At 64.5% G+C, this 55,728-nt stretch carries 58 protein-coding genes and 1 pseudogene (2 of these 59 cut by a window edge); 29 read left to right on the top strand and 30 right to left on the bottom strand.

Annotated elements, in window-relative coordinates; translation table 11 throughout:
• Window positions 1–425, top strand: the 3' portion of a protein-coding gene (locus MVA47_RS04885) for an ATP-binding protein (RefSeq protein ID WP_247206909.1). It extends 10 nt beyond the left edge of the window; 425 of the gene's 435 nt are visible here — the last part of the coding sequence; its start codon lies off the left edge, out of view; its stop codon occupies window positions 423–425.
• 1 nt (window position 426) lies between these two features.
• On the opposite strand, the gene MVA47_RS04880 is transcribed toward MVA47_RS04885, so the two are convergent.
• A complete protein-coding gene (locus MVA47_RS04880) occupies window positions 427–1,179 on the bottom strand; it encodes a 1-acyl-sn-glycerol-3-phosphate acyltransferase (protein WP_247206908.1) in 753 nt (250 codons plus the stop codon).
• Window positions 1,180–1,291: 112 nt separating this feature from the next.
• Between MVA47_RS04880 and MVA47_RS04875 the strand changes: the two genes are divergently transcribed.
• Both MVA47_RS04875 and MVA47_RS04870 read left to right on the top strand, forming a co-directional pair.
• On the top strand, window positions 1,292–2,857 hold the full coding sequence (locus tag MVA47_RS04875; protein WP_247206907.1) for an MBL fold metallo-hydrolase: 1,566 nt from the start codon (window positions 1,292–1,294) through the stop codon (window positions 2,855–2,857).
• Between the two features lie 229 nt (window positions 2,858–3,086).
• On the top strand, window positions 3,087–4,613 hold the full coding sequence (locus MVA47_RS04870) for an FAD-dependent oxidoreductase (RefSeq protein WP_308280487.1): 1,527 nt from the start codon (window positions 3,087–3,089) through the stop codon (window positions 4,611–4,613).
• A 77-nt stretch (window positions 4,614–4,690) separates the two neighbouring features.
• Here MVA47_RS04870 and MVA47_RS04865 read toward each other — a convergent pair whose 3' ends face one another.
• The 3 genes from MVA47_RS04865 to MVA47_RS04855 all read right to left on the bottom strand — a co-directional run bounded on the left by MVA47_RS04865 (window position 4,691) and on the right by MVA47_RS04855 (window position 6,691).
• A complete protein-coding gene (locus tag MVA47_RS04865; protein ID WP_247206906.1) occupies window positions 4,691–5,080 on the bottom strand; it encodes an ATP-binding protein in 390 nt (129 codons plus the stop codon).
• 257 nt (window positions 5,081–5,337) lie between these two features.
• Window positions 5,338–5,748: an STAS domain-containing protein gene (locus tag MVA47_RS04860; RefSeq protein WP_247206905.1), complete on the bottom strand. Its 411-nt coding sequence runs from the start codon at window positions 5,746–5,748 to the stop codon at window positions 5,338–5,340.
• 115 nt (window positions 5,749–5,863) lie between these two features.
• Window positions 5,864–6,691, bottom strand: coding sequence for a SigB/SigF/SigG family RNA polymerase sigma factor (locus tag MVA47_RS04855; protein WP_374474093.1), 828 nt, complete (start codon window positions 6,689–6,691; stop codon window positions 5,864–5,866).
• A 175-nt stretch (window positions 6,692–6,866) separates the two neighbouring features.
• Between MVA47_RS04855 and MVA47_RS04850 the strand changes: the two genes are divergently transcribed.
• Window positions 6,867–8,045: a zinc-dependent alcohol dehydrogenase gene (locus tag MVA47_RS04850; RefSeq protein ID WP_247206904.1), complete on the top strand. Its 1,179-nt coding sequence runs from the start codon at window positions 6,867–6,869 to the stop codon at window positions 8,043–8,045.
• 46 nt (window positions 8,046–8,091) lie between these two features.
• Here MVA47_RS04850 and MVA47_RS04845 read toward each other — a convergent pair whose 3' ends face one another.
• Entirely contained in the window at window positions 8,092–8,511 is a 420-nt protein-coding gene (locus MVA47_RS04845; RefSeq protein WP_247206903.1) for a ChaB family protein, read from the bottom strand.
• Window positions 8,512–8,632: 121 nt separating this feature from the next.
• Here MVA47_RS04845 and MVA47_RS04840 point away from each other — a divergent pair, with 121 nt between their 5' ends.
• Window positions 8,633–9,481 carry an SDR family oxidoreductase gene (locus tag MVA47_RS04840; protein ID WP_247206902.1) on the top strand — a complete coding sequence of 283 codons (849 nt, stop codon included), beginning with the start codon at window positions 8,633–8,635 and terminating at the stop codon, window positions 9,479–9,481.
• A 27-nt stretch (window positions 9,482–9,508) separates the two neighbouring features.
• Here the strand turns inward: MVA47_RS04840 and MVA47_RS04835 are convergent, their stop codons facing one another.
• Both MVA47_RS04835 and MVA47_RS04830 read right to left on the bottom strand, forming a co-directional pair.
• Window positions 9,509–10,015 (bottom strand): hypothetical protein, encoded by a 507-nt coding sequence (locus MVA47_RS04835; protein WP_023954945.1) that lies wholly within the window; start codon window positions 10,013–10,015, stop codon window positions 9,509–9,511.
• Window positions 10,012–10,923, bottom strand: a complete 912-nt coding sequence (locus MVA47_RS04830; RefSeq protein WP_247206901.1) for a hypothetical protein — start codon at window positions 10,921–10,923, stop codon at window positions 10,012–10,014. The genes MVA47_RS04835 and MVA47_RS04830 overlap by 4 nt, the downstream gene beginning before the upstream one ends.
• A 390-nt stretch (window positions 10,924–11,313) precedes the next feature.
• Between MVA47_RS04830 and phoU the strand changes: the two genes are divergently transcribed.
• Window positions 11,314–11,967: a phosphate signaling complex protein PhoU gene (gene phoU / locus MVA47_RS04825; protein ID WP_247206900.1), complete on the top strand. Its 654-nt coding sequence runs from the start codon at window positions 11,314–11,316 to the stop codon at window positions 11,965–11,967.
• A 9-nt stretch (window positions 11,968–11,976) separates the two neighbouring features.
• Here the strand turns inward: phoU and serS are convergent, their stop codons facing one another.
• The gene (serS, locus tag MVA47_RS04820) at window positions 11,977–13,233 is read right to left on the bottom strand and encodes a serine--tRNA ligase (RefSeq protein WP_247206899.1); all 1,257 of its coding nucleotides are present in this window, start codon (window positions 13,231–13,233) and stop codon (window positions 11,977–11,979) included.
• 10 nt (window positions 13,234–13,243) lie between these two features.
• Window positions 13,244–13,660 (bottom strand): ankyrin repeat domain-containing protein, encoded by a 417-nt coding sequence (locus tag MVA47_RS04815; protein WP_247206898.1) that lies wholly within the window; start codon window positions 13,658–13,660, stop codon window positions 13,244–13,246.
• Between the two features lie 129 nt (window positions 13,661–13,789).
• On the opposite strand from MVA47_RS04815, the gene MVA47_RS04810 reads away from it, so the two are divergent.
• Together MVA47_RS04810 and MVA47_RS04805 are read left to right on the top strand one after the other, a co-directional pair.
• Complete coding sequence (locus MVA47_RS04810; RefSeq protein WP_247206897.1) at window positions 13,790–14,893, top strand: septum formation family protein; 1,104 nt, start codon at window positions 13,790–13,792, stop codon at window positions 14,891–14,893.
• Between the two features lie 3 nt (window positions 14,894–14,896).
• Window positions 14,897–15,247 carry a metallopeptidase family protein gene (locus tag MVA47_RS04805; RefSeq protein ID WP_023954955.1) on the top strand — a complete coding sequence of 117 codons (351 nt, stop codon included), beginning with the start codon at window positions 14,897–14,899 and terminating at the stop codon, window positions 15,245–15,247.
• Window positions 15,248–15,286: 39 nt separating this feature from the next.
• On the opposite strand, the gene MVA47_RS04800 is transcribed toward MVA47_RS04805, so the two are convergent.
• Both MVA47_RS04800 and pheA read right to left on the bottom strand, forming a co-directional pair.
• Window positions 15,287–15,952, bottom strand: a complete 666-nt coding sequence (locus tag MVA47_RS04800; RefSeq protein WP_247206896.1) for a histidine phosphatase family protein — start codon at window positions 15,950–15,952, stop codon at window positions 15,287–15,289.
• Window positions 15,949–16,869 carry a prephenate dehydratase gene (gene pheA / locus MVA47_RS04795; RefSeq protein ID WP_247206895.1) on the bottom strand — a complete coding sequence of 307 codons (921 nt, stop codon included), beginning with the start codon at window positions 16,867–16,869 and terminating at the stop codon, window positions 15,949–15,951. The genes MVA47_RS04800 and pheA overlap by 4 nt, the downstream gene beginning before the upstream one ends.
• A gap of 131 nt (window positions 16,870–17,000) precedes the next feature.
• On the opposite strand from pheA, the gene MVA47_RS04790 reads away from it, so the two are divergent.
• The 9 genes from MVA47_RS04790 to MVA47_RS04750 all read left to right on the top strand — a co-directional run bounded on the left by MVA47_RS04790 (window position 17,001) and on the right by MVA47_RS04750 (window position 25,466).
• Window positions 17,001–17,765 (top strand): DUF2470 domain-containing protein, encoded by a 765-nt coding sequence (locus tag MVA47_RS04790; protein WP_247206894.1) that lies wholly within the window; start codon window positions 17,001–17,003, stop codon window positions 17,763–17,765.
• Between the two features lie 36 nt (window positions 17,766–17,801).
• Window positions 17,802–18,614, top strand: coding sequence for a CPBP family intramembrane glutamic endopeptidase (locus MVA47_RS04785; RefSeq protein WP_247206893.1), 813 nt, complete (start codon window positions 17,802–17,804; stop codon window positions 18,612–18,614).
• A gap of 634 nt (window positions 18,615–19,248) precedes the next feature.
• Window positions 19,249–20,142 carry an LCP family protein gene (locus MVA47_RS04780; protein ID WP_374474346.1) on the top strand — a complete coding sequence of 298 codons (894 nt, stop codon included), beginning with the start codon at window positions 19,249–19,251 and terminating at the stop codon, window positions 20,140–20,142.
• 44 nt (window positions 20,143–20,186) lie between these two features.
• Window positions 20,187–20,837, top strand: coding sequence for an MSMEG_1061 family FMN-dependent PPOX-type flavoprotein (locus tag MVA47_RS04775; protein ID WP_247206891.1), 651 nt, complete (start codon window positions 20,187–20,189; stop codon window positions 20,835–20,837).
• An 83-nt stretch (window positions 20,838–20,920) separates the two neighbouring features.
• Window positions 20,921–21,565, top strand: a complete 645-nt coding sequence (locus tag MVA47_RS04770; RefSeq protein WP_247206890.1) for a dihydrofolate reductase family protein — start codon at window positions 20,921–20,923, stop codon at window positions 21,563–21,565.
• A 107-nt stretch (window positions 21,566–21,672) separates the two neighbouring features.
• Window positions 21,673–22,707 (top strand): D-isomer specific 2-hydroxyacid dehydrogenase family protein, encoded by a 1,035-nt coding sequence (locus MVA47_RS04765; RefSeq protein WP_247206889.1) that lies wholly within the window; start codon window positions 21,673–21,675, stop codon window positions 22,705–22,707.
• On the top strand, window positions 22,700–23,740 hold the full coding sequence (vanA, locus tag MVA47_RS04760) for a D-alanine--(R)-lactate ligase (RefSeq protein WP_247206888.1): 1,041 nt from the start codon (window positions 22,700–22,702) through the stop codon (window positions 23,738–23,740). The genes MVA47_RS04765 and vanA overlap by 8 nt, the downstream gene beginning before the upstream one ends.
• Window positions 23,737–24,345 carry a D-Ala-D-Ala dipeptidase VanX gene (gene vanX, locus MVA47_RS04755; protein WP_247206887.1) on the top strand — a complete coding sequence of 203 codons (609 nt, stop codon included), beginning with the start codon at window positions 23,737–23,739 and terminating at the stop codon, window positions 24,343–24,345. Before vanA ends, vanX begins: the two co-directional genes overlap by 4 nt.
• Window positions 24,342–25,466, top strand: coding sequence for a UDP-N-acetylglucosamine--N-acetylmuramyl-(pentapeptide) pyrophosphoryl-undecaprenol N-acetylglucosamine transferase (locus tag MVA47_RS04750; protein ID WP_308280485.1), 1,125 nt, complete (start codon window positions 24,342–24,344; stop codon window positions 25,464–25,466). The genes vanX and MVA47_RS04750 overlap by 4 nt, the downstream gene beginning before the upstream one ends.
• Window positions 25,467–25,475: 9 nt before the next feature.
• Here the strand turns inward: MVA47_RS04750 and MVA47_RS04745 are convergent, their stop codons facing one another.
• Window positions 25,476–26,588 (bottom strand): HAMP domain-containing sensor histidine kinase, encoded by a 1,113-nt coding sequence (locus MVA47_RS04745; RefSeq protein ID WP_247206886.1) that lies wholly within the window; start codon window positions 26,586–26,588, stop codon window positions 25,476–25,478.
• Entirely contained in the window at window positions 26,581–27,276 is a 696-nt protein-coding gene (locus MVA47_RS04740; protein ID WP_247206885.1) for a response regulator transcription factor, read from the bottom strand. The genes MVA47_RS04745 and MVA47_RS04740 overlap by 8 nt, the downstream gene beginning before the upstream one ends.
• Before the next feature lie 86 nt (window positions 27,277–27,362).
• Between MVA47_RS04740 and MVA47_RS04735 the strand changes: the two genes are divergently transcribed.
• The 4 genes from MVA47_RS04735 (at window position 27,363) to MVA47_RS04720 (ending at window position 31,702) form a co-directional block, all read left to right on the top strand.
• Window positions 27,363–27,866: a M15 family metallopeptidase gene (locus MVA47_RS04735; RefSeq protein ID WP_247206884.1), complete on the top strand. Its 504-nt coding sequence runs from the start codon at window positions 27,363–27,365 to the stop codon at window positions 27,864–27,866.
• Between the two features lie 321 nt (window positions 27,867–28,187).
• Complete coding sequence (locus tag MVA47_RS04730; protein WP_062794704.1) at window positions 28,188–29,132, top strand: manganese catalase family protein; 945 nt, start codon at window positions 28,188–28,190, stop codon at window positions 29,130–29,132.
• Window positions 29,133–29,906: 774 nt separating this feature from the next.
• Entirely contained in the window at window positions 29,907–30,923 is a 1,017-nt protein-coding gene (locus MVA47_RS04725) for an NAD(P)/FAD-dependent oxidoreductase (RefSeq protein WP_247206883.1), read from the top strand.
• A gap of 32 nt (window positions 30,924–30,955) precedes the next feature.
• Window positions 30,956–31,702, top strand: coding sequence for a GNAT family N-acetyltransferase (locus tag MVA47_RS04720; protein WP_247206882.1), 747 nt, complete (start codon window positions 30,956–30,958; stop codon window positions 31,700–31,702).
• A 43-nt stretch (window positions 31,703–31,745) separates the two neighbouring features.
• Here the strand turns inward: MVA47_RS04720 and MVA47_RS04715 are convergent, their stop codons facing one another.
• Window positions 31,746–32,444: a YoaK family protein gene (locus MVA47_RS04715; protein WP_247206881.1), complete on the bottom strand. Its 699-nt coding sequence runs from the start codon at window positions 32,442–32,444 to the stop codon at window positions 31,746–31,748.
• 53 nt (window positions 32,445–32,497) lie between these two features.
• A complete protein-coding gene (locus tag MVA47_RS04710; protein WP_247206880.1) occupies window positions 32,498–33,388 on the bottom strand; it encodes a dihydrodipicolinate synthase family protein in 891 nt (296 codons plus the stop codon).
• Between the two features lie 38 nt (window positions 33,389–33,426).
• Here MVA47_RS04710 and MVA47_RS04705 point away from each other — a divergent pair, with 38 nt between their 5' ends.
• Window positions 33,427–34,143: a GntR family transcriptional regulator gene (locus MVA47_RS04705; RefSeq protein WP_247206879.1), complete on the top strand. Its 717-nt coding sequence runs from the start codon at window positions 33,427–33,429 to the stop codon at window positions 34,141–34,143.
• A gap of 28 nt (window positions 34,144–34,171) precedes the next feature.
• Here MVA47_RS04705 and MVA47_RS04700 read toward each other — a convergent pair whose 3' ends face one another.
• A complete protein-coding gene (locus MVA47_RS04700; RefSeq protein WP_247206878.1) occupies window positions 34,172–35,959 on the bottom strand; it encodes a gamma-glutamyltransferase family protein in 1,788 nt (595 codons plus the stop codon).
• A gap of 310 nt (window positions 35,960–36,269) precedes the next feature.
• On the opposite strand from MVA47_RS04700, the gene MVA47_RS04695 reads away from it, so the two are divergent.
• Window positions 36,270–36,683: a hypothetical protein gene (locus MVA47_RS04695; RefSeq protein ID WP_247206877.1), complete on the top strand. Its 414-nt coding sequence runs from the start codon at window positions 36,270–36,272 to the stop codon at window positions 36,681–36,683.
• A gap of 131 nt (window positions 36,684–36,814) precedes the next feature.
• Window positions 36,815–38,248, top strand: a complete 1,434-nt coding sequence (locus MVA47_RS04690; RefSeq protein ID WP_247206876.1) for an APC family permease — start codon at window positions 36,815–36,817, stop codon at window positions 38,246–38,248.
• Between the two features lie 82 nt (window positions 38,249–38,330).
• On the opposite strand, the gene MVA47_RS04685 is transcribed toward MVA47_RS04690, so the two are convergent.
• Window positions 38,331–39,110 carry an alpha/beta fold hydrolase gene (locus MVA47_RS04685; RefSeq protein WP_247206875.1) on the bottom strand — a complete coding sequence of 260 codons (780 nt, stop codon included), beginning with the start codon at window positions 39,108–39,110 and terminating at the stop codon, window positions 38,331–38,333.
• Window positions 39,111–39,245: 135 nt separating this feature from the next.
• On the opposite strand from MVA47_RS04685, the gene MVA47_RS04680 reads away from it, so the two are divergent.
• Both MVA47_RS04680 and MVA47_RS04670 read left to right on the top strand, forming a co-directional pair.
• Window positions 39,246–40,364, top strand: coding sequence for an FAD-dependent monooxygenase (locus MVA47_RS04680; RefSeq protein ID WP_247206874.1), 1,119 nt, complete (start codon window positions 39,246–39,248; stop codon window positions 40,362–40,364).
• A 189-nt stretch (window positions 40,365–40,553) separates the two neighbouring features.
• A complete protein-coding gene (locus tag MVA47_RS04670; RefSeq protein WP_247206873.1) occupies window positions 40,554–41,186 on the top strand; it encodes an isochorismatase family protein in 633 nt (210 codons plus the stop codon).
• Between the two features lie 15 nt (window positions 41,187–41,201).
• On the opposite strand, the gene lpdA is transcribed toward MVA47_RS04670, so the two are convergent.
• The 4 genes and pseudogenes from lpdA to pdhA form a co-directional block, all read right to left on the bottom strand.
• On the bottom strand, window positions 41,202–42,578 hold the full coding sequence (gene lpdA / locus MVA47_RS04665; protein WP_247206872.1) for a dihydrolipoyl dehydrogenase: 1,377 nt from the start codon (window positions 42,576–42,578) through the stop codon (window positions 41,202–41,204).
• Between the two features lie 18 nt (window positions 42,579–42,596).
• Entirely contained in the window at window positions 42,597–43,916 is a 1,320-nt protein-coding gene (locus MVA47_RS04660) for a dihydrolipoamide acetyltransferase family protein (RefSeq protein ID WP_247206871.1), read from the bottom strand.
• A 10-nt stretch (window positions 43,917–43,926) separates the two neighbouring features.
• Window positions 43,927–44,922 (bottom strand): alpha-ketoacid dehydrogenase subunit beta, encoded by a 996-nt coding sequence (locus MVA47_RS04655; RefSeq protein WP_247206870.1) that lies wholly within the window; start codon window positions 44,920–44,922, stop codon window positions 43,927–43,929.
• Window positions 44,919–46,003 (bottom strand): annotated as a pseudogene (gene pdhA / locus MVA47_RS04650) (pyruvate dehydrogenase (acetyl-transferring) E1 component subunit alpha). Before pdhA ends, MVA47_RS04655 begins: the two are co-directional and overlap by 4 nt.
• Window positions 46,004–46,159: 156 nt before the next feature.
• On the opposite strand from pdhA, the gene MVA47_RS04645 reads away from it, so the two are divergent.
• The 3 genes from MVA47_RS04645 (at window position 46,160) to MVA47_RS04635 (ending at window position 48,600) form a co-directional block, all read left to right on the top strand.
• On the top strand, window positions 46,160–46,633 hold the full coding sequence (locus MVA47_RS04645) for an Lrp/AsnC family transcriptional regulator (protein ID WP_247206869.1): 474 nt from the start codon (window positions 46,160–46,162) through the stop codon (window positions 46,631–46,633).
• Window positions 46,634–46,809: 176 nt separating this feature from the next.
• Window positions 46,810–47,904: a Glu/Leu/Phe/Val dehydrogenase gene (locus MVA47_RS04640; protein ID WP_247206868.1), complete on the top strand. Its 1,095-nt coding sequence runs from the start codon at window positions 46,810–46,812 to the stop codon at window positions 47,902–47,904.
• A 156-nt stretch (window positions 47,905–48,060) separates the two neighbouring features.
• Window positions 48,061–48,600 carry a ferritin gene (locus tag MVA47_RS04635; protein WP_030167471.1) on the top strand — a complete coding sequence of 180 codons (540 nt, stop codon included), beginning with the start codon at window positions 48,061–48,063 and terminating at the stop codon, window positions 48,598–48,600.
• A gap of 101 nt (window positions 48,601–48,701) precedes the next feature.
• Here MVA47_RS04635 and MVA47_RS04630 read toward each other — a convergent pair whose 3' ends face one another.
• From MVA47_RS04630 to MVA47_RS04590, 9 genes are all read right to left on the bottom strand, one after another.
• A complete protein-coding gene (locus MVA47_RS04630) occupies window positions 48,702–49,616 on the bottom strand; it encodes a DUF5926 family protein (protein ID WP_247206867.1) in 915 nt (304 codons plus the stop codon).
• A gap of 11 nt (window positions 49,617–49,627) precedes the next feature.
• Window positions 49,628–50,413, bottom strand: coding sequence for a glycerophosphodiester phosphodiesterase (locus tag MVA47_RS04625; protein WP_247206866.1), 786 nt, complete (start codon window positions 50,411–50,413; stop codon window positions 49,628–49,630).
• On the bottom strand, window positions 50,410–51,219 hold the full coding sequence (locus tag MVA47_RS04620; RefSeq protein ID WP_247206865.1) for a DUF4328 domain-containing protein: 810 nt from the start codon (window positions 51,217–51,219) through the stop codon (window positions 50,410–50,412). Before MVA47_RS04620 ends, MVA47_RS04625 begins: the two co-directional genes overlap by 4 nt.
• A 287-nt stretch (window positions 51,220–51,506) precedes the next feature.
• Window positions 51,507–51,869 carry a rhodanese-like domain-containing protein gene (locus tag MVA47_RS04615; RefSeq protein WP_247210585.1) on the bottom strand — a complete coding sequence of 121 codons (363 nt, stop codon included), beginning with the start codon at window positions 51,867–51,869 and terminating at the stop codon, window positions 51,507–51,509.
• A gap of 357 nt (window positions 51,870–52,226) precedes the next feature.
• Window positions 52,227–53,804, bottom strand: a complete 1,578-nt coding sequence (locus tag MVA47_RS04610; protein WP_247206864.1) for a polyamine aminopropyltransferase — start codon at window positions 53,802–53,804, stop codon at window positions 52,227–52,229.
• 8 nt (window positions 53,805–53,812) lie between these two features.
• Window positions 53,813–54,253, bottom strand: coding sequence for a DUF350 domain-containing protein (locus tag MVA47_RS04605; protein WP_023955017.1), 441 nt, complete (start codon window positions 54,251–54,253; stop codon window positions 53,813–53,815).
• Window positions 54,254–54,268: 15 nt separating this feature from the next.
• Complete coding sequence (locus tag MVA47_RS04600; RefSeq protein WP_247206863.1) at window positions 54,269–54,784, bottom strand: DUF4247 domain-containing protein; 516 nt, start codon at window positions 54,782–54,784, stop codon at window positions 54,269–54,271.
• The gene (locus MVA47_RS04595) at window positions 54,784–55,272 is read right to left on the bottom strand and encodes a DUF2617 family protein (RefSeq protein ID WP_247206862.1); all 489 of its coding nucleotides are present in this window, start codon (window positions 55,270–55,272) and stop codon (window positions 54,784–54,786) included. The genes MVA47_RS04600 and MVA47_RS04595 overlap by 1 nt, the downstream gene beginning before the upstream one ends.
• 2 nt (window positions 55,273–55,274) lie before the next feature.
• Window positions 55,275–55,728, bottom strand: partial view of a DUF4178 domain-containing protein gene (locus tag MVA47_RS04590; RefSeq protein WP_247206861.1) — the 3' portion only. 176 nt of this gene lie beyond the right edge of the window; only the last 454 of its 630 coding nucleotides appear in the window; the start codon falls outside the window, past its right edge; its stop codon occupies window positions 55,275–55,277.

Raw genomic sequence — 55,728 nt, 5'->3', positions numbered from 1 at the left:
CGCCGACCGAGGGCGTACGGCTCATGTATACCGATGTGGCCGCCGAACCGGCGGCCGCGACCTCGCTACGCCAGTTGCTGGCTGAATGGCTTGCCGAGCATGTGCCCGATGTCGGTGACCTCTCCGACTCGATCACGCTGGCGGTCTACGAGGCGCTTGCCAACGCGGTGGAGCACGCATACACCGGGCGTGAGCCGGGCACGATGAGTCTGCGTGCCACCTATCACCCGCATGATCAGCAGTTGAACGTCACCGTTCAGGACCACGGGAACTGGCGAGAACCAGACCCGACAACTCACCGGTTACGCGGTCGCGGCATTCCCCTGATGCAAGCTCTGGCCGATCATCCGCGCATCAATCCCAGCCCCCAGGGCACCACGGTGAACCTGGAATGGAATCTCGGCGCCGAGCGCGACAACAAGTAGGTCAGATGCCGCCGTCGCGCTTGGCCGCCCGGGCGGCCAAGTCCTCGGCATCCATCCGATTGGCCTCTTCCAGCGTGGGCGCCGATCCTCCCAGTCGAGCTGGCACCCAGAACTCCCCTTGTGGATGAGGACCGTAATTCTGCTGCAAGGTCAGCAGTTCCTCACTCATCGTCTTGTGTAGACGCTCGGTCAGCGAGGCCGGATCGCCATCCGGCGCGATCGGCTCTCCGACACCGATCGAGATGGGGATGTTCGTTCTGCCCAGCCGCTTGGGATGGCCTTTGGTCCAGACCCGCTGGGCGCCCCAGATGACGGTCGGCAGGATCGGCACCCCCGCCTCGAGGGCCATCCGTGCAGCACCGGACTTGAAGTCCTTGATCTCGAAACTCCGGCTGATCGTCGCTTCGGGGTAGACACCGACGAGCTCTCCGCGCTGGAGATATTCCACCGCGGCGCGGTAGCTGTCCGCGCCGGCCGAACGGTCCACTGGGATGTGTTTGAGGCTGCGCATGATCGGGCCGCTGATCCGGTGGTCGAAGACCTCCTTTTTGGCCATGAACCGTACTTTGCGCTTACCCTGCAGAAACGCAGGCAAGCCGGCGTAGGTGAAGTCGAGGTATCCGGTGTGGTTGATCGCCACCACCGCGCCGCCCGTCTTCGGTACGTTCTCGACCCCGGTCACGGTGAACTTCAGGCCCTCGGCGGCCCAGAGTGATCTGGCGATGGCGATGACTGTGTCGTAGACCGGTTCCATGCGGCGAGCATAGCGTTGGCCGAAGAGGGGCCACCCGGAACTGGTCGATACTCTGGTTCTCATTGCGACGAACCAGAAGTTGAAGCAATAACCACGATTTTGGAGGCAGCACGTGCAGGTCACGAGCATTGGGCACGCCGGGTTCCACATTCAGACTGATGCCGGGTCGATTTTGTGCGACCCATGGGTGAACCCCGCATACTTCGCCTCATGGGTGCCGTTCCCCGACAACAGTGAGCTGGACTGGAAGGCGCTGGGGAACTGCGACTACCTGTACGTCAGCCACCTCCATCGGGACCACTTCGACGAGCAGAACCTGCGCGACAACGTCAGCAAGGACGCGACCGTGCTGCTTCCGGACTATCCGGTGCCGGACCTGCGCCGCGAACTGGAGAAGCTCGGGTTCACGAAATTCGTGGAGACCGAGGACTCGGTGAAGACCACCGTCACGAACGACAAGGGCAGTCTCGACGTGATGATCGTCGCATTGCGGGCACCGGCTGACGGTCCCATCGGCGACAGTGGGCTCGTGGTCAGCGATGGTGAGACCACCGTATTCAACATGAACGATGCAAGGCCTGTGGATCTCGACGTGATCGCAGCCCAGTTCGGTCACATCGACCTGCACCTGCTTCAGTACTCGGGCGCGATCTGGTACCCGATGGTGTACGACATCCCAAAACGTTCCAAGGCAAACTTCGCTGCTCAGAAGCGCCAGCGCGGTATGGACAGGGCAAGGTCGTACATCGAGCAGGTCGGCGCCACCTGGGTTGTCCCGTCGGCCGGGCCGCCCATGTTCCTCGACGAGGATCTGCGCTACCTCAACGACATCGAGAACGACCCCACGAGCATCTTCCCGGACCAGGAGACGTTCCTGGACCAGATGAAGGAGAAGGGCACCGACGACGGGGAGAAGCACCGCGGCCTGATGATGGTGTCGGGCTCGACCGTCGACATCACGGGCTCACAGCTCAACGAGTTGTCGCATCCGTATCCGCCGGAGCAGGTCTTCGGCCCCAACAAGGCCGCATACCTCGATCGGATGGCCGAGAAGTTCGCTCCGGTGATCGCAGCGCAGAAGGACACGTGGGCCCCCGCCGAAGGCGACCCCTTGCTGCCCGCTCTCAAAGAGCTCTTCGAGCCGATCATGGCCCAGAGCGATCTGATCTGCGACGGCATCGGGTATCCGGTCGGATTGGTGATGGGCGAGGAGACCGTTGTCCTCGACTTCCCCAACCGGACAGTCCGAGAACCGAAGGAAAAAGAAGGCAAATACCGGTACGGATTCCGGATTGCGCCTGAGTTGGTCAGAACGGTCCTACGTGACAATGAACCCGACTGGGTCAACACGATCTTTCTCTCGACGCGTTTCACCACCTGGCGCATCGGTGGATACAACGAATTCCTGTACACGTTTTTCAAATGTCTGACCGACGAGCGAATCGCTTACGCCGACGGGTGGTTCGCCGAGGCACACGACGACTCGTCCTCCATCGAGAAGGACGGCTGGAAAATGCAGCGCCGCTGCCCGCACCTCAAAGCCGATCTGACCAAGTTCGGTGTCATCGAGGGCGACAAGTTGACCTGCAACCTGCACGGCTGGTCGTGGGATCTGCCCAGTGGCCGATGCCTCACCAGTAAGGGACATGAATTGCGGAGCGCTCGAACAGATTCCTGAAGCCCGCCCATTGTGGAGACCGGTTGACCTCCAAGCCGTACGGGAGTTATATTTTCTCGGCGTTTGAGGTGACCATTCCCTTCGGCGTGGGAGACTCGAAAAGCGAGTCTCCCCTCAAACTTCTTGCTTTCGTCGCACGCCATTTCCGTTCCGCCGGGTCAATTCATGCCGGCGGGACAGTGTTCGCGAGAGCAGTTTGAACTGCAGACACCGCGGGTATCAGAGCGCTGTGTCCTCACTGTGGATGAAGAGCGTTCATGTCGATGCGCCTAATCGGAACATTGCCGATTCGCGCTTCGACTACGTCGTTGTCGGCGGTGGCATCACCGGCGTGACCACTGCCCTGCTCCTGGGTCGGTCCGGTGCCGACGTCGCCCTGGTCGAAGCCCGACACGTCGGTGCCGTGGCCACGGGCAACACCACCGCGAAAGTCAGTGTGCTCCAGGGCACTCGACTGTCCTCCATCTCAGGTAAGCACTCGGCCGCAGCGTTGCGGGGTTATGTCGACGCCAACGTCGAAGCCCAGCAATGGCTGCTGGCCTTCTGCCGGCAACACGACGTGCCGTTCGAGATCGAGACGGCGTACACGTACGCGCAGTCGGACAAGGGCCTCGACAGCATCCGCAAGGAATTCCAAGCCGGCCAGAAGGCGGGCCTCGACGTCCGGTGGGTCGATGATCCCGGGACCCCGTTTCCGTCGGTGGCGGCAGTGGCCCTCGACGATCAGGCCCAGTTCCACCCACTCGATGCCCTCGGAGCGCTCGTGGCCGAAGCCCAGCGGCATGGTGTGCAGGTCTACGAGAACACCCGGGTCGTTTCTGCGCACAGCAAAGACGGCGACCAGATACTTCGCACGGACCAGGTGGATCCCGTCTCCGGAGAGGACCTCACCGTTCGCGGCAAGAAGATCATTTTGGCCACCGGCACACCAATTCTCGATCGCGGTGGATTCTTTGCCCGCGTTCATCCCGAACGTTCGTACGCTGCCGCCTTCTCGGTCTCGGAGCCGATCATGGCGGGTATGTACCTTGCGGCCGACCAGCCGTCGAGGTCGGTCCGGTGGGCACCGGGGCCCAGCGGCGAGCCACTGCTCCTCACCGGCGGAAGTGGACATCCCGTGGGCCGGGCCAAGTCAGAGCAGGAACACGTTGACGAGCTGATCGACTGGACCACAACGTATTTCCCCACCGCCGAGCTGACCCACCAGTGGTCGGCACAGGACTACATCACGATCGACGAGTTGCCTTACGTGGGGCCGATCCTTCCCGGGCACGACAGTGCCTACGTGGCCACCGGATTTGCCAAGTGGGGCATGACAAATGGGGTCGCTGCAGCGTTGGCGCTCGCCGGCCGACTCCTCGGCGGTAGTCCGCTGTGGGCTGAGTACCTGGATTCGTCCCGCCCTGCGCAGGTCGTGGGGGTCCCGTCTGCCGCCGTGATCAATGCTGAAGTCGGGCTGCACATGGCCAGGGGGTGGGCGGGCGCGGCGATCAAACCCGGCAACGCCTCGGATAACGACGAGCCTGTTCCTGAGGGCGGCGGAGTGCTGCGTCGCAATGGTGCCAGGCCGATGGGCGTGTGCACCGTGGAAGGACAGACGCACAAGGTGTCGGCGGTGTGCCCTCATCTTGCCGGTGTACTCAATTGGAACGACGCCGAGAAGTCGTGGGATTGCCCGCTCCATGGATCACGTTTCGCTGCCGATGGAGCGGTCCTGGAGGGACCGGCCACGCGGCCTCTCACCAAGCTCGACTGACCAGTTCTGACGCTCGACCCTGCCGATATGGTCGTTGCTGTCGGTCCGTCGTGGGATCTACTGCTTGAGCGGAAGTGTTACTTCACCAGTTCGATGGCGACCAGACGGCCATCGTTGTCTGCTTCGCCCTCGTGAACGGTCACAGATTCGGTCAGCGTTTGCAGCACGTGCCATCCAAAGCCGGTCTGTGGCAACGAGTTCGAACTCGGGAGCCACGACTGGACCACACCGTTGAAATGGTGCTCGGCTGTGGTGAAAGCGACTGTCAGTTCGGCACCAGGTCCGGCGTGCCCGATGATCGTCATCGCGGCCTCGTCGACGGCCAGCTTGATGTCGGCAACCTCGTCCAGCGAGAAATCGGCAAGCACCGCCAAGGTCTCGGCGATGGCCCGGACCATCGCAACCTGCGACTTGTCGGCGGGCACCCGGATGTTCACCGGTGCCACTGCCGTTTCGTCGATACGCATGACGTCACCCACTACCACTTCGATCCCCCTTTACCGGGCAGGTTACCCCGGCCAACGGCGTTGATCACGATCGACATTTGCACTACTCCTACTACGGTCTCACCCCGTATACCCCGACGATGCCTGCCCTAAGCACTCGAAGAGCAACAAATAGTCAGGGTGCCTACAGTGCCCCACGATTTCACAGTCCGATGCCCGGGAACGCGCCGCATCACCGTTGTGCGGCGAGCAAAGTGAAGCGGTTCTGGGTCGAGCAGCTACTGCGCGGGAGTGGCTTGGCGTGCCGATTCCAACGAGTCGAAACATTCGACAAGGTCCCCGAGAAGCCCCAACGGCCGACTCACGGGCCGCCCGCAAGCCACCGCGAACCATCGATCCTCTGTGGCGGCTGTCTCGGCAACGTCGATGAGCAGTTTCAGGCCCGACGACGGTACGAAGTCGACGTCGGACAGGTCGACGATCAGTGCCCTGGTTCCACTGAGCAGATGACCGAGATAGTCCTGGAGGAGCACAACGGTGTCGCGGTCCATCTCACCATCGACCCGGACGACGACGGGATGCGCACGGGTGCAGGAGAACGTGATCTTTCTGGTGCATGTGTGCCCGAGCTCGGTCATGGAGCCGATGTCTCGTAGTTCAGGATAGAAATTGGTCTCCGATGGCGACATGAAAACCTCCGGCCGTCTGGCGATGACTGCCCCTGGAACTCGCCGCCCGCTGAGCAGGCCAGTCCAGAAAGCCCGGCTGCCTTCCCAACCTGATTAACAATCTACAATTCATTCTTCAATTCAGGAAGGAATTCGACCCACCCAGTGCACCTTCTTCGTCAGTGCCGAGCTCGTCGCGCAACTTGGCAAGGGTGCTGGAGAGGATGCGTGAGACGTGCATCTGAGAGATCCCGAGCTGTTTCGCGATCTCGGTTTGGGTTTGAGATCCGAAGAATCGCAGCACCAGGATTCGTCGCTCTCGCTCGGAGAGCTTGGCGAGGGCCGGCCGGATCGCGACGTAGCTTTCGACGTGCTCGTACTCGGGATCTTCCGAACCCAGCGTTTCCAACAACGGTGCGCCGAGCTCGTCGTCGGCTGCACCGGAATCGGTCGACAGCGCCTGGTACGCCCCACGCGCCAAGAGGCCTTCGGTCACCTCCGCGACGCTGAGGTCGAGTTCGGCGGCTATCTCGCTGGCCGACGGTGCCCGCCCGAGCCGCTGGGACAGGTTTTCCGAGGCGTCGCTGATCGACTTGTGGAGTTCCTTCAGCCGGCGGGGTACCCGGGTGGCCCAAGCCGCATCCCGAAAGTGCCGGCGCACTTCGCCCATGATCGTGGGCACTGCAAAAGAGACGAACTCCGAACCGTGCTGGGGATCGAACCGGTCCACCGCATTGACGAGACCGAGGCGGGCAACCTGGACGAGGTCGTCGTGGTTTTCGCCGCGACCACTGAAGCGACGGGCGATGTTCTCGGCGAGAGGGAGGCAGCGGGTGATGACCTGGTCTCGAAGACGGTCCGCAGCGGGCGTGCCCTTCTCTTTCTCCCGTAGACGCGCGATCAGATCCACGACATCGGCATAGTCGTCTGAGACCCGCGCCTTCGGTTGAGTTCGCTCCAACACGGTCCCATCTACGCTCGCTGGTTCAACTCGTCTGGGTTACCCCGTCGAGTTCGTCTTCAACCACCCTTTCATGCGGCCCTGTTCTCGAGCAGCGCTTGGGTTCACCACGGCAATCCGTGGGTATCCGACCCGCGTGCCCGAGATACAAAACGGGCGAACCAGACCAGGAGGACTCATGAGAGCAGTGACGTGGCAGGGCAAGCGGGACGTGCGTGTCGAAACGGTACCGGACCCGAAGATCCAGGAGCCTACCGATGCCATCATCGAGCTGACGACCACGAACATCTGCGGCTCGGACCTCCACCTTTACGAGGTGCTCGGGCCGTTCATGAATGCCGGCGACATCCTGGGTCACGAACCGATGGGACGGGTGGTCGAGATCGGGGCTGACGTGAAGAACCTGGCCGTGGGTGACCGTGTGGTCATTCCGTTCCAGATCTGTTGTGGCAGTTGTTTCATGTGCGACAGAGGGCTTCACACCCAATGCGAGACCACGCAGGTCACATCGGAGGGTCGCGGCGCGGCCCTGTTCGGGTTCTCCCAGCTCTACGGCCAGGTTCCCGGCGGTCAGGCCGAGTACCTTCGAGTCCCTCTGGCCGACTTCACCCACATCAAGGTGCCCGAGGGGCCGCCCGACTCGCGATTCGTCTACCTCTCCGACGTTCTCCCGACAGCCTGGCAGGCCGTGGAGTACGCCAACGTGCCCGACGGTGGAACGGTGACCGTTCTCGGCCTCGGTCCGATCGGCGACATGTGTGCGCGCATCGCTGCACACCGTGGGTACGACGTCGTCGCGGTGGACATGGTGCCGGAACGTCTGGATCGGGCCACGGCGCGTGGTATCGACACCATCGACATGCGCTCGAACAAGAACATCGGAGAGGTCATCCGGGACCGCACCTCAGGGCGCGGAACCGACTCCGTCATCGATGCAGTGGGCATGGAGGCCCACGGTGCGCCCGTGGCGAAGCTAGTCCAGACGGTCGCCGGCCTACTTCCCGATGCGGTGGCTCAGCCGGTGTTCAAGACCGCCGGCGTGGACCGGCTCACGGCTGTCTACACCGCCATCGACGCTGTCCGGCGCGGCGGCACGGTGTCTCTCATCGGTGTCTACGGCGGCGAGGCAGACCCGCTGCCTTTGGGCACCATGTTCGACAAGCAGATCAATGTGCGGATGGGGCAGGCCAACGTCAAGCATTGGGTGGACGACATCATGCCGCTCCTCACCGACGACGACCCGCTGGGCGTGGACACCTTCGCCACGCACGAAGTCAGTCTCGAAGAGGCCCCGCACGCCTACGAGATCTTCTCCAAGAAGCAGGACGGCGCGGTCAAGGTCCTGCTCCGTCCCTGAGGACCGAGGGCCTCACCGCACATCGGAGAAGACTGCTCGAGAACCCTCACCGGTTCTTGGCAGTCTTCTTTCTGTTCGCCTTCTTGATGGCGGTGACCAATTCCTTCTTCTTCATAGAAGAGCGGCCCTTGATGTCGAGTCGCTTCGCCACCTTGACCAGGTGATCCTTGCTGGCGTTGGCGTCCACTCCCTCGGCAGACTTACCCGATGGATTGGGGCCACCACTCTTGGCCCGGCTGTCAGAGGGACCCTTCTTCTTCTTGGGTTCCCAACGGTCGCCGACCTTTTCGAAGCTGTGCTTGAGAGCGGAGAAGGCTGTGCGGTGCGCTCGTTTCTCGTCGCCGTATTCGTCCATCGCCGAGTCGTAGGTCTTGGTGAACGTGCGTTGTGCCTTCTTGCCCGATTTGATCAACGTACTGGGCAGCTCACTCTTCTTCGGCGCACCCGATTTTGCTGTCTTCGGCATGTGCTTCCTCCTTCTCGAGAGTTCGATCGGTCCTGGAGGTTACCCGTCAACAGGACCGTCAAACTCGAGGTTTCACCCGGTCAGCGCCGGGTAAGCAGCGGTGAAGAGAAAGGTGCACATCATGAGCGAACATCCAGCCGAGAACATCGAATACCCGGGCCGCACCGGGGACATGAGCGAGCAACCACACGACGAAATGCGTTCGTACCAGGGCCGCGGACTCCTGCAGGGCAAGAAGGCTCTCATCACCGGCGGCGACTCGGGCATCGGACGGGCAGTTGCCGTCGCGTACGCCAAAGAGGGCGCAGACGTCGCCATCGCGTACCTCGACGAGTCCGACGATGCCGCCCACACCAAGGGGCTCGTCGAAGCAGAAGGGCGCCGATGCACCACGTACGCAGGGGATCTGGCCGATCCCACACACTGCCGCCAGATCGTGGGCCGCACGGTCGACGACTTGGGCGGTCTCGACATCCTCGTGAACAATGTTGCCTACCAACACGTTGTCGAGGACTTCTCCGAGATCACTCCCGAGCAGTGGAAACGAACGTTCGACGTGAACATCCACAGCTTCTTCCATGTGACCCACGCTGCCCTCGAGCACCTCGGCGAGGGTTCGGCAATCATCAACACCGGCTCCATCAACGGGCTGCGCGGCAACGCGTCACTGATCGACTATTCGGCCACCAAGGGCGCTGTCATCGCGCTCACCTACTCGCTCGCGCAGAGTCTCGTCGACCGCGGAATCCGGGTGAATTGCGTTGCGCCGGGACCGGTCTGGACACCGTTGATCCCCGCGACAATGCCGGCTGACAAGGTCGCGGACTTCGGCAAGCAGGTGCCCATGGGCCGCGCAGCACAGCCGGACGAGATCGCACCGTCCTACGTGTTCTTCGCATCGCAGACCATGTCGTCGTACTACAGCGGCGAGGTGCTGGCTCCGATCGGCGGCGAAACGCTGCCCGGCTGAGGTCGGCGGGCCGGGCAGGACAACCGACTACGGGTTCTTTGCCTCGGTGATCGCCTCACGGATCGCCTCCGCGCATTCGGCTCCCGCAGGTTCGGGGCCGAGCCCGATGTAGAAGGTACCGGCTTGTCCGTGCTCTCCCGGGAAGCCGCCCAGGGTGATCCCCGAGTCCTCCACCGCCGCAAAGGTGTCTTCGAGCGCGCTGCCCACCCGGGCCGACGCCTGCGACATCGGCACCGACAGCACGGCGGTGCCCCGCTTCTCGCCCGCCGTCACCACGATCAGGTGAGTGGAGTGGATGACCACGAGCACCTCGTGTGCCGCATCCGGATCGGTCCAGTTCGCCTTGCGGCGGAACACCTTTCCCAGAAGTGAGTTCGAGGGCAGATTCTGGCTGGAGGTGAGCCAGGCCGGCATGTCATCGCTGAGAACCAATTGATGGCTTTGTGCATGTTCTGCCAGAGCTGCCGTCATTTCCATGGACAGTTCGTCGAAACGGACCATTCGGGTGGACCGCTTGTACATCGTGGTGCTCATGCTGGTGCCTTCTCTGCTCCGGACTCGGCCTGTGCGCTGGCTTCCACCGCGCCCGACCACGCCACAGTGACCGCGCCGACGACCGCGAAGATGAAGCCGAGAACAGCCAACCACGTCCGGCCCGGGAGTGCGTTGTCGCCCAGCCAGATGATGCCGACCAGACCGGGCACCACCGTCTCGCCCACCACGAGCGCTGCGGTCGCGCCGTTGACCGAGCCCAGCTGCAGCGCGACGGTGTGCAGGTAGTAGCCACCTATTCCGGCGACCGCAAGCGCGTAGGCGGCAGGGTCGGTGAGGATGTCGACCACGTCGAAGTCCGAGATGCCGTGCAGGATGCGCACCGCAATGGCAACAGCGCCGAACATTGCGCCCGCACACAGGCCAGCGGCAATCGCCGCCCGGGAGCCCAGCCACCGGATCAACCCGATCGAACCGGCAAACAACGCAAGCGTGACGGCAAGTAGCCCCCAATGGAACCAGGCGGCATCGTGGCCGTGCCCTTCGGAGTCCGCCGAGATACCCAGCGCGAACAGCGCCACGATCACGACGGCGATCGCCAGCCAGTCCCTTTTGTGCAGGTTGATGCCGAGCACGAAGATGCCGAGGATCGCTGTCACCACCAGGTTCGCACTGACGATCGTCTGCGACAGGAAGAGCGGGATGAGACGTGCCGACACCGCGCTGCCGCCGAACCCGACAACATCGAGAACGGTTCCGACGATGAACGCGGTCGTCAAGACCGCGGCCATCGTCGACCGCATGGTCGGTGCGCCCTTGTCGGTTTCGAAACCGCTCTCGCCGCGCGCGGCAGCCGCTTGCCTCGCCGAGCGTGCGCCGTAGGCCTGCATGACGGACGACACCCCGTATGCGATGCACGCGAACAGCGCCGCGAGAATCCCGATGATCATGAGGGGATTATGTCGGGGCCCGACCACTTCCGCGCATGAACGCGCCTTCCGAACGCGGAATAGTGCGGCGCAACCGCCTGTTGTAGAAAACGACGGTGTTCGTATCACTGCCCCGGGTACCACCCCAAAGTTGCTGCGAGCAACCACTTGCCGAGAGGCGCACTGGCGAGCATCGTCCCTGCTTCGGCACAAGCCGCGGACCTCGATCGAGGGCCGCGGCTTTTGTCGTGAGCGAGCACGGTGCCGGCCACGTCACCCGGAGGTAGTCTTGTGACGGCGCGCACTTTCGGGTGCGCCATCTCGCTATCTGTCCAACCAGTGCAGGTTCCATGCAGCGGGGGTTGCATTCTGGGCTTCGACAGCCTGGTCACCGACGACACAGGGGACAACATGCGTGTCACATTCAACGAACAGCTCCGGGTACTCAATGCCACGCTGAGCGCGATGGCGACGTTCGCCGGAGATGCCATGCAGCAAGCGGGGCTGGCCGTCGAACACGCGGATCTGGCCGGCGCGGAACGCGTGGTCAGTTCACACGACGAGCTGCGGTCCCTATCGGCCAGGGCGGAGTCGCAGGCCTTCACCCTGTTGGCCCGGCAGGCACCGGTGGCGTGCGATCTTCGTACGATTGTCGCCTCCACCCACATCATCGCCGATCTCGACCGCATGGGCGGATTGGCCGTACACATTGCCGAAGCAGCCAGGCGGCGTCATCCCATGTGCGTTCTGCCTGCCGAGATCACACCGCATTTTGCACAGATGGCGCGTGTCGCCGAGACGATGGCACACACGGTCGGAGATGTACTGCTCACCCATGACCCCGCCGAAGCGCGCCGACTGAACGACGATGACGACGTCATGGACGACCTACACGCACGATTGACCGCAACCCTCACCGATCCCAGCTGGTCGCATGGAGTGTCCGCCGCCGTCGACATCACTCTGCTCGGCCGCTATTACGAACGCTTCGCCGACCACGCAGTACTGGTCGGACGACGGATCATCTTCCAGGTCACGGGCGAATTGCCACAGCCCGCACGATGATTCGCGCGCTCAGCGGGGATTGAGGACGTCGGTGCCGACAAAAGGCACCAGCGCCTCCGGCACCCGCACGCTGCCGTCCGGCTGCTGGTGGTTCTCCAGGATCGCCACGATCCAGCGGGTGGTGGCCAGGGTGCCGTTCAGGGTCGCGGCCACCTGCGGCTTGCCGTTGTCCCCGCGGTACCGCACCTGGAGCCTTCTGGCCTGATACGTCGTGCAGTTGGATGTCGAGGTGAGTTCGCGGTAGGTGTTCTGCGTCGGAACCCATGCCTCACAGTCAGATTTGCGGGCCGCCGACGAACCGAGGTCGCCGCCGGCAACGTCGATGACGCGGTACGGCACATCGATCGCCGCCAGCATGTCCTTCTGCCAGCCGAGGAGCTTTTCGTGCTCGGTCTTGGCGTCTTCGGGCTTGCAGTAGATGAAGGCCTCGACCTTGTCGAACTGATGCACCCGGATGATGCCGCGGGTGTCCTTGCCGTAGCTACCCGCCTCACGACGGAAGCAGCTCGACCAACCCGCATACCGCTTGGGTCCGGCGGACAGGTCGAGGATCTCACCCATGTGGTAGCCGGCGAGTGGGACCTCGGACGTACCGACGAGATACAGATCATCTTCGGCGAGGTGGTACACCTCGGCCGAGTGGGCCCCGAGGAATCCGGTGCCGTCCATCACCTCCGGTCGAACCAGTACCGGAGGGATCATCACGGTGAAGCCGTTGGCCGTCGCCTTCTGTGCCGCGAGCTGCAACAGTCCGAGCTGCAGCATGGCTCCCGGCCCGGTCAGGAAGTAAAAGCGTGAGCCCGAGACCTTCGCGCCGCGCTCCATGTCCAGCAGACCGAGGCTCTCGCCGAGTTCCAGGTGATCCTTGGGGTCCTCGATCGGGGTGGGCTCGCCCACGGTCTCCACGAGGACGAAGTCCTCTTCGCCACCGGCAGGTGCCTCCGGCGTCACGATGTTGTTGATGGCGCGATGAGCGGCAGCCATCTTCTCGTCGGCCGCAGACTCGCGGGCGTGAGCGGCTTTGACCTGGTCCGCGAGGTGCTTGCCCCGAGCGAGCAGTTCCTGCTTCTCCTCGGCGGGCGCCTTCCCGATGAGCTTGCCGAGGTCCTTCTGTTCCGAGCGCAGCTGATCGGCCTCGGCGATGGCGGCCCGACGCTCGGAGTCGGCGGCGAGCAGCACATCCACGAGGCCGGGATCCTCACCGCGGGTGCGTTGAGATGCCCGGACGAGGTCGGGGTTGTCGCGCAAAATCTTCAGGTCGATCACTCTGGAAACCCTACTGGTCGAGCAGCCCCAGGTAATCTTCGCGCCCGAACATCGAAACGGCATCACGCGCGGTGGGGTGCCCAGTGTCCGGATCGGCCCCCGCGGCGATGAGCGCTCGCACCACATCGTCATGCGATTTGAAGACAGCGCCGGCGAGCGGCGTCTGCCCCTTGTCGTTGACGCGGTTGACGTCTGCACCAGATTCGATCAGCCCGGACACCACGTCGTGGTGCCCGTGGTAGGCCGCCAGCATCAGCAGGGTGTCGCCCGCACCGTTCGTCAGATTGACCGGCACACCGGCTTTCACATATCCGAGTACGGCCGTGTCACCGGACCGTGCCATGTCGAACAGCCGTCCGGCCAGCTCGGCGACATCCTCGCTCGGCGTCACGGCGTCAGAGTCATCGCCTCGCGCGTCTGATTCCATCCTCCGACGATAACGCGGGCCATGCACCCGAGGGTTTCGTCTCGCGGCCACAGACCTCAGTGCACAACGCGGGCCATGCACCAGAGGGTTTCGTCTCGCGGCCACAGACCTCAGTGCATGATGGACACGATGGTTGACAGAGACGGCCGACGGGATCGACTGGGTCACGTGCTTCGACACCCGGTCAGGGTGCTGCTTGCCGCCATCCTCGTGGGCGCGGTGATCTGCGCAGGCGTGGTGGCAGTGCTGGGTGGATTCGACGATCCCGGCAAGGTCGACGGAGAAGAGATCGGCGACGCCAAGACGTCGGCGCGGTCGAGCCCGTTCTCGGAGTCGGTCGCCGGCGACTGCCTGACCTGGCCGGTGGACCTACCGGCCAAACAGTCCAAGGTCGACTGCACCGCCGAGCACATGTTCGAGGTCGCCGGATCTGTGGACACTGCGGCTTACCCGGGTGTCCAGTTCGGCGAGGATGCGCCGTGGCCCACCGCCGAGCAGTTCACCGCAATCCGCGACGAACACTGCCCGGTGGTGGTGAACAACTATCTGGGCGGCCAGCTCGATCCGGCCGGTCGGTTCTCGGTCGGACTGATGTACCCCTCCCAACAGCAATGGACGGACGGGGAACGCAGTTTGCGCTGTGGGCTGCAGTTGTCGGGCACCACCGGCACATTGAAGCCGTTCGCCGGTCTGGTGCGGGACCAGGACCAGTCGCAGCAGTGGCCCGAGGGCACCTGCATCGGGATCGACCCGGCCACCCGCAAGCCCACCGATCCGGTGGATTGCGCTGAGCCGCACGCTTTTCAGGTCACATCTGTGGTCGACCTCTCGGCGAGGTTCGACCCCACGGGGGCCGGTGCGCCGTATCCCCCTGTGGCCGAACAGGACAACTACCTCAAGACCACCTGCCCCGACGTCACCAGCCAGTTCCTCGGCGGCCCCGACAAGCTGACGCAGACCACCCTCAACCTGCAGTGGTCCACACTCGCCGAGCCGAGTTGGCTGGCCGGTAGCCGAAAAGTGGTGTGTTACATCGGCTTACCCGATCAAGGTGGATTCGCCACGCTGGTCGGCGACGCCGCGGCCGGAAACCTGCTCATCAACGGCAAGGTGCCGACCCCGCCGCCCGTCGAGCCTCCTGGACGCCTCATCCCATCACCGGTGCCACTGCCCCCCGGTATCGAACCCAATCCGATCGAGACCCCGGCGCCGGCCGGCGGCGGTGGTGGCTGACCGATGCCGGTTGTCATGTCGGACAAAGCGTTCGACGAACTGGTGTCCGATGCGCTCGACACCATCCCCGAAGAACTCGCTGCTGCGATGAACAACGTGGTGGTCCTCGTCGAGCCGCACCATCCCGAGGAACCAGACCTGCTCGGGCTGTACTACGGAATCGCACTGACCGAACGCGACAGCCACTACGGCGGCACCCTTCCGGACACCATCACCATCTATCGCGAGCCCATCCTCGACATGTGCGACAGCGAGGACGAGGTGATCTCAGAGGTCGCCATCACGGTGGTCCATGAGATCGCACATCACTTCGGGATCTCCGACGACTGGCTCCACGCCAACGGGTGGGGTTGAGACCGGAGCGCACCGCCCCGACCAGCCCAACCGCCCCGACTAGCCCATCGGGTCGCGGGCGAGCTCAGGTTCGTCGTCACGCCGGAACGGCGGTAGTTCACTGCCCCACCGCAGGCACGTCCATCCGTCTTCGGTCCGGGTCAGTTCGATGGATCCTGTGTTCCCCAGGTGGTGGGCGAGCGCGAACTCGGTCGGCATGTTCACCAGGCGGGCTGCGACGAGCCGGATGGCTGCGCCGTGACTCACCAGGTGCACGTCGGGACCGGAGCCGTCGGCTTGCAGGTACCGGTCGGCGATGTCCTCGATGACGGGCAGGAACCGCTCGTAGACGTCGTTCAGTGATTCTCCGCCGGGCAATCGAGCACCGAGGTCACCGGCGAACCAGCTGCGGACCGTGGTGGAGAACACCTTGTGCGCGTCTTCTGACGTCTGGTCCTCGAGGTCGCCGACCTGAACCTCGTGCAAGCCATCGAGTACCTGGTTCTCCACGTCCCACACCGAACCGATCAGGTCGGCCGTCTGACGAGCTCGCCGGGCCCGCGACGAGAACAGCACCGGGTCCGTTACGTCAGGTCGTTCGAGTGCATACCTGGCGGCCTGGCGTGCGCCGAAGTCGGTGAGACCCGCGCCCGGCAATGCGGTGTCGAGTCGTTGGAGCACGTTCGAGGTGGTCTCGCCGTGCCGGACGAGATGCAATGAGCTCATCGGTCCAGACCCTGCCTGATCGATTCGAGCCACTGATCGCTCTGTTGATGGCTGGGCGGCGGGGTGCCGTTGGGCCGGGCCGACGGCCACGAGCCGAGAAAGTGCATCGCCGTGGCCCGTCGGTGGAGGGCACCGAGCGCTTCGGCGATGGGCGGATCGTCGAGATGCCCCACCACATCGAGATTGAAGAAGAAGCCGCCCGGCTCCCGTCTGGGTCGTGACTCGATACGCGTCAGGTCGATGCCGCGCGTCGCGAACTCGTACATGGCAGCCATCAGCGAACCCGGGACGTTGGGAAGATCCAGGGTCACCGACGTGCGGTCTCGGCCGGTGCGGGCGGGGACGGGACCGGGCCTGCCCACCAATACGAAGCGGGTGTTGGCTTCGTCGGAATCGGCGACGCCCGTCGCCAGTGCGTGAAGGCCGTAGAGCCGGACCGACAGCGGCGTGGTGATCGCGGCATCCGCCCGGCCTTCCACCACGTCCTGCGCGGCCGCCGAATTGGACCCGCTGGTGACGAGTTGCGCCCGCGGATAGTCGCGCTCGAGCGTCTCGCGAACCTGTGCCGAGGCCACCGGGTAGGCGGCGATCGTCGTGATGTCCGAGGAGGCCATCGGCCCGCGGGTGGCCAGCGTGAAGGCGATGTCCAGGACTGTTTCGGCAAAGATCTGCACCCTGGAGCCCTTGATCAGCGCGTCCAGGGTCGCCGGCACAGAGCCTTCCACCGAGCTCTCGATCGGGACGCATCCGTAGGCGACCTCACCTCGACGTACGAGATCAATCACCCGGCCCGGGCTCGTGGCACTGACTCGTTCGACATCGCCGTCGTCCCCGAACGACGGATTCTCGGTGAGCAGTTGCTCCAGAGCCATCTCGGTGAACGTTCCGGAGGGTCCGAAGTAGGCGATCGCAGGCACGATTTGAAGATTACGGCAGTGAACGGGAGTCGCCGGAAAGCTTGCGGGACGAGACAACCCGTGATTAGGTTAGGGTTACCTACACCGAGCAGACAGGGTGACACCCTTCCGCCGACCATCGAGGACAGCAGATGTCGAAAATCGCCACCGCACGACCATCAGACGCCGAGCTGATCCGTACCGCCTGCATGCGCGTCACCGAAGCAATGCTCGCCATCGAGGGCAGCGAACCCTCGCCGGTGACGATGGTGCACCTGTACGACTCGCAGGCGTTTGTCCTCGTACCCTCCGACTCCGCCGCGTGCGCTCTCGCCTGGCAGGCCGGTTCGGCCGGACTGCCGGCGATGGTCGAGGTGACCGACCTCGCCCCCATCGAGCTACGGGAACAGGTCCGTTCCCTGATCTGGCTCAACGGGGCACTCCATTCGGTGCCCTCGGATCTCGAACGGGATCTGGCCTGCGAGATCGCCACCGACCACCCGTCGGCGGGCCTGCTCGACATCGGTCACGGCTACTCGCTGCTCCGCCTGAACCTGAGCTCCGCGGTTCTTGCCAATTCATCCGGAGCCGCCTCGGTGTCCACGCCCGAGTTGTCCGCAGCCGCACCCGACCCCTTCTGGGAGCTGGAGGCTGACTGGGTCGCCCACCTCGACGAGGATCACGCCGATCTCGTCGCGGCGCTGAGCGGCCGGCTGCCGGCAGAACTGCGCGAAGGCCAGGTGCGCCCGTTGGGCATCGACCGCTTCGGCGTGCGGCTCCGCATCGAGGGACCCGAGAGCGATTCCGATGTTCGACTGTCGTTCCCACGACCGGTTCACGACGTCTTCGAGTTGTCGCGTGCTCTGCGCGCCTTGGCAGGCTGCCCCTACATCAACAGCCTGCCCGGCCAGAGCTGACGTCGCTGCGCAGAGAGCGCCAGTAACCTCGACCGGGTGAACCTGCGCCCGTGGCTACAACCGACACGACCGGCGCAGCCGGAGGTGATCACCGATCCCCGTCAGCGACGCGCGATCGGTATCGAGATCACGATCGTGCTCGTCCTCACCTTCGGGTTGTCGGGAGCAAGATCTCTGCTCTCGATCATCGAGACCGCAATGTCCGAGCGCGGGGTGGGCGGCAGCGCGGTCGCCCTGAACAACAGCGCATCCGATCTCGGTCTCATCGACTTCTTCTACCAACTCCTCGATGCCTGCAGATTGTTCGGCATCGCCGCACTGGCGGTGTACCTGATCTGGCGTGCCGGAGTTCCTTTGGCACGCATCGGGTTTCCGCGCGTAAAAGCGCGGTTCGATCTTCCCTTGGGGATCGGGCTGGCCGCACTGATCGGGATACCCGGCCTCGGTCTCTATGTTGTCGCAAGGGCTTTGGATCTCAACGTCCAGGTTCTCCCGTCGAATCTCGACGAGACATTCTGGAGATTGCCGATGTTGGTGTTCGCGGCGATCGGCAACGCGGCAGCCGAAGAGTTCCTCGTGGTGGCCTACATCATCACCAGGCTGCGACAACTCGGATGGAGCGAGAACCGCAGCCTCCTGTTCTCTGCCGTGCTCCGCGGTAGCTATCACCTCTATCAAGGTGTCGGCGGCGGACTCGGCAACGTCGTCATGGGCCTCGTCTATGGCCGCGTTTTCCAGCGGACCAATCGAGTGTGGCCGCTGGTCATCGGGCATGCACTCATCGATACCGTCGCCTTTGTCGGGTACGCGCTGTTGAAGGACCACCTACGGTGGCTGGAAGCCAATTGAGTCGCATCCCGCCCTGAAATCTGTCGAATACGAGTGCGCCGAGGGGATGGTTCCCTCGGCGCCAGCACAACCGACAGCCTTCAGGGACTACAAACAGGCGAGCTTACGACCGGGCGTTCTTCAGTAGAGTCTGTGCAATGACTGACCAGGACGAGCCGTTCATCCGCCGCCCAGGCGGCGCGGGACGTCCCCGTCAGGGACAACCGCCCCAGCCCGGGGGCCGACGCGGCGGATGGTCCCCGGCCCCGGTGGTGGCCAACCCAACGGAAGGCCTGGACCGGTTCCCGGGCGCCCACCACAACAGGACCCATTCCGCGGACGTGTTCCCGGCCAGGGTCCGCCGCGTCAGGCCCCACCTCCCGCCGGACCACCGCGGTCGCCTCAGGGTCCGCCGCCCCAACGCCCACAGGACAGCTACCAACCCGCCCGCGCGTGGTCGGAGTCCGGCGCCCCCGAGACCCGAACGTCTCGACCTGCTCAGGGACCACCCCCGGTGGTTGCCTACAACCGGCCGCCACGGCAACCTCCGCGCGACCCGGGGCATCGCCGCACCGACCGCGCGGTCCCGCCACCACCGCCACGGCGCCGCAGACGGCTGCCGGTCGTGCGCACCGTCCTGATCCTGCTGCTGGTGATGGTGCTCGGCACCATCGGTCTGCTCGTCTACTTCGACAGCAAACTCAACCGCGTCGATGCCCTGTCCAACTATGAGGGCCGGGTCGCGAGCAGCGCCGGCACCAATTGGCTGCTGGTCGGCTCTGATTCCCGCGCCGACCTCAGTGAGGCCGAGCGCCAAGCCCTTTCGACAGGTGACAGCGAGGGCTCTCGGACAGACACGATCATGCTGGTCCACTTCGGCTCCGGGGGTAAGCCGATGATCATCTCCATCCCGCGGGACCTCTACGTCGACATCCCTGGTCAGGGTTCACACAAGGTGAACGCCGCCTTCAGTTTGGGCGGCCCGAAGTTGTTGGTACAGACCATCGAGACCAACACCGGCCTGCGGATCGACCACTATGCCGAGATCGGTTTCGGCGGATTCGACAAGATGGTCGACGCGGTCGGTGGTATCGAGATGTGTCTCGACGCCCCGATCAACGACCCGCTCGCCGGAATCGACCTCAAGGCCGGTTGCCAGACCCTGAACGGCCGCGAGGCCCTGGGGTTTGTCCGCACCCGCGCATTCGCGAACGCCGACCTCGAGCGTGTGGTGAACCAGCGAAAGTTCATGGCAGCGCTGATGAAGAAGGCCACCAGCGCCTCGACAATCCTGAACCCGTTCCGCTTCTGGCCCCTGGTGAACGGGACCGTGAGCTCCCTGACGGTCGACAACGGCGACCACATATGGCATCTCGCACGCCTCGCGTGGGCGCTGCGCAGCGACCCGGTCACGGTGACCACACCCAACGGCGGGTCGATCTTAACCGATGCCGGTGACTCACTTGCCTGGGGCGACAACACGACGGCGTTCTTTGCGGCCATCGCAGACGGCAAAGAGGTTCCGCCCGAACTGATCCAGACAGGCTGATACTCGACACGGATCAATCCGACCATCGAAAGGGCTTTTCTGCCATGACATCGACATCAGGTGGGTCCGCCGCCACGGGACGTCCGCGCCGTATGTCGCATGACCGGGTCAGGGAGTTGATCGGTGAGCCCGCCGGGCTGGCGGTGACAAAAGTGCAGCGCACCATCGACCCCAACTTCCGCCGGTTCATCGCGCGTTCGCCGTTCCTGTGCATGGCCACCTCCAACGACGACGGGTCCGCCGACTGCTCTCCGCGCGGCGACCAGCCAGGATTCGTGAAGGTTCTCGACGACACCACCATCGCCATCCCCGACCGCATCGGCAACAAGCGGATCGATTCTTTCGAGAACATCTTGTCGCGCCCCGGCATCGGTCTCATCTTTCTTGTGCCCGGTCATCGCGAGACCCTGCGTATCAACGGGAATGGCTACCTGACCGAGGATCCCGACCTCCTGCCCCAACTCGCGGCCAGAGACAAAACACCCGAACTCGCTCTCATCGTCGAGGTCGACGAGGCATATCTGCACTGTGGCAGGGCCATTCTGCGATCCAAGCTGTGGGACCCCGCGAGTCTTGCGTCGCCGGGAGAGGTACCGACCACTGGCGAGATCATGGCCGCTCAGTTGCAGCGTGATGAGGCCACCGCGCACCGCATCGACGAGGACATCGAGGTCGCCTACCAGACCCTGTACTGACGTCCCGGCCTTGTCACCGATGAGTTCCGACGAGTTGCCTGGTCCACTCTTCGACGGCCAGATCACTTCATCGGGAGTACACCATGGGCAAGATATACCTGGAACTGTTCGCAACCCTCGACCTCGTCGGGCAGGCCCCCGGCGCACCCGACGAGGACCCGATCGGGTTCCCGTTCGGTGGCTGGCAGGCGCCACTGTTCGACGAGGTCGCAGGGGGACAGGTCGGCGCTGCCTACGAGGGCACCGACGCCCTTCTTCTCGGCCGACGAACCTACGACATCTTCGCTGCACACTGGCCTCATCAGGAGGAAGGCCCCGACAACGAGATCGCCACGCTCTTCAATCGCATCCCCAAGTACGTCGCCTCACGCGGCAAGCCGGACCTCTCGTGGGCAGGATCTTCTCAACTCGGGCCCAATCTGTCCGACGCGGTGAACGAGATCCGTGATCGCCACGAGAACATCAAGGTCGTCGGAAGTCTGAACCTGGTACAGACCCTGTTGCGCGACAAGCTGTTCGACCGGATCGATCTGTGGCTTCACCCCATCATGCTCGGAGTCGGGAAGAAGATTTTCGACGGCGGAGCTGTTCCCACCAACCTCACCCTCGTCGAACCACCGGCAGCGGGGCCTCGCGGCACCGTCTATCTGCGCTATGAACTCGCGGACGGAACTCCAGGGACGGGCGACATGGCAGGCGGCGACCGGGGCGCCCCGCGCCAGGAGTGACCCTTCACGTGGCGTGAGGCCGTGAGTGCAACCCGCAGCGGCACCTATCGTCGGCGTATCGGTTTCCTCATACGCCCTGGCAACACTCGCCTGTCTTGACTGTCGGCATGCCCTACAGCACATCGGTACACCAGGCGGCCCACCGGCCGAAGCCTGTCCGTTCCTCCGCAACGCCGGCACCTTTCGTGGGAATCACGGTGTACGGCTGTGAGCACGACGAAGCCCGCCTCTTCGAGGAGAGGGCGCTCGAATTGGGTGTGGCGGTGACCGTCACGGCAGCAACCGCTTCCTCCTCCAATGCAGCGCTGGCAGAGGGAAATCGCTGCGTCAGCATCGGGCACAAGACACCGGTGTCGAACCCCACCTTGGTGGCACTCAGCCGGGCTGGTGTGGAGTACATCTCTACCAGGAGCATCGGTTACAACCATCTGGACGTCGAATATGCTCGGCGGTTGGGCATCTCGGTCGGGAATGTCAGCTACTCCCCCGACAGCGTCGCGGACTACGCCGTGATGCTGATGTTGATGTCTGTGCGAGATGCGAAGTCAGTCATCAGACGCACAGACGTCAGCGACTACCGGTTGAGCGAGGTTCGCGGTCGAGAGCTTCGCGACATGACCGTGGGAGTGATCGGCACCGGCCGCATCGGCACCGCCGTCATGAATCGGCTGCGAGGCTTCGGTAGCCGCATCCTGGCCTACGACACCCACACCACGATTGGCATCAATTACGTCGACCTCGACGAACTGGTCGAGCAAAGCGACATCATCACCTTGCACACACCGCTCGACGCGGGAACACACCACCTCCTCGATCGCGAACGACTCGGCCGGATGAAGCGCGGCGCGTACATCGTGAACACCGGCCGGGGTTCGCTCATCGACACCGAGGCCCTCGTCGGTGCGCTGGAGAGGGGCGACCTCGGTGGCGCGGCCCTCGATGTGGTGGAGGGTGAGGAGGGGATCTTCTACGCGGACTGCAGGACTCGATCGCTCGGGGGCACGATGCTGACGCGTTTGCAACAGATGCCGAACGTGATCGTCAGTCCACACACCGCTTTCTACACCGACCACGCACTGCGCGACACGGTCGAGAACTCCATCGTCAACTGCTTGAGATTCGAGAGGGAACAACGTGGCTAGGTTGCGCATCGGGATCATCTTCGGCGGAAGTTCCGAGGAACACCCCGTCTCGGTCAAGTCCGCGCAGGAGGTGGCCAAGCACGTGGACCTCGCGAAGTACGAGCCCTTCTACATCGGCATCACCAGAAGTGGAGCCTGGCGGCTGTGCACCAACCCTGAATACGGTTGGGAAAAAGGAGATTCCCGACCGGCGCTGCTGTCTCCCGACCGAAGCGTCCACGGGTTGCTGGTCCTGGACCACGGACGCTACGAGGTCGAGCGTCTGGATCTCGTAATTCCCATTCTGCACGGCACCCTCGGTGAGGACGGGGCCGTCCAGGGACTGCTGGAACTATCCGGCATTCCCTACCTCGGCTGCGACATCCAGAGCTCAGCCCTCTGTATGGACAAGTCACTCGCGTACACCGTCGCCAGAAGCGCGGGGATCGCCACGCCGAACTTCTGGGTTGTCGGTGTGCAGGGAGACGTCGACGCCGATCAACTCCCCTACCCGGTCTTCGTCAAACCGGCACGCTCCGGGTCGTCGTTCGGCGTCAGCAAGGTACGAGTTCCGGGCGAGCTCGCAGATGCCATTGCCGCCTCACGCCAATATGATTCGAAGACTCTCATCGAGGAGGCTGTTCTCGGCAGCGAAGTCGGCTGCGCCATGCTGGGTACCGGCAGCGACGTCATCGTCGGTGAGGTCGACCAGATCATGTTGTCCGACGGATTCTTTCGAATTCACCAGGAGGCGAATCCGGAAAGTGGTTCGGAGAACTCGACGGTCACCGTTCCCGCGAACATATCCGCCGAGTCGCGAGCACATGTGCAAGAGACAGCGAAGTCAATCTACCGCGCTATGGGCTGCCGCGGGCTGTCCCGCGTCGACATGTTCCTCACCGAGGAAGGGCAGGTGATCCTCAACGAGGTCAACACCCTGCCAGGACTGACCTCATACAGCCGCTACCCGAGAATGATGGCCGCTGCGGGCATGCCGTTGTCCGACGTGATCGACCACATGGTCTCCATGACGATGGCCGGTGCGTCCTCATGAATGCCGATTTCGTCTACGTCGATGAGTTCGTGTCCGGCATACGCTGGGACGCCAAATACGCAACGTGGGACAACTTCACCGGCAAACCCGTGGACGGGTACCTCGCCAATCGGATAGTCGGCACGCGAGCCCTGTGCTCAGCCCTCGAGCAGGTGAGGGACAAGGCCGCATCACTCGGGTTCGGCCTGCTGCTCTGGGACGGCTACCGCCCTCAATGCGCCGTCGACTGCTTCGTCCGCTGGGCACAGCAGCCCGATGAGGCGGAGACGAAATCGCGGTACCACCCCAACATCAGCCGAACCGAGATGTTCGACAACGGTTATGTGGCTTACAAATCGGGCCACAGCCGCGGTAGCACCACCGACCTGACGCTGTACCACCTGAACACCGGTGAACTGGCTGCGATGGGTGGCGGGCATGACCTGATGGATCCCATCTCGCACCATGGCGCGCCCGGGACCACAGCCGCCGCGGCCAGGAATCGCGAGTGTTTGCGCTCCCTCATGGCGGCCTGCGACTTCGCCTCCTACGACAGTGAGTGGTGGCACTACACACTGAGGGACGAACCCTACCCCGACACCTACTTCGACTTCCCGATCACGTGACGGCCGGCCAGGTACCGGCACCGCGTGTGGTTGTGGCCGGGGGACATTCGGCCGGCCACATCGAGCCGATGTTGAACTTCGCCGACGCGCTCCGCCGCCTGGAACCCACTGCCGTCATCACCTCGCTCGGTACCACTCGCGGACTCGACACCACCCTGATCCCGTCGCGCGGATACCCGCTTGAACTCATCCCGCCGGTTCCGCTACCCCGCCGAATGAACCGTGCGCTGCTGAACCTGCCGACAAGGCTGTGCGTTTCGGTACGGTCTGCGGGTGCGGTCCTCGACAAGGTCCACGCGGAGGTTCTTGTGGGTTTCGGCGGATACGTCTCCGCCCCGGCGTATCTGGCCGCACGCATGCGTGGTCTCGCGATCGTCGTGCACGAGGCAAACGCCCAGCCCGGCATGGCCAACCGGTTGGGCGCCCACCTCACGACACATGTGTTCACCGCAGCGCCCGGTGTTCGCCTACCACAGGCCAAGGTCATCGGAATACCTCTGCGCCCGGCCATATCTCAGCTCGATCGCCTCAATCTGCGCGACACGGCCCGCCGCCGATTCGGCCTGCGAACCGACCTGCCGGTCCTGATGGTGACAGGTGGATCCCAAGGTGCCGGAACCATCAATGCGGCGGTCTCCCGTGCGGCCCCGTCACTGCGGGCACACGGTGTGCAGGTACTGCACATCACGGGACCTCAGCGCCGGGTCGATGTTCCCGGTGGCGACTTCGAGGGTGCACCCTATGTCGTTGTCCCGTATGTCGACGACATGCAATATGTCTACGCTGCAGCCGATTTCGCAATCTGCCGTTCAGGCGCCATGACGTGCGCAGAACTCGGCGCCGTCGGCCTACCGGCAGCGTACGTACCGCTGCCGTTGCGCGGGGGCGAGCACGCGGTTGAACGCCGCGCCGGCTGTGGCGGCGGCGGCGCGATAGAGGTCGACGACGCGGCCCTCGACGCGGCCTGGATCGAGACCACGCTGATCCCGCTGCTCACGGATTTGAGGCGGCTCAAGGCGATGTCGGCACGGGCGTCGGCATCCGGCGTACCGGATGCCGACGTGGTGCTCGCCCGTCATGTACTGAATGTTGTCGCCGACCGACGCACATCGATGGCGTAAGGGCCGACTTCACCTGACGATGCGCTCACCTGCTGCGGGCAATCGGACAATGACGCGCAGGCCTCCGGCCGGCCGCGGCGTGAGGGTCAGCGTTCCGTCGTGTGCGTGCGCGATGCTCTTGACGATGGCCAGACCGAGGCCCACACCCGCGTGGCCGTCCCGAACACGGGCGGTACCCCGCTGGAATGGCTCGGTGATCGTTGCAACCGCTTGGGCGGTGAGCTTGTCGCCGGTGTTGTCCACCGTGAGAACAACGGCGTCAGGCCCCACACTCGTGCTGACCCACACCGTGCCCGATTCGGACAGGTTGTGAACGATCGCGTTGTGAACCAGGTTGGTCACCATCTGGAGCAGAAGTGCGTGTGAACCGGTGATGGGAGCGATGTCGCCGACGGTCTCGACGGTCAGCCCACGTTCTTCTGCAAGTGGGAGAAGGGTTTCGGCGGCTTCCTCGGCGATGAGGGACAAGTCGACGTGGTCCCGGCTGAACACGCGCTGGTCGGCGCGGCTCAGCAGGAGGAGCGCTTCGGTGAGATCTATCGCCCTCGAGTTGACAAAATAGAGGCGGTCGATCAGTTCTCCGGTGTCGCGGTTCGGGTCGCTGCGTGCCACATCGAGCAGGGTCTGTGTGATCGCCAGTGGAGTGCGCAGCTCATGAGAAGCGTTGGCGGCGAACCGTTGTTGTTCCGCGACGTGCGCTTCGAGTCGGGCGAGCATTGCGTCGAAGCTGTCGGCGAGTTCGCGAAACTCGTCGCTGCGGCCCTCGAGCGCAACCCGGTGGGACAGTGACCCACCCGCGGCCAGCCGGGTGGCGGTGGTGATCCGCGTCAGCGGGGCCAACATGTGTCCGGCGAGAATCCAGCCTCCCACGAGACCGAACACAAGAAGGAACGCCATTGCCGCGGCCGCTTTGGGCGTGAAGGCGTCCTCCAGATCGGAGCGATCGGGGCCAGACCCCGGCATTCTCGGCATGCCGCCCGGATTCGCCCCGGTCACCTCCGGTACGTAACGCAGCAGGAACACCCACACTGCTCCGAGCAGCAGAACTCCCGCGAGCATGAGGAACCCCGCATAGCTGAGAGTGAGTTTGAGTCGGACACTCAACCCGGGCTTCCTATCCACGTCCTTCTCCTACGTGGTCCGTGCCGGCCGCCGTGTCTATCCGATACCCGACTCCAGGCACGGTGGCGACGAGCCAGGGCTCGCCAAGCCGTTTCCGTAGTCCCGAGACCGTGATCCGCACCGCATTGGTGAAGGGGTCGGCATTCTCGTCCCATGCCCGCTCCAGAAGCTCTTCGGCGCTGACCACACCTCCTTCAGCAGTCACGAGGACTTCGAGCACAGCAAACTGCTTGCGGGTCAATGCCACATACTGACCGTCCCGGTAGACCTCACGGCGGAATGCGTCCACGCGCAACCCCGCGATCTCCCGTACGGGCGGCCTGTTGCGTGTCCTCCTGCGGTCGAGCGCACGGAGCCGGAGTACGAGCTCTTTCAGTTCGAACGGCTTGGTGAGGTAGTCGTCGGCACCCAGTTCGAAACCGGTTGTCTTGTCGTCGAGCCTGTCAGCTGCCGTCAGCATCAGTATCGGCATCCCGCTGCCGGAAGCGACGATGCTCTCGGCGATCTCATCGCCGGACGGCCCGGGGATATCGCGGTCGAGTACAGCGATGTCATAGGAGTTGATGCTCAACAGTTCGAGAGCGGTGTCGCCATCACCGGCGGTATCGGCGGCAATCGCCTCCAGGCGCAGCCCATCCCTGATGGCCTCAGCCATCAACGGTTCGTCCTCGACCACCAAAACACGCATTCGTTGATGCTACGAGCCGTCGCATATCGTAGACATACCGAAAAGCACATACACGCTGGCAACACGGCACTTCCTTCACTGGGAACATGACCCGAACCGCACCGCTAGCTATCGGCCTGACCGGCCACCGCGTCCTGTCCGAGGATGACGGAGTCCTTCCCCCAGCCACCTCAGTATTCGATGACCACCTCCCGGGTGTGGCCAACGTCCACCGCGACCTCCTCCGTGCCGTTCACCGCGCGGCCATTGACGCCGCAGCCGAGGGCGTCGATTTCCAGGTCAACAGCGGATGGCGTTCTCCGGCCTATCAGGCCCAACTCCTTCAGGACGCGGTCTTGAAGTTCGGCTCCCACGCGCAGGCGTCGCGGTGGGTCGCCACGCCGGCCAGGTCGGCGCATGTATCCGGAGACGCCATCGACATCGGACCCCCGCGGGCAGCCGCATGGCTGTCCACGCACGGTGCACGATACGGGCTGTGCCGGATCTATCAGAACGAGCCATGGCACTTCGAGTTACGTCTCGATGCGATCGAAACGGGTTGCCCCGCAATGTATCCGGACCCGTCCCACGACCCGAGGATGAGAACGTGACACCTGTGGACCTGATGAGGCGGGCTGCACGATCAACTGGGTCCGAAACTTTGGCACCTCGGGTGCCTGTTTCGACGTACGAAATGTTTTTGATGACGATCCTGGAGTCCGCGGTATTTGCGGCCTGTTCGCCGTCATGTCCAAGGCAATTCACCAGGGCGGGTTTGTTTGCCAACTGCTTGGGTACTACAGCTTTGACCGGTTGCTCCGAATGCGGTGAGTGAATGGCAGTTTTTGCCTGCACTCGCCTTGAATCGGTGGACCAATGCATTCAGTTCCTGATTTCCGGTCGTTTCACCGAAAAGATCTTGAGGAGAAATCGTGTACTTGCACACACAACAGTTGATCAATGAAATCGCCATCGACGAGCCTGATCCCGCAGCCGCGAATGCGCTGCAGGAGGGTCTGGGTGGTCAGTTCGGCGAGATGCGCACGATGATGCAATACCTGTTCCAGTCCATGAACTTCCGCGGCGACGCTTCCTCCAAGGCGTACAAGGATCTCCTGCAGGGCGTGGGCACTGAAGAGATCAGCCACGTGGAACTCATCGGAACCACCATTTCCCGCCTTCTGGACGGGTCACCGGAATACAACGGCAAGAAGACCGACCCGGTCGACAAGCCGGGTGCCAAGGGTGCCACGCCGTTGAAGATTGCCCTAGACACCAGCAACATCCACCATTACCTGGTCGGTGCGCAGGGAGCGTTGCCCGTCGACGCTGCGGGCAATCCGTGGCTCGGGTCGTACGTCTACAACAGTGGCAACCTCGTACTGGACCTGCTGTACAACTTGATGTTGGAATCCACCGGTCGACTGCAGAAATGCCGCATCTATGAGATGACCGACAACAAGGCGGCACGGTCGACGATTTCTTACCTGATCGTCCGCGATCAGGCTCACGAGAACGCTTTCGCAAAAGCACTGGAAAGTCTCGGCGTGAACTGGGGCAAGGTGCTGCCGATCCCGAAGACGAACGCGGAGTCGTTCCCCGAGGTGAAGAAGCTCCTCGACAAGGGTTTGCAGAGCATCCAGTACACGTTCAGCGCTGACGACCAGAGTGAAGCTGCGAAGCTCTACCGCGGAGCGTCACCCTCGAATGACGGCACCGAATTGTCGACTGCCGTGATGCCCGAAGGTTTCCCGATGACCATCGCGCCGGAACGTAAGGAAGAGTTCGCACCCGGCCTCGACAAGGAACTGCTGGCGCTGATCCAGGCCACAGCCGAAGTCGAGATCGCTGCAGCGGACGACCCGAAGACCAAGTAACCAGCACGACAAAGCAGAGGCGACGCGGTGTTCACCGCGTCGCCTTTGTCGTTGGGTGGGGGTGTGCTCGCGGTACTGGTCGACGCTCGGACTGCAGACCGAGCGAGAGCGAGTTTCGCGACCGAGCCCCAAGCCCCGCCCGCCAAACCGGGCAACGCTCAGCCGTAGACCGAGCGCGCGCGAGTTTCATGACCGGACCCAGAGCTTCGCTCGCCAAATCGGCACACGCTCGAACTGCAGACGACGCGAGAGCGAGTTTTGCGATCGAGCCCCAAGCCCCGCCCGCCAAACCGGCCCAAGCTTGGTTCTACGGACGACGCAACGCCCGGTTTCCTGAGCGGGTTTGAAGGCGCGCTCGCGGTACTGGTCAACGCTCGGACTGCAGGCCGCGCGTACACGAGTTCACGACCGGGCCCAGAACTTCGCTCGCGGTGCTGGTCGACGCTCGGTCTGCAGGCAGCGCACGGGCGAGTTTCGTGACCGGGCTGCCGGGAGCGCTCGCGGTACTGGTCGACGCTCGGCCTGCAGACCGAGCGAGAGCGAGTTTCGCGAGCTGGCCTCGCGCTCCGCTCGCGAAACGGGCCCAAGCTCGCCCTGCAGACGACGCAACGCCCGGTTTCCTGAGCGGGTTTGAAGGCTCGCTCGCGGCACTGACACCACTCCCGCGACAGCCGCGAGTTGCCAATCCAGCAAAATTACTTGCCGAATCTCCAGACTCTGAGTCACCCTCGAACCGTGCCCATTGATAGGCGATGAGCACCTCAAGGAGGATTCATGAACTCGACTGACAACTTCTACGACGTGGTCATCATCGGCGGCGGACCGGCTGGGCTGGGCGCAGCGACGACGCTGGCGCGGTCTCTCCGCACGGTTCTGGTCATCGACGGCGGCGAACCGCGCAACGCCAAGGCCGACGGGGCGCACAATCTGCTCGGCAACGAAGGCATCTCGCCACTCGAGTTGCTGGCCAAGGGGCGACGCGAAGCAGAGCACTACGGTGCGCAGATCAAATCCGGCAGCGTCGCAGCGGTCCGACGCGACACCGACGGTTTCGAGGTCGACTTCACCGACGGCCACACCGTCAACTGCCGCCGGCTCGTGCTGGCGACGGGCCTCATCGACGAACTCCCCGACATTCCCGGCGTGGCCGAGTTGTGGGGATCGAGTGTGCTGCACTGCCCGTACTGCCACGGCTGGGAGGTGCGCGGACGCAAACTCGGCGTGCTCGGCACCGGAGCCATGAGCGTGCACCAGACGCTACTGTTCCGCCAGCTCAGCGACAATGTCACCTTGTTCTTGCACGAGATGCCCGAACCGAGCGAGAGCGAATGGTTGCAGCTCGCTGCCTTGAATGTGTCTGTGGTGCAAGGGAGAATCACACAGCTTGTCATCGAGGACGGCACGCTGCGCGGAGTGGAGGTCGCCGGCGGACGACGTTTTGATGTCGAGGCCGTGACGGTCATGCCGCGGATGGTCGCACGAGCCGACGTCTACGAGTTGCTCGGCGGCAAGCTGTCCGACCACATGTCCGGCGGCCTCTACGTGGCCACCGACGAGATGGGTCGAACCGACATCGAAGGTGTCTGGGCTGCAGGCAATGTCACCGACCTCTCGGCAACGGTTGGGTCGTCGGCCGCCGGTGGGATGAAGGCCGCTGCCGCCATCAACTTCGACCTCATCTCCAGCGATGCGCAGGCAGCGGTCAAGGCCAGGGCGGCGTCGTTCTCACGGGAGATCGAGGCAGCGGTGACCACCAGGATTCTCGGCGATCGGCGCCATGGTGTGCACTGAACTCCACGGTGGGAGTCGTGCATACTCGCGAGGTGGCAGGCATTGAGAAGAGCACAAGCTCCACACCGGTGAGCGACATCGGCCCCCTGGCGGACCCAGTCGGTGAATCACTGCGACATCGTCATGCCCATCTCGGCCGCAGATTCGGCCGGGCCAGCGCATACCGTTCCGGCGTCGCCACTTTTGCGGCCGTGGACAGTGACCAAGATCCGCGAAGATGGGACGATCTCGCACAGTTGGTGGGCCCAGGTGAGCTCGCCGATATGTTCAGCTCCACCGCCGAGCCACCGACCGATTGGGAACCGGTGTTCGATCTCGACGGCTTTCAGATGATCTACGCGGAAGACGACCCGAGGGGTCACACAAGCGTCGACGTGGTCGAGCTGGGTTCGAAAGACGTGCCCGACATGCTCGACCTCGTCGCGCTGACCCGCCCCGGTCCGTTCTTCTCGCAGACCCCAGACATGGGCACGTACATCGGAATCCGTGAGAACGGCGCGTTGGTGGCGATGGCCGGCGAACGGCTGCGGCCGCCGGGTTGGACTGAGATCAGTGCGGTCTGCACCACCCCCGGGGCTCAGGGACGCGGTTACGCTTCTCTACTGGTCACCGCACTTGTCACCAGCATCATGGCCCGTGGTGATCGACCGTTCCTGCACGTGATCAAGTCGAATACCGCTGCGGTCTCACTCTATGAACGACTCGGTTTCCGCATACGCGAAGAGGTCACATTCCGAGGCTTCCGCATACCGCCCGCACCGCACACTCAAGAGCAGTGACGCTCGGGAGTGCACCCTCGCTGCACAGCGGATCAGAACTTCTTCAGGCCGACGCTCGCATGTGAATGTGCCCGATCACGGTCACCAGGACGGACAACCCGGCGGCAACGGCCAGAGCAACACCCACCGCGCTCACCGACAGTAGCAACGCACCGATCAGAGCCCCGACGAATATCGTTGCAATGGCGCCGAATCGGCGGTTCCACAGAGCGGTTCGTCCACCACGCGTCCATGTCTCGGCGGCCAGCGACGTCAGGGTGGAAGTCACCACCACCGTCGTCATGTCTGCGATGGCAACCTTGCGTGCCACGCACGCCTGGATGCCCATAGCGGCCGCCGTTGCCGCGGCAACACAGATCTGGGCCGACACGGAGTGTTCGGTGTCGGTGAGGGCGGCAGCTGTCGCCGCGGCGGCGAGAATCACCGAACCTGCAGCAAGGCAACCTGTCACGGCCGTTGTCCACCCCTTCGGCCTGCGCCGCAATACCATTCCCGCGACGAATGCTCCGATCACAAAGGTGCCGAGCGCAATGGCGGGTCCGAGGACGGGGAGATCGTCGGCGCCGGCGACACCCATTCCGAGGATGACGATGTTTCCCGTCATGTTCCCCACGAAGACTCGGTCCAGCCCCAGGTAGCCGACCGCATCGACCACCCCTGTGACAAACGTCAGTACCAACATCAGGACCAGGCCCCGCCTTTCGACGCGGTCGAGAAGTGCCGGTTCTTTCGGGGATGTCATCGGGTGCTCCAACTGGTAGGGGCGGGCTGAGTTCGGTAACGGGCGGTGTGGGCTCAGCCGGCGGCGAAACCCATTCGCTCGCTGTGGACGTCGAATGCCGGGTCGTACGACATCGTAGGTCGCCTGACAGCCGAGTCGCCGATGACACCTTGCCGTCGCCAATGCTCCTTGCGGATCGCGATGCTCGTGCCCGGTTGGGTCTCGTAGGAAATCAACGAGGCCACGGGGTCGATCATTCGCTGTGCACCCACGAGGTCGCCCGACTCGATGCGCCTGACTGCCTGCACCAGTACCTCGGGACGCGAGATCCCGGCAGCAGCCCACCGGGCTCCGGCCAGGAAGTCATCGACCACGCCGATCCCGCCGTTGCCGGATACAACCACCGTGCCGACGTCTTCCCGGAGTCGGCGAATTCTCGAGAATGTCGGAGACGCTTCGGCTTTGACCGCCATCAACGACGATCCCAGACCTGAGAGTGCACCGACCAGGTCGTCGATGTCGATGCGGACACCGGTGGCCGACGGTAGATCCTGCACCATCACCGGCAGATTGCTGAGGCCGCGGGTATCAACAATCGAACGTCTGACGACATCGGCGTCGCTTGATCGAACGGGGATCATCACTCCTGCCAGCGACGTCCCGAACCGTGTGGCGAGCGCTGTCACGTCGTTCGCCGCGACGGTCGGATCCAGTGACATGACCGTGGCGATGACGGGAGCGCCTTCCGATGCGCTGATCACGACGTCGAGCACCGTCATCTTCTCGTCGAGCGAGAGCGAGGCCGGTTCGGCGATGACCCCGAGCGCGATCGATCCCGTGCATCCTCGCTCGAGCATTTCGCGGGTCAGCGCGCGGAGGGACTGCTCGCAGATACGTTTGCCGCCTGGTGTGAAGGGCGTGGGTACCATTGCCCACACTGCACCGGCCGAGTCAGTAGCATTCATCTGGATCCAATCTTCGAGACGTCTGCGGAAGGAAATCGATGGCACAGAACGGCGGCGGTGAGCCTGCCGGAGCCACCTCGCCGCTGGTCCAGCAGCTCGTGGACACGATCGCGGAGCGAATCAGCCGCGGCGAGTACAACTTCGGGACCTGGATACGCCAGGAGTCGCTTGCCAGAGAACTCGGCGTGAGCCGGATGCCGATCCGCGAAGCGCTCGGCCAACTGCAGGCTCTGGGCGTCGTCGAGATCGTCCCCAACCGCGGCGCCCGGCCCCGTCAGCCGTCGCTGCGCGAGTTGACCGAGGTGTTCGAGGTCAGGGCGTTGCTCGAGGGGCACGCCGCCCATGAGGCAGCCCGGTTGATCACCCACTCTCAACTGCAGGTTCTCTACGCGGCCGTCGATGATTTCCGTGCCGTCGTGCAGGCTGCCCTCGACGGGGAGTCCACGCCGGCAGAGCTTCGCAAGCGCTGGGTCAAGGCCAACTCCACCTTTCACGACACGATCCTGGACGCGGGCGGGAACACTCAGCTCACCGCGACGGTGTCGTCGCTGCATCACCGGATCCCCCGCAACCTCACATGGACGGCACTTGATGCCGACCCACGCTTGCTGGCCGAGAACGCCGACGCGCACGCACGCATCGTCGAGGCCATCGACCGCCGCGATGGCAACGCTGCCCGGGACCTGATGATCGAACACTCCCGCCGGGCACGCGAACTCATCACCAGCCGATCACAAGAGACCTTCACACCCTGACCGTCACAGATCCCATCGTCCGCGCCGATCATCGTCCGACTGCATAACCCTGTGCCCCACGGGGATTGGCAGCCGACCCGAGTACGCCGGAAGACGGGTCGCGGGTGACCACACTCAGTCGGCCCAGTGACCAATCACCGGCGCGGGTGATGCGGTGCCCACGAGCGACGAGTTCCCCGATCACCCCCTCCCCCAGCCGATCCTCGACCACTGCTCCTCCCGGCTCCCAGGTGCGTGGCCAGAACGAGCCCGGCATCGACGTGGTGTGCAAGGTCGGGGCATCGATCGCTTGCTGAGGTGTGTAGCCACCGATGAGCGTTCGCAGGAGATAACTGAGTTGCCACTGGTCTTGCTGATCGCCACCGGGCGTGCCCAGCGCCGCAACCGCCCATCCATCGCGCATCACCATGGTGGGGGTCAGCGTGGTCCGCGGCCTCTTCCCGGGGCGAAGGGCAGACGGGCTGGCCGGGTCGAGCCACGACATCTGAAGTCGTGTTCCCAGAGCAAAACCCAACGAGGGAATGGTCGGCGACGACTGCAGCCACCCGCCCGAAGGAGTCGCCGAGATCGCGTTGCCCCACCGGTCGATGACGTCGATGTGGCAGGTGTCGCCGCGCGTCTCGCCGGTGACGGTGACGGTCGGTTCGCCGGTCGCGCCGCCCGATGCCTGGCCGGCCGCTTCCACCAGCGGGGGCACGTACGGATCGATGCCGCACACCCCGGGCCGGAACTCAGTGGACGCATGCCACGCAATCTCTTTGCGGCGAACGGCGGCGTACTCCCGTGACAGCAACACCTCGAGCTGCGACCGGTCGAGGCCGTCGCCGTAGTACGCCTCTCGATCGGCCATGGCCAGCTTGAGCGCCTCGAGGACGTTGTGTGCGCCGACAGCGGTCGACGGATCGACCTCCTCCTCGGGCAGTTCGTCGAGGATGGCCAGCGCCTGCAGCAACACCGGCCCCTGCCCCCAGGCATCGGATTTCAGGATGGTCGATCCGCGGAACTCGAAGGCCACCGGACGCTCCCAGCAGGCGCTGAACGCCGCCATGTCAGCGAGCGTCAGGACCCCTCGATGGTCCCGTCCGGATGAATGCCGATGCGGTTGTCGCACAAACGCATCGATCTCAGCCGCTATCGACCCCGAGCCCCACTCCGTGCGCGCGGCTTCTATCCGCTCCGATCGTGAACGTCGGTCCCGGCCGGCGGCGACCAGCCGTCGAAGAGTCTCCGCGTACGCCGGATTCTCGAACAGCTGGTCGGTGAGTGGCACGCGACCGTCGGGCATCCACAGTGCTGCCGATGTCGGCCAGTGTTCGAAGAAGAGGTCGGCGACGGCGCCGATCACCGCGCACGCTCGTCCTGACAGGCAGTGGCCGTTGTCCGCGTAGCCGATCGCGTAGTCGAGGATGTCGCTCAGCTCCCAGGTGCCATGGTCACGCAGGAGCAGCAACCACGCGTCCACCGCACCCGGCACCGCGGCGGCGAGTGCACCAGACGCCGGCACCATGTCCAGACCGAGTCGACGCATGTGAGCGATGGAGGCTGCGGCCGGCGCCGGGCCCTGGCCCATCAGCACCTGCGGCGGCCTGCCCACCGGGGAGACGATGCCGACCATGTCGCCACCCGGGCCGTTCAGATGCGGTTCGACAACGTGCAACACAAACGCGGCAGCCGTGGCTGCGTCGAAGGCGTTACCACCGCGTTCCAGCACCGACTGTGCCGCACCCGACGCCAGCCAATGCGTCGAAGCCGACATCCCGAAGGTTCCCTTGAGATCGGGGCGGGTGAGGAACTCACTCGGGGGCGTGAAGGGCATCGTCAACCTCGCTGGCACTCGTTATTGGATCCTATCCACACGAATAGTAGCCATACAGGACCCGAACTGTGCTCACTACGCCGTCGACTCGCGACGGCCATCCGAGCACCGCACACCGCGAATCATTCGGCGTAACGTCTCTGAAACATCTTCTACCTGCGTCGATACTTGGCGTACCTATTGACGGGTTGTTCGCGAAGTGGCAAGGTCGCCGTTGCATCCTGTTTCAATTTCTTGGATCCAACTACGAACTGCGTTCAGATCAGCGACACTGGATACAGCACTTCACCACCCGCTAGGAGCAACCCACATGGCCGACACCCCGACCCGTCCCGGCACCGCCATTCCCCCGACGCCCGGCGACACCCTCATCTTCGAAAACGATCGAGTGCGCGTGTGGTCGATGACGCTCGAACCCGGGGGGATGTTCGATTTCCATCAGCACCACCATGATCACGTCGTCATCTGGCCGGCAGCGGGCAACGCCCAGGGGCAGGAGCTGGGTGACGACGAATGGGGCATCACGCAGCACGCGGAGCCCGGCTTTGTCCTCTACAAGACCGTGGGATCGGCGAAGCCCCTCAATCCTCACCGCATCCGCAACCTGGGTAACGAGACCGTCACCCACTACGTCGTAGAACTGCTCGAGACCTCGCCCAGCGAGACCGAATTGCCTTGGCAGCACAACGATCGCGGGTCGTTCACCACACCCGCTGATCGCTGAGTCGTTCACCATCTGAACATCGGCGCCCCAGCGGCGCCACCGCACAACACCACCACGGGGCGGCGATGCCCGACTGCGATTCCGTGCGCCCTGATCCCCAACAGACAGATCCCTCACCAGGAGAAGAAGACATGGCCGTCCCCAACGACGAGCTCACGAGCCCAGTAGAAACACATCAACTCAAAAAGAACACCATCGGCGTCGCCGGCATGGTGTTCATGGTCGTCGCCGCGACCGCTCCCCTGACCGCGATGGCGTCGAACCTCTCGATCGGCCTGGCCTTCGGAGTCGGTGAGGGACTTGTCGGACTGCTTGTCCTGGTCGGCATACTGCTCGCCATCTTCACGGCCGGTTACGTGGTGCTCAGTCGGCGGGTCATCAACGCCGGCGCCTACTACGCATTCATCGGCTACGGTCTCGGCAAGGCGTCCGGGGCCGGTTCGGCGTTCGTGGCGACGGTCGCCTACAACCTCGCTGCCGCTGGAATGATCGCTGCCACCGGCTATTTCGCAGACATCGCAGTGAGCACGATGACCGACATCGACCTGCCGTGGTACGTCTACGGCGCAATCGCACTGGTGATCACCGCGGTCCTCGGACTGGTGGGTGTGGAGATCACGAAACAGGTGACCTCATTGGTCTCCATCGCCCAGTTCGGCATCATCATCTGGCTCGGCATTGCAATTCTTGTCCAGCGCCCGGAGGGTTTCTCCCTCAATGTGTTTGCCCCGGACCGGATGTTCGAAGGCAACCTCGCGCTGTCGCTGGTGTTCTGCGTGCTGTCATTTGCAGGCTTCGAGGCCACCGCGATCTACGGCGAGGAGGCTCGCGCACCGCGACGCAGCATCAAGGTTGCGACGTACTGCGCTCTGGCGCTTCTTGTTCTGGTCTTCATGGGTTCGACGTGGTCGATCGTGGCAGCCTTTCCTGACGTCCAGACCGTGGCCGCCGAGGATCCAGGAAGCCTGATCTTCGCCACCGCCAGCGAATACCTCGGTGGATGGTCCGATGAGATGCTCAGCCTGCTCGTCGCTTTCAGCTTCCTGGCCGCAGCGGTTGCCTTCCACAACATGGCCGCGCGCTACATGTTCGCGCTCGGCAGGTCCCGTCTGTTGCCGGAGCGATGCGCTGACGTCCATCCCCGTTTCGGCACGCCACAGGTGTCGTGTGCCGTTCAGATCGCCATCTCCCTGATCGTTCTCGTACCGTTTGTCATCGCCAAGTCCGACCCCATCATCAATCTCTTCCCGGCGGTCTCAGGCATCACGTCACTGTCGATCATCGGGCTGATGATCGGTTGCTCCCTCAGCGTTGTCGTGGCCTCGATGCGTGGTCGACTCGACGGAGAGACCGCGTGGTCGTCGAAGATTGCACCGGCCATCTCCGGCCTGCTGCTCACCGCCATCGGGGTCATCGTCGTGATCAACTACCAGGACGTCACCGGCAGCGATTCCTGGATCGTCGCCGCCATGCCGGCGATCCCCGTCATCGGCGCGATCTACGGGGCCGTCATCTACCGGCGCCGTGGCCACGGCCACGACCTGGAGGAGCACCTCACCGATTGAGATCGGCCACGGCAGAAGGGGGTGCCTCCGCTCGGAGGCACCCCTTTGTGTGACTTGACCAACCCGGATCACGGCTCGATCATCATCGGCCTTCGACCAAAGTCGCCACCTTCGCGGACAACTCGTCGCCGTACTCGAACGCGGTGGCGTGCCGCGCCTTCGGGATCTCCCAGAATGCGGATCCAGGAATGTGATCGGCCAACTCCCGACCTGCCGCGATCGGGATCACCGGGTCGTCGGCGCCGTGCGCAACAAGAGTGGGCACAGCGATCCGGTGAAGCTGCTGCCTCGAGTCGTGGTCTTTCAGTGCGTTCATCCGCCGGGCATGCTGCTCGGCTGTCCGGTTCACCAAGGCCGCCCGGATACGGTCCACAAGCGATGGATCGGCCGCTCGCGCGTCTGGGCTGACGGCGGCGTCGAGCATGGTCTGGGCCCTTGCTGCGGCCGACATCTTCTTCGACTTCTCCGCGAATCCGCTCATCCATGAGTACGCACCGGTGGTCGACACCAACGACAGTGTCCTGACCCGCTCCGGATGCCGGATCGCCAGCAACTGGGCGACCACGCCTCCGTACGAGGTCCCGAGGACGTGCACGTTCGACCATTGCAGTGCCTCGATCACCTCGGTGGCGTCGTCTACCATGGCGTCCATCGTGTAGTGGTCATCTGGGCTGACCTGGTCGCCGGTGTCGCGCTGATCGTAGGCGACTGCCTGCAGGCCGGATGGGAGCCTTGTCATCAGGTCTGCGAACTGCGTCCGATCACTCTCGGCCCCGTGGATCAGCAACAGCGGTGCGCCAGAACCTTTTACGACGCATGGCACCGATCTACCGTCTCGGAGCGTGACCACGATGTCTGACATGTCGATCTTCTTTCTCGATGGGAGGAAAACATCGTCGCAATCGAGTGCGCGAACACGCACACAATGCTAGATTGGATCCTATTGTAGCCGAATTGCATACGATCGGATGCGGGCTCAGATCTGAAGGAGGCCACCATGGCTGTATTGGTTTCGGGAGCGAGCATCGCCGGTCTCTCGGTTGCATTCTGGCTCGAGAAGGCCGGTCACGAGGTCACAGTGGTCGAGCGCGCACCAGCACTGCGGGTGGCAGGGTCACCGATCGACATCCGTGGCGACGCACTCGCGGTCGCTGACGCGATGGGAATCCTCGGCGACATCCGCGACAGCAGGGTGCCGACGTCCGGCCGTGAGGCCTTCACCACCTGGGTCGACGATCAGGGCCACCCGATTGCCGTGCTCCCCAACGAGTTCGCAACCGATTCGGCCGATGACGTCGAGATCGCCAGGGACAGCTTGATCGGAATCCTGCACGGCGCCATCGGCACGAATGCCGAGTTCGTCTACGACGACTCGATCGTCGACGTGACCGACAACGGCGCTGCCGTCGATGTCGCGCTGGCGTCCGGCCGCACAGGCGCCTTCGACTTCGTCATCGGCGCCGACGGTATCCATTCGACGGTCCGAGAAGCCGTGTTCGGACCCGAGATCACCTTCCGCCGGCATCTCGACACCTATACCGCTTTTGTCGACCTTCCCCTGGGTTCGGGAACCCCGGGCGAGAGCGTCACCTACAACACCCCTGGCCGCATGTTCTGCATCACGGACTTCGGCTCGCGCACAATCGGATTCATGGCCGCTCGTACCCCCGAGGTCGACTACGACAACCGTGACCTCGGCGACCAGAAGCGGGTGCTGATCGACCTGATGAAGGGTGAGCAGGGCTGGGAGTCCCCGTTCTTGCTGCAGGCTGTCGCCGAGGCCGACAGGCTGTACTTCGATTCGGTCAGCCAGGTGCACATGCCCCGGTGGTCGAGCGGGCGGGTGGTCCTGATCGGCGATGCCGCGCACGCCGCATCACTCTTTTCCGGACGAGGCACCTCACTGGCGATGATCGGTGCCCACACTCTGGTGTCGGAGATGACAAAAGCCGGCGCCGCCCACGACATCGCCTTCACCCGCTACGAGCAGTTGCTGCGCCCGCGGGTTTCAACCGCGCAGGAAGGTGTTCACGAAGCCCGCGACTTCATGGTTCCGGCCACCGAGTCCGAACTGCGGGCACGCAACCAGCGGTTCGCGATCAACGCCGCGCGCTGACCGGCTCGCGGCTGTCCTGCCCGCGGTTCTGTTCATCTTCCGGATGAAACTGCGCCGGCTCATCCTGGCGTGTGTAGCCAGGCGATCAACACCGAGCGGTTCATCGAGGTGCTCGAGTGCCCAGTGCTGGACTTCCACAATGGCACCGTTGGGGGGAAGCGCCTCGGGCTGACCCAGAAGCAGTCATCCATGTCGTCCCCTCGACGCGCACTCATCGTCATCGACGTCCAGCAGGAGTACTTCGACGGCCCTCTGGAGATCCAGTACCCACCTCGCGAGGACTCGCTGACCAACGTCGTACGGGCGATCGAAGTCGCCACAACGCAGTCGATTCCCGTCGTGGTCGTTCAGCATCTCCTGCCGGCGGGTGCACCCGTGTTCGCTTCCGGCTCGCCGGGCAGTGAACTGCACCCCGCGGTGGCCGAACTGGTCCAACCCGAGTGGAAGCGTGTCGAGAAGGTGTACGGAAGCGTACCCGCGGGCACCGATGCTGCAGAGTGGTTGCGCGACAACGGTATCGACACCATCTCCATCGTCGGCTTCATGACCAACAACTGCGCCATCGCAACCGCCGCCCACGCCGAGTCGCTCGGGTTCACAACCGAGGTGCTCTCCGACGCCACCGGAGCCATAGCGTTGTCGAACGAGGCCGGGAGAGTATCTGCCCAGCAGCTACACGAGACGATCATGGTTCTGCTGAACTCCAACTTCGCGGCCGTGGCGACAACCGAGCAGTGGGCTGCAGCAGTCGACAAGGGCGAACCGCTTGCGGCGAGCAACCTGGTGGCCTCCGCACTCGACGGGAGAAGTGCCACCGTATAGCGAAGCAGGCGGGGCTCAGCCGTGACTGTGCAACGGCAGCCCCGCCAACGCCATGTGCGCCTCACCCAGCGCTTCGGACTGGGTCGGGTGCGCATGGACAAGCGCGGCGACGTCGTCGGGGTAGGCGCCCCACCCCACGGTCAGTTGTGCCTCGCCGATCAGTTCGCCGACGCGTTCACCCACCATGTGGATGCCGACGACCTGTCCCGAATCCTTCTGCGCGCGAATCACTTTGATTCCGCCGCTTGTCCCGAGTATCTGACTCTTCCCGTTTCCGGCCAGATCGTAGACCACCGTTGACACCTCACCGTACTTCTGACGCGCCTGCACCTCGGTGAGCCCGACCGATGCGACTTCCGGATTGCAGTACGCGACTCGTGGGATGGAGGAGTCCTCGGCGAGAACCCGACCGCGTCCGGCGATCACCTCGGCCACGTGGATGCCATGCGCAAAACCGCGATGGGCGAGTTGTGGTCCCGCGACGATGTCACCCACCGCATATACCCCGTCCTGAGATGTACGCAGCGCACCGTCCACGCGCACGAATCCACGCTCGTCGAGCTCGATGCCGCCTTCTGCCAATCCATTCCCAGACGTCCGCGGCCCACGGCCCACCGACACGAGCACAACATCCGCCTCGAGAAGATCGCCGCCTGCCAGTACCACGGTCACCCCGTCGGCCCGCTGCGTGACAGCCTCGCACCGCGCATCTGTCCTGACGGTCACGCCGCGCTTCTTGAGAGCCCTGGTGAGTTGTTTGGAAGACCACTCGTCCTCGGTGGCGATCAATCGTGGCAGCGCTTCGACGATGATGACCTGAGCCCCCAAAGATGCCCAGACGCTGGCGAACTCGACGCCGATCACACCGCCGCCGAGAATCACCACCCGCTCGGGAAGCGTGGGCAGTTCGAGCGCGTCATCGCTCGTCAGGACTCGTCCACCGCAGTCGACACCCGGCAGGGTCCGGGCCGCCGAACCCGTCGCGAGCACCAGTGATCGTCCGGTGAACGTGGTCCCCCCGACCTCGACGCTGCGTCCCCCGACATAGCGACCGGTGCCGTTCACGATGTCGACCCGGTGGGCCTTCGCCAGCCCTTGCAGGCCGCGGTACAAGCGGTCTACCACCGAGTTCTTGTACGTGTGGATTCCCGCCACGTCGACCTTCGTGAGCTCGGCGCCGATCCCGACCTTGGATGCGTGGGCAACCGTGTCGGCGACCTCGGCTGCGTGGAGCAACGCCTTGGTCGGGATACAGCCGCGATGCAAACAGGTCCCTCCCACCTTGTCTTCTTCGATGAGGGTGACGGTCTTGCCGAGTTGGGCGGCGCGGAATGCCGCAGCGTACCCACCCGACCCGCCTCCCAAGATCAGGACGTCGGGGATGTCGGTCATGGTTTCCTCCGGGTGCGCTCAGCTCAGCGCGATCAGGGTGACGGGATCGGACAGGATGTCGGCAATGGTTGCGAGAAAACGAGATCCCTGCTCGCCGTCGACCAGCCGGTGGTCGAACGAGAGACTGAGCGTGGTCACCGATCGCAGGGCGATCTCACCTCGGTATTCCCATGGCTGTCGGCGGATTGCGCCGAAGCACAGGATCGCCGCCTCGCCGGGGTTGAGGATCGGGGTACCCGAATCCACCCCGAACACACCGACATTGGTGATAGTGATGGTGCCCGCGGACAGGTCTTGTGGACCGGTGCGCCCTTCTTTCGCCGTTGTCGTCAACGTGGTGAGCGCTTCGGCGAGGTCGCGCAGGCTCAACGTGTGGGCGTTCTTGATGTTCGGCACCATGAGGCCGCGCGGGGTCGCCGCAGCGATTCCCAGGTTGACGTAGCGCTTGGTGACGATCTCCTGATTTGCCTCGTCCCACGCGGAGTTGAGGGACGGATTGGACCGCAGTGCCACGAGCAGAGCCTTGGCCACCAACGCCAGCGGCGTGATGCGTACCGACCGGAAATGCTTGGACTCCTTGAGTTGTGCAAGCAGATCGACGGCCGGGGTGACGTCCACGGTGACGAACTCGGTGACATGCGGTGCGGTGAAGGCACTGCGGACCATGGCGTCGGCGGTGTGTTTGCGGACCCCCTTGATCGGGGTGCGTTCTTCGTCCAGCACCGCCGCGCCAGGGCGGGCGGATTCACCCGAAGCGGCCCCGGGCTCGGGCACCGGGTCGGCAGCCGACCGAGCCAGGTACTGCTCGAGGTCGTCGCGGGTGACCTGCCCCCGATCGCCGGTGGCGGGCACCTCGGCCAGATCGATACCGTTCTGCTTGGCTGCGAACCGGACCGGCGGCGCGGCCAGCGGGCGCTCCTGCTCTGTCACAACAGCATCGACCGCCGACGCGGTGGCCGCGTTCGTCCGCCGACGACGCCGTCCCGTGCTCTCCTCGGCGACGCCGTACCCGACGAGAACCGGCGTGCGTTCCTTGCTCACGGGCGGTGTTTGTGATGGCGCAGGGGCGGTAGGTGTGTCGTCAGTGGAGGCGCCCTCGACAGCTATGTCGATGAACGGCCGGCCCACCTCGATGGTGGCTCCCTCGTCTGCGTACAGCGCCACAACAGTTCCCGCATAGGGAGAGGGCAGCTCCACCGAAGCCTTGGCCGTCTCGACCTCGGCGATGTTCTGATTGAGTTCGACGGTGTCGCCGACCGTCACGAGCCAGGTGAGTAGTTCGGCCTCGGTGAGCCCCTCGCCGAGGTCGGGGAGCAAGAAGGTCTGGGTTGTCGGCATGAGCTGGCTCCTACGATGCGAACGTGCGGTCGACGGCGTCGAGGATGCGGTCGACGTCGGGAAGGAAGTGTTCTTCGAGCTTGGCCGGCGGATACGGCAGGGTGAATCCGCCCACGCGAGCGATCGGGGCCTCGAGATGGAAGAAGCAGCGCTCACCGATGCGCGCCGCGAGTTCCGCGCCGATACCCAGGAACACCGGGGCCTCATGGGTGATCACCAGGCGCCCGGTGCGGCGGACCGAGTCCGCAACGGTGTCGACATCAAGCGGGGAGATCGAGCGTAGGTCGATCACCTCGATCGAACGGCCCTCTCCTGCTGCGATCTTCGCCGCCTGCACCGCGGTGGTGACGAGGGGGCCGTAGGCGACCAGGGTGACATCCGAGCCTGGCGTGACGACCCGGGCCTTGTGCAGCGGGTAGGCATCCCCGGCCTCGGCGAGCGGCCCCTTCTCCCAGTACCGGCGCTTGGGTTCGAAGAACAGCACCGGGTCGTCGGACTCGATTGCCTGCTGGATCATCTGGTGGGCGTCTGCGGAGGTACCGCAAGTGACCACACGCAGACCAGCGGTCGCAGCGAAGTAACCCTCGGGCGACTCCGAGTGGTGCTCGATCGCGCCGATTCCGCCGCCGTAGGGAACCCGGATCGTGATGGGCATCTTCACGTTGCCGCCGGTGCGGTAGTGCAGCTTGGCGACCTGCGAGACGATCTGGTCGAACGCCGGATAGATGAATCCGTCGAACTGGATCTCACAGACAGGCCGGTAGCCGCGCATCGCCAGACCCACTGCCGTGCCGATGATCCCGGATTCGGCCAGGGGTGTGTCGATGACCCGCTGCGGTCCGAAGTCCTTCTGCAGACCATCGGTCACCCGGAACACACCTCCGAGCTTGCCGATGTCCTCGCCGAGGAGCACCACCTTCGGATCCTTCTCCATCGCTGTGCGCAGACCGGAGTTGATGGCCTTGCCAATCGGCATGACCGCGGGGGTGATGGCCGGGGCGCTCATCGAACGTCTCCTTCGAATCCTTCGAGGTACGAGGCGAACTCGCGTCGTTCCTCGTCGATCAGGGGTGTGGTTCGGCATAGACCTCGTCGAACATCGACAGCGGGGCCGGTTCCACGGTCTCGAGGCAGCCGCGTCGTAGCTCGGCTGCGGTTGTGTCCGATTGGTTCCGGATCCGTTCGAGGACATCGTCGGTGAGGACGCCTGCCGCGTCGAGCAGCGCCCGCACCCGGTCGAGAGGGTCCTTGGCCCGCCATTCGTCGTCCAGCGCCGCGGACCGATATCGCGTTGGATCGTCGGACGTGGTGTGTGGTCCCATCCGATAGGTCACCGCCTCGATCAGTGTCGGGCCACTGCCTTCTCGGGCCCGCGCCAACGCCGCGCGGGTGACCGCGATGACGGCAAGAACGTCGTTGCCGTCGACCCGCACACTCGGAACCCCGAAACCCCGCCCGCGTTCGGCGATGGTCACACGCGACTGCAACGAGACCGGCTCGGAGATCGCCCACTGGTTGTTCTGGCAGAAGAAGACAACGGGCGCATGGAAACTCGCGGCGAAACCGAGGGCTTCGGAGATGTCGCCCTGGCTGGTGGCCCCGTCACCGAAGTAGGTGATCGCGGCGCCGTCCACGCCGTCGAACTGCATGCCGAGCGCGTATCCCGTGGCGTGCAACGCCTGCGCGCCCACGATGATCGCCGGTGTGGTCATCCGGTACTCATAGGGGTTCCAGCCCGAATGGGTGGATCCTCGCCAGAACCGGAGCATGTGGGCCGGGTCCACGTCACGGCAGTAGGCGACCGCGTGCTCGCGGTAACTGGCGAAGACGAAGTCCTGGGGATCGAGCGCCCGCGCCGAGCCGACCTGCGCGGCCTCCTGACCGAGCAGCGGCGCCCACAGGCCGAGCTCTCCCTGGCGCTGCAGAGCGGTTGCCTCGGCGTCGATGCGCCGCACCACCACCAGGTCCTCGTAGAGGCGCAGCAACGCGTCCACGTCGATGTCGGAGACGAGGTCGGAGTACTCGGGGTTCTCGAGTCGCTCGCCCGTCGGGCTGATCAGTTGGACCAGATCGTCGTTGTCGATCACCGGGGCCTCCACTCGCCAGGGCTGACGTGGGCATTCGCCCACGGTTCATTCGGTGCACGTCAGGCAACCAGCGAGCGCCACACTGCACAAGAGCTGTGGACGAACTTGCGCAATTTGACCAACTTCCCGGTGATGAGACGTGCGACACTGTGCGACATGACGAAGTTCGACCGCTCTGACGCCCGCCTTCTGCTCGCCCTCTGCGAGACCCCACGCGCCACCGGGGTGCAGTTGGCGACCGCCCTCCAGATGGCCAGGAACACCGTTCAATCCCGGTTGGCCCGATGGGAAGAGCGGCGTGTTCTGGCGCCGATGGACCGACTGATCTCCACGCGAGACCTCGGATACACGCTGCGCGCCTACATCAGCGCGGTCGTCGACCAGCACCGACTCGAACCGATCATCGCCCTCTTCGGCGACATCCCGGAGGTGATCGAGGTGATCGGAATCTCCGGGGACGCAGACCTTCTCATCGCGGTCGCTGCCCTCGACGCCGACGACCTCTACCGCGTGGCCGGGCTGATCCTGGCGGTACCCGGTGTCGAACGGACCACCATGTCGGTGGCCATGCGCGATGCGATCCCTTACCGGACCCGCCCCCTGCTCGAGCGGCTCGCGCACGGTCGGTGAGGCCAGGCCGCGTGGTCACAGAGGCCGCAATCTGAGCAACGTGACAGCGGGTACACGCAGCATAATGTGCACATTGCGCAATTATCTGGGTCGCTGTTGACCACTTCGCCGCTCCGGGACAACATTCGTGCAGCTAGTTGCACACTCAATCCTCGACCACCTACCCGGAGGTTTCCATGTCCGTCACCGTCACCCCTCTGCCCGCAGAGTCGGCCACAAGCCACGTGTTCGGTCGATCAGACTTCCCCATCGACGAGCCCGCGCACGAGCAGGTGGTGTTCTGCCAGGACAGCGCAAGCGGTCTGCAGGCCATCATCGCCTTGCACTCCACCTCGCTGGGACCTGCCCTCGGCGGCACCCGTTTTCATTCCTACGTTGACGAAAGTGCCGCGCTCACAGATGTTTTGCGACTATCACGCGGGATGACGTACAAGGCTGCGGCAGCCGGACTCGACCTCGGCGGAGGCAAGGCCGTCATCCTCGGTGATCCGCGGACCATCAAGACGCCCGAGTTGCTGCGCGCCTACGGCCGATTCGTGGAAAGACTCGACGGTCTGTACGTCACGGCCGGCGATGTGGGCACGAACAGCGACGACCTGGACATCATCGGCGAATCGACCGCACACGTCGTCGGCCGCAACACGGCTGCCGGCGGATCGGGTGACAGCGGGCCCAACACCGCCCTCGGAGTGTTCCAGGCCATGCGTGCAGCGGCAGTGCAGGTTTGGGGGGAACGCGAACTCGCCGGACGCACGGTGGGCGTGGAGGGTGCGGGAAAGGTGGGCTTCGAACTGGTGTCGCTCCTGACAGAAGCCGGCGCGGAGGTGCTGGTCTCCGATGTCTATCAGCCCTCACTCGACCGCGTGCTGCATGCCTTCCCCCGCACCAAGGTGGCGGCCGACGTCCGCGCCGAACGCCTCGACGTCTATGCCCCGTGTGCGCTCGGTGGCACGTTGGACATAGCCACCAGTGAGACGCTGAACACATCCATCGTCTGCGGCGCCGCCAACAACCAGTTGCTCACCCCGGAGGCCGAGAGGACACTCGTCAACCGCGGAATCGTGTGGGTACCGGATTATGTGGCCAACTCCGGTGGGCTCATCCAGGTCGAGGGCGAGCTCCGCGGGCGTACCCGCGAAGAGGTACGCAAGCGCGTCGAATCCGTCTTCGACACAATGACATTCATTCTCCAGACCGCGGCCCGAGAGAACATCACGGCCGGTGTCGCCGCCGACCGGATCGCGCGTCGCCGGCTTGACGATGCAGCGTGAGGCACCGGCAGCGCGCACCACGCCGATCACACGTATAGAGCTCTGAAGTTGTTGTCAGCCAAGGTAAACCTTCCCTGAGACGGGTTCGGCAATGCCACCCTTAGTAAGGATGAGCTTGGATGACAACGGCTTTCACCTGGCCCTAACCTGGTCGTCATGAGCACAATTCGAACCCGCTTCCATGAGCTCCTGCACGACCAGATTCGTCAAGAATTCTCTGCGTCACAGCAGTACATCGCCATTGCGGCCTACTACGACAACGAAGACCTGCCACAGTTGGCCAAGCACTTCTACGCCCAGGCTGTCGAAGAGCGCAACCACGCGATGATGATCGTGCAGTACTTCCTCGACCGCGACATGGTGGTGCACACCCCGGGCATCGACCAGCCGGAGAACTCGTTCGCCGACTACCGCGCCCCGATCAAGGTGGCACTCTCCCAAGAGCAGCGCGTCACCGACCAGATCGTCGAATTGGCCAAGACGGCCCGCGACGAAGGTGACTACCTGGGCGAGCAGTTCATGCAGTGGTTCCTCAAGGAGCAGATCGAAGAGGTTGCGGTGATGCGCACCCTGCAGACCGTTGCCGATCGGTGCGAAGGCAATCTCTTCGACCTCGAGAACTTCGTCGCCCGTGAGGTCGGCACCGCGGCCAAGACGGATGCCACCGCACCCGGTGTCGCCGGCGGCAGCCTGTAGAAACCCGCTCGACAGCACGTCAACACGCACAAAGGGCGCGGCCGGATCTCTCCGGCCGCGCCCTTTGTTGTCGTGTCTGTTCGGGCGAACTGCCCGTCACCTCAGCGCAGGGTGACCTGCCGGGCTCGGATGCCGTCGCGCGAGCGCCGCTCGTCGCTGGTCAGCTCGGCGTCCGAGGCCAGCGCCTCGTTGAGCCGGTTGTTGAACGTCTCCACGCCCCCAGTCCACTCGGTGGGGTGCAGCTCGCGGTCCAGGTCGAACACCGGGACCAGTAGCCCGTGTGTACGGAATGAACCCGCGAAACGCGATCCCTCGCCGAGTGTCAGCCCACCCGATGCATGTACGCGCGCCAGCGCCGCCATCACGTCGTCTTCGGGCTCGGGGCGTATCCACCGCAGATGTGCACGCTCGCCGGCATCTACCCACCAAGGTGCACCGACGAAGTCGCCTGCCAACCGCGCGGTCGGCATGATGGCCGCGTTGGCCTGCTCGATCATCGCGGTGATCTGAGGGGCGGGGCTGTCCTGGCCCTCGATCCACCAGTTGAAGTCGTTGTGGACGGTGATGTCGAGCGCAGCGGTGGGATCGAGCACGTCCTCGAGTGCACCGGCCTCGGCGATGTCGACCTCTGAAAGCGTCTCTCCCGCAGCGCTTTCGGTTGCCCACCGAATCGCGGCAGCCAATGCGGCACCGGGCTCTTCGTGCTCGGGCTGGGTCTGCAGTGCAACCAGACCCACAGCTGCGCCGGACTCCTCACGCACCAGTGCCGGTCCGGCACCGGGCAGGACCGTCACCAGTCGCACGGGGTTGGTGCCCGGTGTGGTCAGCGGCAACTCGGCGGTGGCCGAGGCGACGAAGGCCCTCAGGGCCACGAGGTCGCATTCGGCGGCGATCCCGGCGAACGGCCGGAAGAGCGGCGCCGTTGCCTGGGCCTGCCGTTCCTTACGTGCCGCCACCCGTTCGGCGCGATTGCTTCCGGGTCGGGGTCCGCTGCCACGTTTACTCTTCTTAGCCACGTGAGAAGAACTTACGCAGCGAGCCAGCCCCGCACCCGGTCGGGGTAGTTGGTGGCGATCCAGCCGACGCCGAGATCGGCACAGTATGTCGCGTCGCGCCGCTCGTCGACCGTCCAGCAGTACGTGGCCCGACCTGCGGCCGCAGCACGATCCACCGCATCAGGATGCTCCCGCAGACTGAAGATCGAGGGTCCGATGGCCGTGGCCCCCACGGCGGTGGCGGCGCTTCCCCCGAGGAACCGGGCGGTGTCGCCGAGTAGCACGGTGGGCAGCATCGGCGCGTTGCGTCGGATGCGCCACACACCGGCGGTGGAGAACGAGATCACCACGGCGCGGCTGTGATCTGCCGACGCCGGCGTCGCGACACCGAACCGCTGCAATTCGGCGAGGAGCAGCTGCTCCACCAGACCACCGAATCGGACGGGGTGCTTGGTCTCGATGAACAGGCGCACCGGACGTTTCCAGTCCAGCGTCAGCTCCATCAGTTCGCGCAACGTGAGGACCTTCGAGGTGAGACCGGAAGTATGCCAACTCGCGAAGTCGAACTCGCGGAGCTGAGCGAGGGTGAGTTCACTGACCGCACCGCTGCCGTCGGAGGTTCGGTCGATCGTGCGGTCGTGGACACACACCAGCTCGTGGTCCGCGGTGAGCCGGACGTCGCACTCGAGTCCGTCTGCGCCCTGCTCGAGGGCGAGCTCGTACGCCATCAGCGTGTGTTCGGGTTTGTGACCCGACGCCCCCCGGTGAGCCACCACCGCAGGCGTTTCCGTGCGCAGCACCCGATGGGTGTCGGTCATACCGCGACCAGCCATCGAGTGGGGGTCGCCGTCTCGGCCTCCCGGTCGAGCAGCCGCGTGATCGTCCACCACACCGCAACCGCGAACCCGGCGCTGGCCAGGTCGGACACGATGACAAGGAGCACCGCATTTGACTGCCACAGCAGGGACTCGGCGAAGATCCGCAGCACGATGCACCCGACCACCAGCAGGTTCACCAGTACCCAGCCGGCCCACAACCACCACAGTCGCTTACGGATGTGGTCGCGCGGCAGGTCGTCGCGGAGTTCGAGTACCTCGCGCATGCAGGCCACCGGCCGGAAGATGTTGATCACCGGGACCCAGCACCCGATGAAGATCTCCCGTCGGGTTCGCGGGTCGTATTGGCCGTGCTCGCCGTATGACCTCCGCCGCTCCTCGATCAACCATCCGGCAGCGCCCGCCAGGCACGCGAGCATCATCGCCACCGACGCCAGGCCGGTGATCCACACCGCGGCCTCGGCAGCGACCTGCATACCGCGGCTGACCGGTTCTTCCAGGTTGACCACGAGCAATGCGTAGATCCACGCCTCGGCGGCGGCCGCCGCGACGAGTACGCCCGCTGCGATCAGCAACAGCTGCGGAAGCCGGGCTGTCGCCTGTTCGATCAGGTTCTGCTCACGCGTCTCGGGTTCGGTTGCCGGGCTGTCCTGCAGACCCCACTGCGGGACGCTTCGGTAGCGAGGCGTGGGTGTGTCGTGCCGCTCGACCCGGGCCCGCGGACGCGGACGGGCCTCGGGCGGACGCAGCGCCACCCAGCGCACCATCCGCCGTGCTGTCGGCGACATCTGACGCGGCGCACCGCTGGACACCGATTGATGACGCTGGCTGCGCGGCGGGACGTACATGTTGTTCGGCCGCGACTGCGGGCCAGGAGGAGGGGGTGCGGGAACAGTTCCCGCGGGCGGCACGGGCCTTTGCTGCGGTGGCGGACGGAACACCACGGCGCGACCGTAGGCGTCGAGCGGGGTCAGCGGACCCGAGCAACGTGGGCAGCGTGGTCGACGGGGATCGTGCGGTCCAGCGATCCGGCAGTGCGGGCAGTAATCCCGGACCGGGCCAGAAGGCGGAACTGTCACCGCCCGGACTCCGAGGACGCCGCTCCCCCGGATCCACCTGCGCCTGTCTCCAGGGGCCTGCCGGCCTGCGCCCACGCCAGGATTCCGCCCCCGACGTTCGCGCCTTCGTACCCGCGCTGCGACAGGTACCCGAGCACGCGGGCCGAGCGGCCACCTGAGTGACAGATGACAAACAGCTCGGCGTCAGGGTCGATCTCGTCGACCCGAGCGGGCACTTCGGCGAGAGGGATGTGGAGGGCTCCGGGAACGTGCCCGTTCGCCCACTCGTCGTCTTCTCGAACGTCCAGCAGGATCCTGTTCGTCTCTGCCGTGAAATCGACCGGTAGGTCGGTGACGGGCACCGACGGAACATCCGACATAGTCACCCGTCCATGGTGGCACGCTGCCTCGGCGTGCGCCGCCACCCCACAGTTTTCAACAGGTTATCCACAGGGCCCCGCGTTCCACTCAGTGTCGCCCAAATATCGGAATAATTAACAATCCGAAAGATAATCCTTCGAGCAGCAACTTGTTTTGTGACGAGGTTCACTAACAATTCACTCAAAACGCTGAGTTCTCCACAGTTTCCACAGCCTCATCCACAGGTTGAGTGTTTGCTGGCAAGCTCTGAACCAGCGCGTTAGGCGACGCCTGTGGATAACTTCACGTCAACCGGAGACGACAACTCACAGGGTCCGGTTTGCGGCCGACACCCCTTCGGTGCATCGCCGGCACGGTCAGTACACCGACCACTCCGACTGCGAGTACTCGAGGATCCGCGGCTGCATCAGGGTGGACGAGGGCATCTCCAAGGGTGGGCGGTCGGGTGGGAACGTACGGGCGGCATCCAGCTCGTCCGCCGACAAGAAGCGACGGTCCACCGCAGGGTCCACCGTCAACGCCGGCGCGACGTCACCCACTGCCCCCAGAAAGAAACCCCAGTCGCCGAACGACGGCACGTCGACGTGATAGGCCGCGGTCGTCACCCCTGCCTCGGCGATGCTCCGGCCGATGCACCAGAACGAGCGGGGCGCGAAGTAGGGCGAGCCCGCCTGGACGACCATTCGGGCACCCGGCGCCAGGTGCCCGCGGATCAGCCCGTAGAACTCCACCGAGTACAGCTTGGCGGTTGCTGTCTCGTCCGGGTCCGGCATGTCGACGATGACGGCGTCGAACAGCCCCGAGTCCTCACGCAACCAGTTGAACGCGTCGGCTGTCACCACGGAAACCCGGTCGTCGGCGAAGGCGTTGCCGTTGAGTTCGGTGAGTCTCGGATCTGTGCGCGCCAAATCGATCATCCGGGGGTCGAGTTCGACGAGGTGCACCGATTGCACATCGCGGTACTTCAGCACCTCGCGTAGTGCCAGACCGTCGCCACCGCCCAGGATCAGGACGTTGTCGCGCTTCTGCGCCAGCGCCGGGTGCACCAGCGACTCGTGGTATCGGTACTCGTCCACACTGGAGAACTGCAGATCGCCGTTGAGGAACAGCCGGGTGTCCTCGCCGTCGGGGAGGCCGCGATTGGTGATCACGATGTCCTGGATCGGGGTTCGGTCGGCCAGCACGATCGGGTCGCGATACAGCGCCTGCCGTGCGTTGACCTCGAAGGTGTCGGCATAGAACATCGCCGCCACCAACACCGCGACCACACCGACCGAGCCGGCGCCCAATGCCAGCATGCGGGCACGACCGAGGTCCCTGCGGAACACGATGAGTACAAGGGCGGCTCCGGCAACGGCGTTGATCATGCCGACCACGAGCGCACCGCGGATCTGGCCGAGCAGCGGCAGCAACAGGAACGGGAACGCCAGGCCACCGAGCAACGCGCCCACGTAGTCGGCAGCAAACAGATCGGCCACCGCAGACCCTGCCGACTGCTTCCTGATGTGTTGGAGCAACACCATCAGCAGGGGTATCTCGGCGCCGATCAGCATTCCGAGCACGAAGGCAACCACCACGAGCGACTGTGTGTACAGCGACAGATAGGCGAACGCCCCGTACAGCGCCAGCACCGAGAGACCACCCAGCAGAGCCAGCACCAGTTCGATGACCGCGAAGCTGACGGCGGCCCGGTTCTGCAGAGGTTTTGCGGCAAGCGATCCGATGCCCATCGCAAACACCATCACCGACAACACGATTGCGGCCTGCGTGGCCGTGTTCCCGATCAGGTACGACCCCAGCGTGACGAGCGCGAGCTCGTAGACCAGTCCGCAGGCGGCGCAGATGAACACCACCGCCAGCAGCGCTGACCGTGCCGCCCGGCGTAGCGGCGGCGGCGGCGCGTTGGTGTCAGGTGAGGCGGTGGATGTGGCCAAGGGAGCGGTTACAGCAGCGACGCGGCGATGATCAGTCCGGCACCCACGTGCACCGTCGCCGAGACCCAGACGGCGGGGTGCGGTCGATCATCCATCAACACCTCGCCCAGGTCGCCGGGTGAGAGGGCGTCGACCAGGATGAAGCCCAACGCCATCACGAAGATCCCGATCACCGTGTAGATCAGGGTGTACAGCAGTCCTTCACCGAGGTCGCCTTGGCTGGCGGTGATCGCCGCCACGATGATGATCGCCACCGCCAGGGTGTTGCTCGCCACCAAGATGCAGGCGTTCCGGTTGCGGTCCACCCAGACCTGCTGTCGCAGCTTGCCCGGCGTCACCAGGTCAACAGCGACGAACCCGAGGATCATCAGCAACACGCCTACGCAGCTGTACGCCGCAGCCGATACGACGTTGTCGCGCAAGATCTCCCACTCCACTTTGTCTCCCACCTGTTGTTTTCTGCGCTACTTGCCGGAACCGCCGCCGCCACCCCGATAGTCGGAGCCGCCACCGGAAAAATTGGGACGTGAGACCCAGAACCCACCGATGAACCCGCCGTAATGGCGGTACCCGGATTCGTAGTCGTCGCTGAGCATCACGCGGGTGTTGTTGTTTTCATAGGGAAAGAGGCCCACGAGGTAGTCGGGGTACTGCATGAACAACCCACTCGTGGGCACCCCTGCGACGGTCTGGGTCGCCTGACGTTGATCGGCCGGTCTCTGGGCACCGCGGATCTGGCCGGCGACCTGCTCGGGGGTGCCGTCGGCGATGTACGCATCCACCGATCCTTCGTCCAGATTCGGCGTCCGGTCGTAATTCTGTTGGATGTAGCTGCGCGCGCTGGTGGAAGCCACCCCGCCGGACACACATGAGAAAGCAAGCAGCGCAACAGCAACCAAGATGATGGCGGCGATGATGCCGTTACGGATGCGGTTGAGGGGCTTGCGGTTGTACCCGCCGGCGTCGCCGTCGTAGGTCATCAACGCACCTGCACGAGGCTCGAGGTGATGACGACGTCACCTGTCTGGGGGTAGGCGTGCCAGGTGTCCCAGCGGATCCGGTCTCCGAGGTCCGCGGCGATGATCGCGGTGAAGGCATCGGGACTGCCGGGATAGTGCCCGATCAGCGCATGCGGTCCTGTCGCCCGATCCGAGATCTGGGCGCCGAGCACGGAGAGGGACCGTGCGCTGTGGCGTTCGGTTCGCGCCTGGAACGAGACGGTGGGCGTCTGCAACGTCGACGGCAGTTTCCGGTGCTGTCCAGGGAGGCACGCCAGGGTTTCGACGGTCTCGCCGAGGGCGGTCACCGCACTGACCTGGTGGCTTGCGCCCAATAACCGCAATGTGAGGTCTGCGTTGTCGAATCGGCAACGGACGGTGGACAGAGCGGGCAACAACGGCTCATCGAAGGACAGGGCCAGCTGGTCGGCGCTGGTGTCCGAGTACGGCACCGCAAGAATCGCCTGCATGTTCAGCTCGGACCGGTGTCTGCGGGAAAGATGCGGTACTCGGCGCGAGCCAGGACCTGCCCCCGCGCGCATTCCCATCCCGACCCGAAGTCCTCGAAGGACAACCGGGCGTCGCCGGCCGAATAGTCGTGATACGACATGTTTCCGGTGGCCAGGCCGGTGGTTCCAGCGCTGGTGAACCTCGCCGACCCGGTTTCGTCCGACGAATACCGTCGGCCGTCGACCTCGATCGACTCGGGCCCGGGGGAAACGGCGACACCCTTGAGTTCCTCCCACAGCACCACCTCGAGGTCGGGATCTTCCTCCACCGACACCCACGCCTTGCGGCCGGTTCCGGTGTCGAGGAAGTTCTCGGTCCACGAAAAGCCGCTCTGCGAGAGGGTCAGGGTGCCTCGGACCGCGAACATCTCCCCGCGGATGTCCACCATGTCGCCGGGCTTGAGCGCACGAGGATCT

The organism is Williamsia sp. DF01-3 (genome assembly GCF_023051145.1).
Classification (GTDB): domain Bacteria; phylum Actinomycetota; class Actinomycetes; order Mycobacteriales; family Mycobacteriaceae; genus Williamsia.
Note: the sequence above shows the minus strand (reverse complement) of the source record. Positions and strands in the feature narration are given on the sequence as shown.

Excerpts from the sequence above, each read along its gene's own strand:
- MVA47_RS04880 (WP_247206908.1), bottom strand. The coding sequence starts at position 1,179 with ATGGAACCGGTCTACGACACAGTCATCGCCATCGCCAGATCACTCTGG.
- MVA47_RS04865 (WP_247206906.1), bottom strand. The coding sequence starts at position 5,080 with ATGCGTATCGACGAAACGGCAGTGGCACCGGTGAACATCCGGGTGCCC.
- MVA47_RS04860 (WP_247206905.1), bottom strand. The coding sequence starts at position 5,748 with ATGTCGCCATCGGAGACCAATTTCTATCCTGAACTACGAGACATCGGC.
- MVA47_RS04850 (WP_247206904.1), top strand. The coding sequence starts at position 6,867 with ATGAGAGCAGTGACGTGGCAGGGCAAGCGGGACGTGCGTGTCGAAACG.
- MVA47_RS04845 (WP_247206903.1), bottom strand. The coding sequence starts at position 8,511 with ATGCCGAAGACAGCAAAATCGGGTGCGCCGAAGAAGAGTGAGCTGCCC.
- MVA47_RS04840 (WP_247206902.1), top strand. The coding sequence starts at position 8,633 with ATGAGCGAACATCCAGCCGAGAACATCGAATACCCGGGCCGCACCGGG.
- MVA47_RS04835 (WP_023954945.1), bottom strand. The coding sequence starts at position 10,015 with ATGAGCACCACGATGTACAAGCGGTCCACCCGAATGGTCCGTTTCGAC.
- MVA47_RS04830 (WP_247206901.1), bottom strand. The coding sequence starts at position 10,923 with ATGATCATCGGGATTCTCGCGGCGCTGTTCGCGTGCATCGCATACGGG.
- phoU (WP_247206900.1), top strand. The coding sequence starts at position 11,314 with ATGCGTGTCACATTCAACGAACAGCTCCGGGTACTCAATGCCACGCTG.
- MVA47_RS04815 (WP_247206898.1), bottom strand. The coding sequence starts at position 13,660 with ATGGAATCAGACGCGCGAGGCGATGACTCTGACGCCGTGACGCCGAGC.
- MVA47_RS04810 (WP_247206897.1), top strand. The coding sequence starts at position 13,790 with ATGGTTGACAGAGACGGCCGACGGGATCGACTGGGTCACGTGCTTCGA.
- MVA47_RS04805 (WP_023954955.1), top strand. The coding sequence starts at position 14,897 with ATGCCGGTTGTCATGTCGGACAAAGCGTTCGACGAACTGGTGTCCGAT.
- MVA47_RS04800 (WP_247206896.1), bottom strand. The coding sequence starts at position 15,952 with ATGAGCTCATTGCATCTCGTCCGGCACGGCGAGACCACCTCGAACGTG.
- MVA47_RS04790 (WP_247206894.1), top strand. The coding sequence starts at position 17,001 with ATGTCGAAAATCGCCACCGCACGACCATCAGACGCCGAGCTGATCCGT.
- MVA47_RS04780 (WP_374474346.1), top strand. The coding sequence starts at position 19,249 with ATGGTGCTCGGCACCATCGGTCTGCTCGTCTACTTCGACAGCAAACTC.
- MVA47_RS04775 (WP_247206891.1), top strand. The coding sequence starts at position 20,187 with ATGACATCGACATCAGGTGGGTCCGCCGCCACGGGACGTCCGCGCCGT.
- MVA47_RS04770 (WP_247206890.1), top strand. The coding sequence starts at position 20,921 with ATGGGCAAGATATACCTGGAACTGTTCGCAACCCTCGACCTCGTCGGG.
- MVA47_RS04765 (WP_247206889.1), top strand. The coding sequence starts at position 21,673 with ATGCCCTACAGCACATCGGTACACCAGGCGGCCCACCGGCCGAAGCCT.
- vanX (WP_247206887.1), top strand. The coding sequence starts at position 23,737 with ATGAATGCCGATTTCGTCTACGTCGATGAGTTCGTGTCCGGCATACGC.
- MVA47_RS04740 (WP_247206885.1), bottom strand. The coding sequence starts at position 27,276 with ATGCGTGTTTTGGTGGTCGAGGACGAACCGTTGATGGCTGAGGCCATC.
- MVA47_RS04735 (WP_247206884.1), top strand. The coding sequence starts at position 27,363 with ATGACCCGAACCGCACCGCTAGCTATCGGCCTGACCGGCCACCGCGTC.
- MVA47_RS04725 (WP_247206883.1), top strand. The coding sequence starts at position 29,907 with ATGAACTCGACTGACAACTTCTACGACGTGGTCATCATCGGCGGCGGA.
- MVA47_RS04715 (WP_247206881.1), bottom strand. The coding sequence starts at position 32,444 with ATGACATCCCCGAAAGAACCGGCACTTCTCGACCGCGTCGAAAGGCGG.
- MVA47_RS04710 (WP_247206880.1), bottom strand. The coding sequence starts at position 33,388 with ATGAATGCTACTGACTCGGCCGGTGCAGTGTGGGCAATGGTACCCACG.
- MVA47_RS04705 (WP_247206879.1), top strand. The coding sequence starts at position 33,427 with ATGGCACAGAACGGCGGCGGTGAGCCTGCCGGAGCCACCTCGCCGCTG.
- MVA47_RS04700 (WP_247206878.1), bottom strand. The coding sequence starts at position 35,959 with ATGCCCTTCACGCCCCCGAGTGAGTTCCTCACCCGCCCCGATCTCAAG.
- MVA47_RS04695 (WP_247206877.1), top strand. The coding sequence starts at position 36,270 with ATGGCCGACACCCCGACCCGTCCCGGCACCGCCATTCCCCCGACGCCC.
- MVA47_RS04690 (WP_247206876.1), top strand. The coding sequence starts at position 36,815 with ATGGCCGTCCCCAACGACGAGCTCACGAGCCCAGTAGAAACACATCAA.
- MVA47_RS04685 (WP_247206875.1), bottom strand. The coding sequence starts at position 39,110 with ATGTCAGACATCGTGGTCACGCTCCGAGACGGTAGATCGGTGCCATGC.
- MVA47_RS04680 (WP_247206874.1), top strand. The coding sequence starts at position 39,246 with ATGGCTGTATTGGTTTCGGGAGCGAGCATCGCCGGTCTCTCGGTTGCA.
- MVA47_RS04670 (WP_247206873.1), top strand. The coding sequence starts at position 40,554 with ATGTCGTCCCCTCGACGCGCACTCATCGTCATCGACGTCCAGCAGGAG.
- lpdA (WP_247206872.1), bottom strand. The coding sequence starts at position 42,578 with ATGACCGACATCCCCGACGTCCTGATCTTGGGAGGCGGGTCGGGTGGG.
- MVA47_RS04660 (WP_247206871.1), bottom strand. The coding sequence starts at position 43,916 with ATGCCGACAACCCAGACCTTCTTGCTCCCCGACCTCGGCGAGGGGCTC.
- MVA47_RS04655 (WP_247206870.1), bottom strand. The coding sequence starts at position 44,922 with ATGAGCGCCCCGGCCATCACCCCCGCGGTCATGCCGATTGGCAAGGCC.
- MVA47_RS04645 (WP_247206869.1), top strand. The coding sequence starts at position 46,160 with ATGACGAAGTTCGACCGCTCTGACGCCCGCCTTCTGCTCGCCCTCTGC.
- MVA47_RS04640 (WP_247206868.1), top strand. The coding sequence starts at position 46,810 with ATGTCCGTCACCGTCACCCCTCTGCCCGCAGAGTCGGCCACAAGCCAC.
- MVA47_RS04635 (WP_030167471.1), top strand. The coding sequence starts at position 48,061 with ATGAGCACAATTCGAACCCGCTTCCATGAGCTCCTGCACGACCAGATT.
- MVA47_RS04625 (WP_247206866.1), bottom strand. The coding sequence starts at position 50,413 with ATGACCGACACCCATCGGGTGCTGCGCACGGAAACGCCTGCGGTGGTG.
- MVA47_RS04620 (WP_247206865.1), bottom strand. The coding sequence starts at position 51,219 with ATGTCGCCGACAGCACGGCGGATGGTGCGCTGGGTGGCGCTGCGTCCG.
- MVA47_RS04615 (WP_247210585.1), bottom strand. The coding sequence starts at position 51,869 with ATGTCGGATGTTCCGTCGGTGCCCGTCACCGACCTACCGGTCGATTTC.
- MVA47_RS04600 (WP_247206863.1), bottom strand. The coding sequence starts at position 54,784 with ATGACCTACGACGGCGACGCCGGCGGGTACAACCGCAAGCCCCTCAAC.
- MVA47_RS04595 (WP_247206862.1), bottom strand. The coding sequence starts at position 55,272 with ATGCAGGCGATTCTTGCGGTGCCGTACTCGGACACCAGCGCCGACCAG.